Genomic DNA, 57,671 nt, shown 5'->3' with positions numbered 1-57,671 from the left:
ATCATCATCAGCAAGCTGTATTGAAATCAACTTAAACGTTTTCATGTCAACCACCTCCCGAAATACTTGTCCAAATTATAACATAGCAAAGCCCGAAAACGAAAAGAAGTCAGTTTGTCGAAAAAAAATTTCTGAATTGCTAAAAATCAATTTTGGGCCTATGGTGTATCGTGAAAATTGAGTTATGAACGACAATTCATTGCTTCCAAGGTCATTTTTAAAGATGAAATAACAATTTTCGCGATTTTACTCCCTCAGTGAATAGGACTATTATACTGATATAACAGAGAAAGGAGATGAGAAGGTGATCAATCAAGTAACGCTCGTGGGCAGATTGACAAAGGACCCCGACCTTAGGTGGACGCCGGACGGCAAGGCAGTTTCAAACATTACCCTGGCTGTGAACCGGCACTACAAGAATGCCAGCGGAGAAATCGACGCAGATTTTGTCCACTGCATCCTCTGGGGCAAAACAGCGGAAAATACCTCGAATTACTGTAAAAAGGGTTCTGTGCTCGGTGTGACGGGACGAATCCAGACACGTCATTATGACAATCAGGAAGGCAAACGAGTCTATGTGACAGAAGTCGTAGCCGAGGGAGTAAGATTCTTAAGCTCAAAACCGGCGGGCAGCAGAGAAACAAACCAGCAGCAACCTGTTCCCCAAGCGCCGCCGCCGCAAAGAGAGGAGCTTCCTTTTGCCTAACGAAACCGAAACCATCGAAAAGCTGCTGGTCAGCCTGATCAAAATGGTAGGAAAAAACAATGAGAAGGTCGATGAACTCACCAAGCGTGTCCACCAGCTCGAAATCGCCTCCAAAGAACAGCAAATCCATCGTGTCTACTCCTTTATTGCCGAACCTCCACGACCAAGCACCAGCACAAAAGAATATGTGCGGAAATAGGTCCAAACAACACTTGCGAACATTCCTCCTAATTCCCTCACAGAACCTTTAAAAGAGAAAATCAATAAACCCGATCTCCAATAACCCTCAAACTTGATGCCGGCTGACCAAGCCGGTTTTTTTTATGTGAAACACGGGGACGGTTCTCCTGTTTCTTCCATTGGAAAAATCAGGAGAACCGTCTCTCTGTTTTTCTGCACCCATAGTCCCTTCTTTTTTCACCTCTAGCAAAGTATAATATATACAGAAAACATCAAAATTTTAGTAATTTTATAATGTTATTGGAAAGGGAAGTGTATGTGAAAAAGGTCATTGCTGGCATAGTGTTTTTTGTTGTTTTAGCTATTGGGTTTCCTCAGGTGTATGCTGATACGATTGCGAATAATATCAAGGAGAATACAACATGGACGAAGGAGGGCTCACCCTATAGGGTTGGCACCATTGGAATAGACCCGGGTGTGACTTTAACTGTCGAGCCTGGTGTCGAAATCATTGGCAGTACCGGTTCCTGGATCGATGTGAGAGGAAAGCTTAAGGTCCTGGGAACAGAGCAAGATAAAGTTTCAATAAAGGATGTCATAATTAAAGGAATAAGCTTCGACGGCATGTCGATACAGATTGAGAATGCGAAGCTTAGCAGGTCGGATCCTGGTTTTCTCCTAACGGCTTCCGAACGGGAAGTGATTCTCAAAAACAATGAATTTTCCAGGGGACAGGTTTTTCTAAGAGAGCCCAAGGTTGATAATGTTATAGAACATAACCTATTTAACAGCGGTGCCTACCTTTCTTTATTTGATGGACCGGCCAAAACTCTGATAAAAGGGAACACCTTCTTTAATGAAGAGGATTATAACCCTTCCATCGAATTAATGTGCAGCGATCCAAACTGTAAGAGTGCCAATACAACCATAACAGAGAACAACTTCTTTGGGTTTCCAAGCTTTTTCATAGAAATGGATAAGGGAGCGGGGCTTACATACGATGCTGCAAATAATTACTGGAGTACGACCGATTCATCCTTGATGAACAAAAGAATACTTGATGGTGCGCGAGATGATAATAAAGCCGTCGTGAATGTTAACCCAATTGCCTACAAGCCTTTTAACAACGGCCTGCCGTTTGGGGAGCTCGAAGCACCGGTAGTGGAGGAAGTAAGTGATGCCGACAAAATGATATCGGGCTTTACAGATGCAGATGCAACCGTGATGGTCTGGAAGGAAAATACGTTGATTGGGGAGGGACAATCCGCATCAGATGGAACCTTCAAGATTAACATTCCAGGTCAGAGAGCAGGCACGACTCTTCAGGTTAAAGCAGTAGACAGCTTCGGCAGAGAAAGTTCACTAGCCATAACGACTGTAATCGATAAGACTGCGCCGGATGCTCCGGTTGTCAATAAGGTAAATGATCAGGATGAACAAGTGACAGGTAACGCGGAACCAGGTGTATCGATCATAGTCATAATCAATGGCTCTGAAAAAATGGAGACATTCACAGCCGGCGCTAGCGGCAGTTTTACAGTAAAAATTAAACCACAACCAGCTGGAACAAGGATAGAAGTCCAGGCAATCGATATTGCGGGAAACAAAAGTGATAGTACCATCATGACTGTAGTAGATGAGCATCCGCCGTCTTCGCCTGAAATCAAAACTGAAATTACAGACCAAACAACCGTAATACAAGGGACTGCGGAACCAGGTTCGAAAATCATGGTGCTTAAGCAAGGAGTTGAGACGCAGGCCAGCCAGGATGGAAACTTCACACTAAATCTCCCAGAGCCTTTCAAAGCTGGAACAGTGTTAGTGATAGTAGCAGAAGATGCCGCAGGGAACATGAGTGAGCCTGTTGTTCTTACAGTAAAAGATGTCACGGCCCCGGGCCTGAACATTGATTGGGCAAGGTACGTAACCGAGGAATCCAAATACGTATTTGGTTTTGCTGAACCGGGAGCAATAATCAAAATCATGCAAAACGGGATTGAAATAGGCAAGGGAGAATCAGGAGAAGATGGAACATTTGCAGTCCAGATTCCGATGCAGCCGCCAGGAACTGAACTGGTCATTTTAGCGTCTGATGCTGCCGGGAATGAAAACAGCCTGATTGTAAAGGTAATCGACCTGCCAGATCCTCTGCCATTGACGGTAGATCCAATTACGACCCAAACCACACTCATCACAGGAAAAACAGAACCGAATGCTTTTGTGAACATAACGATTTCCAATGTCTTCTATGTTGTTCAGGCGAATTCATCGGGATATTTCCAACTGAAGATCGAGCCTTTGCAAACGGGAGTCCCTGTCTCTATTCTAGTGAATAATGATCAAGGACAATGGAGCAAGGAAATTGTTGTCACAGTTACCTGGAAAGCCCCAAGCGGATGGCATAAAGATTCTTCAGGCAATCAGTACTATTATGACCCTGTCACAGGACAGATGAAAAAAGGCTGGTTACAGCTAGGCAGCAAGAAGTATTACTTCCTTTCGAATGGAATCATGCACAAAGGCTGGCTAACGCTGTCTGGGAAAAAGTATTACTTTGACAGCTATGGTGTCATGAGGACAGGTTGGCTGACATTGAGCGGGAAAAAATACTACTTCGACAGCACCGGTGTCATGCAGACCGGCTGGGAAACGATCAGCAAGAAGAAGTATTATTTCAATTCCAGCGGAGTAATGACAAAAGGCTGGCTGACGTTGAGCGGGAAAAAGTACTACTTCGACAGCAAAGGGGTCATGCAAACTGGCTGGGAAACAATCAGCAAGAAGAAGTATTACTTCAATTCCAGCGGAGTAATGACGAAAGGGTGGCTTACCCTTAGCGGGAAAAAGTATTACTTCGACAGCAAAGGAGTCATGCAAACCGGCAAGAAAAAAATCAGTGGAAAATGGTATTACTTCAACTCCAAAGGCGTCCTGTATAAAAAATAACACGCGGGCGGTTCTTGTGTTTTTCCTTCGTTCCGGTTAACGATTGAAAACACTAGAACCGTCCCTCTGTTTTTGGGGGGACATTCAATGAAAAGCTTAAAAAGTTGGGGTGTAATGACGTTAATAGCCATCTTGATGGGTGCAGTTTTTTGGTGGGCTATAGCGGAGTGGAAAAACCGGAATGATCCGTTAAACCAGTCCGACGCCTTTGTGTACACTGATAATGGCATGCTCTATTGGTTTGACTTAAAGACCCGAAATGGGCAGGTGCAAGGAAGTTATCATCTGCAAAAGCTCATGGAAGAAACTGGGGAAGTACCCTTTATTGAGGAAAAAAAGTACCCGCTTACTGGAGAGAGGACCGAGAAAGGATATAAGTTCAAGGTGAAAGTGGAGGGTCAAGTGATCACGTTCAATGCCTGGTTTTCAGTGCCGCACCTTACCGTCCAAAAGAATGGGGAAGCAGGAAGTGCATTATATAATCCTGTTAATCAGCAAGAACTCAGAGAATATGTTGATGCGCTGTTGAATTATCACGCAGAAGAAAAAGAAAACAACCGTTTGAAGACATTCTTCTCCGAACTCCGTCAAGTTTATGGATACCTTCACACCTCTAAGGATGGTTCCTATGAATTATTCATCAAAATTGATGAAGCCTTACTGCAAGGTGAATTAACGGGCACCCTGCTTATGAGGACTAACACAGGGGAAGAAACCGTTTACGAGCTAAATGGCATAACAGACGGTCACATGTTGAAATTACACACCATTAAAGATGGAAAAGAAGTCAAAATGACAGGCAGCTTCCATGAAGGCGCACAAAGCTTCGACCTGACATTTTGGAAAACCAACGAAAAACTTACCTTCCATGCTGTAACTGATTAAAAACACGGGTAAAAACACGGAGACGGTTCTCCTGATTCTTCCATTGGAAGAATCAGGAGAACCGTCCCTCTGTTTTATGACAAGAACACCAACTCATGCAATTCATCAGTCGACAGCTCGGTGATCCAGCTGTCGCTCTGGATGATCTGGTCGTTGAGTGATTGTTTTTTCTCGAGCATGGCGTCGATTTTTTCTTCGAGTGTGCCGGTGCTGATCAGTTTGTGCACATGCACGAAGCGGCTCTGGCCGATGCGGTAGGCGCGGTCGGTTGCCTGGTTCTCGACGGCTGGATTCCACCAGCGGTCGTAATGGACAACATGGTTCGCTGCGGTCAGGTTGAGCCCCGTACCTCCAGCCTTCAGTGAAAGCAGGAACACCGGGAATTCGCGGTCCTGGAATCTTGCAATCAGTTCGTCGCGCTTCGTCTTCGGCAGACTGCCGTTCAGGAACGGAACATCGATGCCGAATTCCTTTTTCAACGCAGTCTGAATCATTTCACCCATTCCGATATACTGGGTAAAAATAATGCAGCTTTCTTCCTGATCCAAAACGGCGCGGACCAGCTCGATCATCTTCTCCATCTTCGCGGACCGGTCAATCAACTGCTTAGGTTTTTCCTCTTTCAAATAAAGTGCCGGATGATTGCACAACTGCTTCAACCGACTCAACAGCTGCAAAATCAAGCCCTTGCGCTCGAAACTCGACAACGTTTCAATCTGCGCAAAAGTATCTTTCACCAGCTGCTCATATAAAGAAGCCTGCTCTGCAGACAGCGGGCAGTATTCCTTCTGCTCGACCTTGTCAGGCAGATTGAGCGCGACTTCTTCATCCTTCTTCGTCCGTCTCAGCAGGAACGGCTTAATCAGCGACTGCAGCTGCGAAATTTTTTCCTTCTTGTCTTCTTTTTCAATCGGTAAAATGAACTGCTTCTGGAACTGGCCGGCGCTGCCCAGGTAGCCTCTGTTTGTAAAATCAAAGATCGACCACAGCTCTGACAGTCGGTTTTCCATCGGCGTCCCGGTCAGGGCGATGTGGTGCTTTCCCTTGAGCTTCCGGACGGCACGCGACTGCTTCGTATCGGCATTTTTTATATTCTGCGCCTCATCAATCGCGATGCTGCTCCATTCAACAGCTTCAAGCTCCTCGAAATCAAGATGTGTCAAACCATACGACGTCAACACGATATCCGATGCCATCGCTTCCTCTGTAAAAAGTTCGCCTTTCAGTCGGGTCGGCCCGTAATGCAGATGAACCCGCAAATCGGGGGCAAAGCGCTCGACTTCTTTTTGCCAGTTGCCGAGAACGGAGGTAGGGCAGATTATCAGAGCAGGGTGTCCGTCGTTTTCCTGCTCTTTCACCGACAGCAAATACGAAATCAGCTGAATCGTCTTCCCGAGACCCATGTCATCAGCCAGCAAAGCGCCGAAGCCATACTTCCTCAGGAACAGCAGCCAGTTCATCCCGAGCTTCTGGTATGGGCGGAGTTCTCCATGCAGCCCAGCTGGCACCGGTGAATCCGGGATTTCCTTCGTCTCCGACAGCTGTTTCATCATCTGCTTCCAGTGGCGGTTCAGCTCGATCTGGATTTTCGCGAATGCCCGTGGGTCATCCAGTCCGTCGCCGTCTTCTTCCTCATCAGACAGCTCCTGCTGCAACAGGTCGCGGATATGCAAGCCCTCCTGGTCGGCTTTTTTCATCAAATCCTGGATCTGGCGGATGAAACCGTGGTCGAGCTTGATCCAGCGGCCCTTCAGATACACAAGCCTGCGCTTTTCATTCACCAACCGCTGGAACTCGTCCTCGCTAAGGTCAACTCCGTTCATGGAAAAACGCCAGTCATAATCAAGCATTGCGTTCAGTCCGACGAACGAGCGGCGATAGCCAGTCTGTCCCTTCAAGCGCGCCTTCACTTTCAAGTTCGCGTTCTTGACCGCTTCCCACCACGAAGGGAGGAGGATCTCGATGCCGAGCGCAATCAGCGTTTCGCTCGCCTCGGTTAAAAACATCCATGCCTCATCCTCAGTGAGTTCAGCTTTCAGGCGTCCATCCTCCTCAATCCATGGAAAAATGGCAGCGAGACGCCTTTCTTCATCCTCAATCTTGTCGCTAAAATCATCCCAGCCAGCTGGGTAGCTTTCATAATCACGGGCCTCGATCATCATCGGCTCTTCTTTTCCACGCAAAAATAACCCGAGCTTCCAGTCACCTAAATCATCGAGCGGCTCCTCCAGACGCATCCCAATTGAAAATGGCGCAGAAGTTTCTTTTAAGCCAATCCACTCCAGCCAGCGGTCCTCGTCAAAATAGGCAGCCAGCTGCGAAGCTGACAATTGCTTTTTCCGGAGGACATCAAGCTTGTCGCCAAGCAGGTATTTCATCGTTTCATTTTCATGGAAGTAGGACTCGAGCGCATGGTGGAACAGGTCGGCAACGAATGATCTGACGGTAAGCTGCTCATCATTCAGCTTCAGCGTTTCCTCCCAGAACGGCTCATGGAACTCATCCAGCACGCTTTCAGGAAGCTTCCATCTGAAGTCCTCGCCATCCAGCTGTGCAAAATCAGGGTGCCATTCCTTCGCAAGAATCGCATCATAAATCGCGTGGGCAGTCGACAGACAAACATCGCCGATAGCATCCCACTCCCACTCAACAAGCCGATTGAAGCTCTCCTCGCCAAACAGCGTCACAAGCTGCCACGCACTCAGCGTCACACCCTCAGTCGCACCCCACTTATCGCCATCCAGCATCGTCCCGTAATAACTCTCCCTATGACGAAAAAACAACAGCTTCTTCCACTCTGAAATATTCAAGTCCCGGCCATCAAAATCCTCAGCACACAAAAAATACCGCCCACCAGCAACAGGCAACACATCTATATGAATCTGCTTAATCTCAAGCATCCAAACACCTCCTCAAAACACGGGGACGGTTCTCCTGTTTTTACCATTGGAAAAAACAGGAGAACCGTCCCTCTGTTTTTTCACTCAATCAGCTTGCTTCTTGTGCATTCTTCGTGAAAGGCTCGCAGTCGCTTGGTGCGAACGAGCAATTTATCGAAGAATTCTTCCCACTCATTCATTCGCTTTAGCTTTTTATATACGGTTCTCAGTTTTTTCAATAACCTAGCGGCTTGTTTGTAGCTGCTGCGGTTTTTCATTTCGACGAGGTCGCCGATCATCTGGTGATAGAGCGGGATCAAAACTTCCGGCGCTTCTTTCTGCAGCAACTTCAGCCGCTCGTTGGAAATTGAGTTATATTCAAAGCCGAAGTACGATTGGAGTTCGCTCCATTGTTCGTACTGGGCTTTTTCAAACAATGAATCTTCATATTCGTAAAAGCTGTACGGCATTGCCTGTGCCAGCGAGCGGTCGTAAAGCTCGCCGCGGCCAATCTCTCGGGTATAGGCACCAACCAGCTTCAGCGCATATCTCGTAAATTTCTTACTAGCATAATAATCCCCGAGGTGCTTCAAATAATTCCGCAGCTGCTGAACTAAATAATCAATAAACGGTCCCATCCGGTTCCATTCGCGCTGAACGCGAAACCCATCCAGCCAGTAAAACAGGTAGGGAAGAGAACTGACAGGCAAAGCTGCAAACCGCTTCAATGCCTCGCTGTCCTGCTTGGCCAGCACCAGCTGATGCACCAATGCCACTTCCTCAACCAAATCACGCTTGCCATCGCCGAATCCCTCGAGACGCGCTCGCTCTGCTTCACGCCACCCGGCATTTTTAAACAGCTTCTCCCACAACAAACGATACAAATCAATCCGGTCATAGCCGACAGAAGAATCCGGCACCGTTAACCCAACAGTCTCATCCTTCAGCCTCTCTAAAAAACCATCAAACGAAAACGGCATCGTCCCATAGGCAAGGCGCTCAACATACTCCTCGCCGTCGTTGAACAGATCCTCGAACAGCGGCCGGTAGTAGCGGTCAATCACCGCTTCCTCGTCATGGCCGAGTTCCCGGGCCAGCTCAGACAACAGGTTAAACGAATGAACAGCCGCCGTGATCATATAGAGGTTCTTCCAAACCGCTTCAAGCGGTGCCGACACCTCGACCCGGCGCATATAAGACCGGAACAGCCCTGGCACGATATAAGGCTTCGGCTCACCCTGGCCCATGACGATTTCCTCGAACGCCTCGCGGAACGATTCAGCCCACTGATCATAATCATGACCCGACCGGCTCTCCTTCTTCACCAAATCCTTCGCCTTCTGCAGCCCCCATTTCTCGGCATTCAGCTGTTCCTTAGCAGGCTTGCGCCAAGCCTCGACCCAATCGGAAACACTCGCGACATCCCCATACCCCTGTAAAAACGCAGCCATCCGATGGCGGCAAAACGAATCCGCAGGGCAGGTGCAGCTGCTCTCGCTTGGCTCAGCGACATTTATATACACACGGGCAGGCGTCACATCCTGGACCGTCGCCCAGATCGACTTCACCATATACTTCAGGTGGTGGACCGTCCCCTGGCGATAAAGCATCAGCCCCTTCTGGACAAGGCGTGCGTCCTCCTCGACCTCCGGCTTGAGCATCTTATTCAGTTTTTCGGCGGCTTCTTTAAAAACCGGTGCCTGACTTTCAGGTATGGCAGCCAAAGCGATTCCCCCCGTTTCAAACGCAATCGACGTTCGCCAAGAATAATCCATATTAGCGCAAAAATCGACAAAGCGTGCGGACAAGCAGTGTTAGAATTTTAGATATAAATCGAAAAAAGCATATTCTCCTATTATACCCAAAAAAGAGCAATTCGAGGAGAGTCGATGTAAAATGAAACAAATTCCTAGTACAAAACGTCCAACTTTACATGGGTAATTGGAAAATATTTTAATCTTTGAATTTCTTCATATAAAATGTAGATAGAGAAGCCACAAGAATCTGGGGGACGAAAGATGGAAAACCAAATACAAGTATTTCGCGGCCTTTTTAACTATAACTACTATACATACAAGCTAAGAGATTCAGAACAGTTTCCCGGCGTGTGGAAAAAAGCAGTCCTGTTCATCCTGCTCAGCGGCCTTATTTTTGGTATCTCCGCCTATTTTGGGGTCGATTCTGAATACCTCTCGAAAAAACTGACCTCGGTCACAAGGGCCGAATATGAAATGAATAAATTCCTGTTCCTCGCTGGACAAGCCATTCAGGGTCTCGTCTTCGGAGCAATCCTGCTGTTCCTGCCGGCGCTGTTTTTCTGGACATTAACCGATCTGGAATTCAAAAGGCTGCTGACGATCCAATTTTTCATCATGCCAATCCTGCTTTTGGAAAAATTACTGTACGTCCCAATGGCTGTTTATCTCGGTCTGACGAAGGTGTCATCACCGTTTTCACTCGGCGTGATCGCCCAGTACATCACCGGGAACGATTTTATCATCCATTTCCTTTCGTACATATCGCTATTCAAGGTTTGGGCTATTTTCATAGAATACAAGTATTTAAAAGTAATGATAGATAAGAGTCCGAAAATCGTCATGCTGCTGATCCTCGCGATCCATCTAATCATCTGGCTGTTCGCAGCGCTCTTTTCATTCGTACAAATGGAGAAAATCCTTTAAGGGAGGTGCACCACATGAAAAAGAAGACAGCCATTCTGCTTTCAGCGGGCTTGATATTCGTATCAGGGAATCTGTATCTGGCGTTGAGGGACGACAGCAAAGCGGTGCGCTCCTCCTATATCAATAGCTGGGCAAAAGTCGGGAAGGAAACGATGACAGAAACGCTCCAGGCAGCGGGTGTCGTCACACCGGAAGAAGAGCACCATGTCTACTTTAATAGCAATTCCAGTGAGTTCAAGAACTTCCTTGTAAAAGAAGGCGAGGAGGTCGATACCGGAACACCGCTATTCGAATACTCATCCAATAATATCGACGCAGAACTGGCCAGGCTGGAAGCGGAAAAAGACCAGCTGGTAACAGAGGCGACGCTGCTCGAGGAACAAATCAAGCAGCTTTCGTATCTGCAGACGGTCTCAGCTTCGTCCAACAACAGCACGCCCGTTTTCGGAGATGGCTCGTCTAGCTCATCTTCTTCGAATGACCTCATGACGGTATCGATTGAAAAAGAAATCTATGACAAAGAGCTGGAAAAAAGCAGAGTCGAAGCGGAAATCGACAAGTATGATGATTTGATTGACTCTTACGATGGCAGCGACCAGCTGGAAATCAGCAGCGATGTCTCAGGGTCCGTGAAGAAAATCAATTATGAATTAAACAATCCGATTGTAACAATCATTTCCGACACACCGAAGGTAGAGGGGACATTTACCGAAAGAGACCTCAAGCAAGTTCAAGAAGGCATGGAAGTGTACGTGAAATCGGACTTGTTCGAAGGAGCGATTGGCGGGACGCTTACGAAAATCGCGAAACACCCTGAAACCGATCCTTCGGTAAAAAAAGAAAGCCACTTCCCGTTCGAAATCGAGCTTGAGCTCGAAGACGATGAGCATGAGATTGTCCATGGAACCCATGTGAATGTCTCCGTCGTCACCAACCAGGTCGTCAATACAGCTACCGTTTCCGACAGGGCAGTGGAAAAAGGCAAGAAAAACAGCTACATCTATGTCCTGAATGAAACAGGCAAGGTAGAAAAACGCAAAATCAGCAAAGGCCTCCAAATTGGCGGAAAAACCGAACTCAAAAAAGGAGCCAAACCAGGCGAACTCGTCGTCCAAAAGCCTAAAAAAGTCCAGAAAGACAAAAGCCCATTCTTCAGCAAACTTAAACCATCCTACTTAACCAAAAAAGTATTCACCCAGGAAGGCAAACGGCAGATTTTTAAGGGGGTTATGGTGGGGTTCTTTAAATAATTATAAGAGTTATATGGGGACGGTAATGAGCTTTTGAAAAAGAAGCCCATACCGTCCCTGTGTTTAATGGAGGGAAAAAAGGATGAAAGAGTATGAGATTCTGTTAACGAAATGGGAAGGTATTCTCCAAAAAGTAGAGAGAAACAATGGCAGGGTGTATCCACTTGAGATTGGAGAACGGGCAACGTTACAGGAAATAGAGGACAAGGAAAGAGAGTTAGGCTATCCATTGCCACCCTCTTATAAGTCGGTTATGCAGAATCTTGGGAAATCACTCTCATTTTATTATTCTTTTTCGGATGACACGATGATACCGAATGAATTTAGAGAGGTTTTTTCCGGGGAGATTCAGTGGGATCTTGACTTTCTTCAGAACCTGGACTCCCTGGCAGACGATTTGATGGATGATGGAGGTTATGATTATGGAAGTACACTCAGAGGGAAGGTCGAATTCGCTCATTCAGGTAATGGAGATATTTATGCTTTCGATATGACGGTCGATACGGAAGAAAAACCGGTCATATACTGGGAACATGAGGAAGACACGGTCACTTATATCGCGGATTCCTTTATGGACTACCTAAACAAAATCACGGACCTTAATTGTGTTGGAAGCGAGAAATGGCAGTTGGAGCCATTTTTAAACGAGAAGGGTCTGGACACGGAAGGTCCTAGCGCTAAAAGGTGGAAACAGTGGTTCGATTCCTTTAAAGAAACAAATGTAAGCGAAATCAAAAACAACATGGACCATCTGATTACATACATCATGTACCGCAAAAAACTAAACGAAGAAACGGTCGAAGCGCTGCGAACCTTTGATAAAGATGAATTATTTGAAGTGCTTCTAAAAAAGCTGCATCAGTATGATACATATCTTGAAAAAAGTATCGTTTGTAAAATGATTGCTAAAGGGTTAGGAAGATATGCTGAAAAATGGGTCAAGGATTTATGGGAAAAGCAGCATAACCTATTAGATACTAGATTGAGAGCCTATCTTACCTCTCAGTGCATGCCTGAAGAGGAGGGCCTAAAACTTGTTCTTCATCAACTAGAAGAACAAACTGATGGTAAGATTTCAGGGTATGATGCACTCTCGCATCTAAAGTCCTTTAATTCGAGAAAGGTCATTAACTGGATGGAGGACCAAGTGAGATTTCCAGTGACAGATGGCTGGGACAGTTTATTCATAAACTCCAACCCTGCCTGGAAAGACATTAAAGAATGGACGGAAAAAGAAGAAAAACACGAAGTGACCATCATCCATGCCATGGAAGTATATATTCGAGATGGAAGGTCAACCACCATAGAAGGAATGCCACCAAGAAACGAATTCAAAGACTTCTTACGTACCCTGCAAAGCAGACAAAAACTGCGGAGGAGAAAGGAAGCGTTGGAGTTTGTTATTCAAAACATTTAGAAACACGGGGACGGTTCTTGTGTTTTGGGGCTGGGTGAAAGAGAAAAATTAGTCTAGTAATGTCCCTGGAAGAGTGGACTTCTTAACTGAAGGATCTGGAAGTCATAAAGGAAGTAGAACAAAAGCTTTTCCCAACAAATCGCGTTTTTTGTCGAGCGCTTTACTGAAACCATTCCGGCGTTACGAGCGACTAACAAGGTGGAAAATACATTCAATTATTAACGGGGGAAGTAAGATGACAGGCGTTACTAAGCGTTTCTTTATCGGGATAGCTATATTTACGGTCGCAATGATGGTGCTCTTTGGGACCGGCCAGCTGAAGGGAACGGACAGCGGACAATGGGGGCAGGAGGTAACGGAGTCGTAAACATAAGAAATAACAGAGACAAAAAGGTGCCCGAAATCACAAAGGATTCCAGGCACTTCTTCATTTCCCGCTGCTTCCATCATCAACGCGAAAATAATTGATTTTCCATTTCCCTATATCCTCGGCAAACCCGAAAATCAATTTGATCTTCCCATGCAGCTCGGAGTTCTGCTCCTGTACTAGGGTGTACTCTTTGTCATTGCTCATGTGAAACTCAAAAGGCTCAGCTTCTTCAAAGAATGGAGGGTACTCGGTGGCCGCAAAGAACAGTCCTTCGCTCGTTTCCTCTAGCAGTGGTTCGAACAGGACGAAGGCTTGCTGCCTCGTCATGATCTTGGAATACAGGGCGTAATAATCCTCTTTCGTCTCGATGTCCTTCACTCGCTGTGTGCCTTCTTCGATTTCAACTGATCGTGTAATCATCTCATATTGGATCAGCATTTCAACCGCATCTTCCCGTGTGAGTTTGCCTGCAGGAGGATATTCAACCTGCTGTGCCAGCTCTCTTTCAATATCATCAGCCAGCAGGGTCTCGTAGCCCTTTTCCTGTAAAATCGAATCCGTGACCTTCAGCAAGTCAGCTTTGCTCATCAAGCCAGTTTGCTCAACAATCTGATAATACCCCTCGGCCTTCCACCAAAGGTAAGAGTGATTTTCGCCAAGATAGGAGTAGTGGCCGTCCAGCCCGGGTGCGAGACCAACAGGATCAAAGGAGGGATTATCTAAATCACCACCAGCCTTTTGCATCCGATAGGAAAACTGGTCAGTTGGATCAGCTGGATTCACATAAAAATGTGTGTAACTCTCGTCGCTAACCTTCGTGTGTTTGAATTCATATGGCTCAGGCACATAGCTTGGAGCCACCAGTTCGGGCTGTTTCAATAACTCCGCTGGCCCTTCGTTGTAACCAGACCGGATAAGAGTCCCGATTCCAACAAGAAAGATCGCCACGAATGCAAGCGACAAAGTCAGTGGAACCAACCTGCCGAGGTTAAATCGCCCACCATGTGTATCCATCTTTTTCATTACATCCCGCTTCATATCAGGTGTGAACTTAAATCCAGCCAGTTCACCTTTAAGCATCTCGGATTTCAACTGGTTCAACTTTTTCTCCATCATCACCACTCCTTTCCTGTAAAATTTCCTTCAATAAACTTTTTGCACGGGAAAGTCTGGATTTCACAGTATTGAGATTCAAACTGCAAATATCAGCAATCTTCTTCATTGAGCATTCCTGGAAATAGAAGAGAAACAATACTTCCCGGTATTTCACCGGCAGCTGGAATAACGCTTCTGTCAATTCCTGATTCTCCGTATCCTGTATCAGCTGGCTTTCAGGGCTTGCCTGATGGCTCGTTAAAAAAGAAGAAATATAGCTGCTCACGAACACTTTTCGGTGATGCCAGCTTCTCAGGTAATCCTTACAATGATTCGAAGCGACACGGTACAGCCATGTCTGCAGCTGGGAGTTGCCCTGGAAGGTGTCATATTTCTGGTAGCATTTCAGAAAAATCTCCTGAGTCAGGTCTTCGGCAGTCTGGCGGTTCCGGACATAAGAATAGGCGAGGTGAAGAACATCAGTACCGTATCGATCCATCAAATCGGCAATCACTTTTTCCCTCTGCATTTCTTCACCTCCATTTTTTCTTTACCTTTAGACGACTCCAAAATGAAAAAGTTCAGTGTTTTGCAATTTATTTTTTGTGGTATAACAAAACAGGCACCTAGTTACAGGTGCCTGTTCTTTAATAAAATCTCTTAAATCCTTCAAAATGCTTTGCGTAATAGGTTTCACTCAGGTTGGAGATCATCACGCCGCCGGTGGTGCTAGCGTGGATGAATTCGTTGTTTCCTAAGTAAATGCCCATATGGGAGATGCCAGGTTTATATGTATTCTCAAAAAATACGAGATCACCTGGCTGTGGATCATTCACGTAGAAGGAACGGCTGTAATAACCCTCGGATGAGTAGCGTCCCATTTGCTTGCCTGCTTTATTGAAGGCGTAGTAAATGAATCCGCTGCAATCGAAGCCTTCGGGCGTGCTTCCGGCCCACACGTATGGAACACCCATCACTTCTTTAGCGAAGGAAATGACAGCAGGTTCCTGGGTGCCAGTTGGCGGGCTTGTCGGAGTTGTAACAGCTGCAGGTGAATCGGCTGGCTTGGTTACCATGAGCTTCTGTCCGACAAAGATCAAGTCAGAAGTGAGCTTATTAACATCCTTAAGCTGCTGTACCGTCATGCCGAACTGCAAGCTGATTTTACTGAGCGTATCACCGGACTTCACGACATATTCGATCTGTGCAACAGGTGTCGCAGCTGGCTTGGCAGGCTGTGCTGGAGCTGGAGCAGGTGCTGGCTTAACCGCAGGCGTTTGTGTAGGCTTAGCAGGTGCGGACGCAGCAGGTTTTTGTGCTGGTTTGGATGCAGGCTTCTGAGCAGGATCGGTCTCCTTCTTAGAGGCCGTGGTACTGCTTGTCCCATTCGAAACCTTGAGCTTCTGTCCTGGATAAATCAAATGGTTTTTGAGTCCGTTCCATTTCATCAGGTCATTCAGCTTGATTTTATGCTTGGAGGCAATCTTGCTGAGAGTATCCCCGCTTTTCACGACATAGGTTGCAGCCTGTGCAGTCGTTTTCTGAGCAGGTGCTGATGTTTTCGCCGGAGCAGTAGTCTTTGCAGCGGTCGTCTTTTTAACAGATGCAGCCGTCACCTTACTACCCGCTGAAGGAACAGTCAGCTTCTGGTTCGCATAAATTAAATCAGAGGTTAATTTGTTTGTTTTCTTTAATTCTAAAACACTCGTTTTATATGTAAAAGCAATGTGGGATAATGTATCCCCTTTTTTTACGGTATATGTATCGGCTGAGGCGATTCCGGCGAAGGCAGAGGACAGAATGGCGGCGGTTACAAAAGAAGCGGCTTGTTTCTTCAATTTTCGTCAACACTCCAATCTGGTTATTTTTATATCAATATTCTATCATACGAAAATAGGATAAAGTACAAATATATGACAATTTGTAGCGAATTTTACCTATAATTTGTTTAAATACTGGAAATCCATTTACAAATCGTGACGAGTTTAATAGAATAATGTCATCTAGACTCAGGAGGAACAATAGTATGAATGCACAGGAAAGACCTGCTGAACTGAATCAGGAATTGTTTTTTGACGTGATGAAACGCACCTTTGAAAAAGGCACATCTAACAATGAAATCACGATCCAGAAACTAATGGAAGATTTAATTATAGATTTAAAGACTTGTTCTGAATGAATTGGCTGCCTTCAATGAAAGGCGGCCTTTTTTTTGCTCTCATATTTTATCGGCATATACAGTAAAATGTTTAATAGAGATGATATGAAGGGGGAGGTTCATTGAAAAAAGTGCGAAAGGCGATCATCCCGGCAGCTGGGCTCGGAACGCGTTTTCTCCCGGCGACAAAAGCCATGCCGAAGGAAATGCTGCCGATCGCAGACAAACCTACGATCCAATACATTGTCGAAGAAGCGGTTGCCTCCGGAATAGAGGATATCATCATCGTCACAGGAAAAGGGAAGCGGGCGATCGAGGACCATTTCGATTATTCTCCCGAGCTTGAGCGGAACCTGGAGAACAAGGGGAAGCTGGAATTGCTGGAGAAGGTCCGGCATTCGACGAACCTGGCTGATATCCATTATATTCGCCAGAAGGAGCCGAAGGGACTGGGGCATGCGGTTTGGTGTGCACGCCATTTCATCGGAGAGGAACCTTTTGCGGTGCTGCTTGGGGATGATATTGTCCAGAGTGATACCCCTTGCCTGAAGCAGCTGCTGGATCAGTTTGAAACTACACGGTCGTCAGTCATTGGTGTCCAGCCTGTACCGATGGAGGAAACATCCCGTTACGGCATCATTGCTACTTCCATCCAGCAGGGCAGACGCTATCAAGTGGAGGAACTGGTCGAAAAGCCTGAGGCCGGCAGTGCGCCATCCAATCTTGCTATCATGGGCAGATACATCCTCACTCCAGAGATTTTCATGTTCCTCGATGAAATGGAGACTGGCGCGGGCGGTGAAGTCCAGCTGACGGATGCAATCCAGAAACTGAACCAGATTCAGCGCGTCTTCGCTTATGACTTCGAAGGAAAGAGGTATGATGTCGGGGAGAAGCTTGGGTTTGTAAAAACGACGATCGAGTTTGCGCTCCAGGATGAGGAATTAAAGGCAGAAATAATTAACTACCTCAATAACATTTTTCATAGGGAACTGTGTTAAAAGATAATCTTAATATGCTGATAAGGAAGTACAGAGAGAGATCTCATACTTCCTTTTTTTGTGCTATCTCCCCTGCAAATGTTTTAGGCGAAATTTGTCGGAAGAGTTTTTTAAACACCTAGGTCTTATTGCCGATATTTCTTGTAAGGCTAAATTTTCTGTATTCTAAAGAAATTGCTTATTTTAGGGAATATTTCATTCAGCGTTCAATCCGCTCTCTGAACTTCTCGTATTTACCGTAAAAGTGGCTGGCGCTAAGGAAAGTTCCATTTGAAACAGTAGAACCCCCCCTGTGTTTTTTGCAATTTTTATCTTTTTCGACATTAATTGACAAAAGCGACCGATCATATCTAGTAAAATATATTTATGATAAAAGTCCTAAATTTATGTGATAAAGGCAAACTTATCAAAAGGTAAGGACGCAAAGCTCCGAGTCTAAAATCCCCAGGGGATTATGATAGTCGGGTTGCCAAAACATTCTATGTTTGTTTGGCTATCCTTTATTTCATGGGATAGCTTTTCTTATACTCCTGAAAGTGAAGTGAAAACGTATGGGTATTATTCGTACAATTGGCAAGGGTGCCGGGACTGTTGGTGGTGGATTGATCGGCGGAAGTGTCAAGGTGGTTGGAAAAGCCGTAGGCAGTAAGTGGAAGGGGACTGGAGTGTGGATCGAAGAGGTTGGTGATGGCATTAAAACAGCATCTGAGATCGCACTGGATAACGCTGGTCAGTTCCTGGATGGAGCTGTTAACGGGGCATATGGTGCAATCAAGCAAGATGAATATCATAAGCAAAAGGGATTGAAGGATTTAAAAGACTCTACTGGAAGGACGATAAGAGGAATAGGATCCACCCTGAAATATACGGCACAAAATGTAGGCACTACATACAAAGGATACTCAAGCGGTGATAAGGACCAGGCCATCAAGGGGCTGAAGAATCTCGGAAAAGTAGTGGTCGTTTCAGGGCTGGCGATAGGTGTATTGGACTTGGCAGATGGTGCGGACGTAGTGGAAGCAGAGGAGATTGAAACAAGGAATGACCACTTGAATGGATATGAGCATCCAGAGACAGGTGTTCTATTTGTAGAAAAAATAGTGAATCTGCCGAATGGTCAGGTGATTGAAGGAACCTTTCCGGTGTTTGATGAGACCTTTAATGTCATCATAGCAGGAGAACTATATACCGAGAGTGATGGTGTCCATTTTAAAGTAGCGAATGATACCCTGTATCAGGCAATCATGGAAAACCCGCAACTTACCAATGAAATGAACCTTTCACAATTTGATCTCCAAAATCTCGCAGCCGGACAAACACCCGAAGGATACACCTGGCACCATAACGAAGAACCAGGACTATTGCAGCTCGTAGACCAAGAAACCCATGAACAAACAGCCCACACAGGCGGCCGAGCCATCTGGGGCGGAGGCAATGACAGCCGCTAAAACAGAGGTAAAACAGAGGGACGGTTCTAGTGTTTTGATAAGTTCCGGACCAAAAACAGAGGCACGGTTCTTGTGTTTTAAGTAAATTCCGTCCCGAGGCATATTTTTATAAAGGGGAAATCAACTATGTTAAATGGCTCACTAAAAAAAGAAGCGATAGAAAAGTTAAAGAATGCAATTAGCAATTACGAGGGTTCTTCTAAGGCTTTACAGAATAATGCGATTAAGCTGCATAATACCCGCACACATGGAGTAGACGTGATTGCCAAGGTAGAGGCTTACATAAATACGTTAGCGAATACCCCGAAAGAATTTGAAAAAAGCTTTGATCAAGTTCACGTTAACCTTGCCAGTTTCAAGGCGCTTTCTGATATTTCTTATGATGAAAAAGAAATGATTAAGCTGGCAGGTGGCGGTACGGCAGCTGGTGTAGCGGCTGGAGTGGCAACCGCTGCATTTGCCCCAACAGCGGCAATGGCGATTGCTACAACATTTGGGACTGCCTCAACGGGGGCTGCAATTTCTGGTTTATCAGGTGCAGCGGCAACCAACGCGGCATTAGCGTGGTTAGGCGGTGGTGCTCTTGCAGCCGGCGGGGGCGGTATGGCAGGAGGAGGTGCCTTGCTTGCATTGGCTGGCCCGATTGGCTGGGGAATTGGTGCAGCCAGTTTGGCAGCTGGGGGGTTTTTTGCAAGTAAAAAGAATAAAGAAGCAGCAATCAAGGCTGATCGGGAGAGAGTCGAAGTTGTAAAGGCAACTAAAGTTCTTGATGCTACTTCCCTTGAAATTATGGAATTGAGACATACAACCCAAACCTTGGCTACAAAGCTGGAGCAAAGCTTAATTTCTTTTACTAGTCTTTCGACAAGTGTAAAATCCTTTACTGATTTTTCACAGGAACAGCGTGATTTCTTAAGAGCCATCATCAACAATACTGAGAGCTTGTCAGCATTATTCATGAAGGAAGTTGGCAAGTAATGTCGGCCACTGTTTGGAAGGATCAAATCACTGCGGCTGGGGTAGAAGGTTTTAATCATTGGAAAAACCAGTCGATTGCCAGGCAGTTGGATGACATCGTTAGAGAAACATTGCAAAAACAGCAGCAGCAGAGTGGTAATTTTGAAAATGCCTTGAGTAATATGATAAAGATGCGTCAGTTTCTATCGGAACCTAACAATATATTAGGTTCCGAGCGCACGAAGCATGGAGAAGTGGCCGAACATCTGGAAGTTCATATTCGAAATGCCTGGGCAGCTTTGAAGGGCCAAACTGAAGTGGCTACATTCAATGGGGTGGGCCGTACAGCACCGGAAGATTTCATCTTGGATGGTATAAAGTATCAATCAAAATTCATCAATGGCACTAATAATACACTTAAGCATGTACTTGAACATTTCGATAAATATCAGGATCGTTCCATGAACTACTCTATACCAAAGGATCAATATAAGATCATCGAAATGATTAAATCCGGGAAGGCCCCTGAAGGATTGAGTGACAAATCGGTAAGGGCTATTCTTCAAAAAATCGAAGAACTGGAACGGCAAACGGGCAGGAGCTTCCACGACCTGGTAAAACCTTCAGTAGTGGATTACAGCGAGGCTCAATTAGGGACAGCAGGAGAAACAGTTACCAAGCACCAAGACCAAATCATAGATGAAAATCAGAAAATTCAGGATCAAATTGAACAGGATGCAAAAGACCGTTCAAAGGCGGTTGATGCGCAAAAAGGACCATCAGTTGGCGAAGGAGTTAAAGTCGCCGGGATTGCAGCTGCAATCGCAGCTTCCTTGAATACGATTACGGTAATTTACAGCAAAGTAAAGTCGGGGAAAAAAATCCAGGATTTTGACCGGGATGATTGGACAGAGGTTGGTTTAAGTTCTGCCAAAGCAGGTGTCAAAGGCGGAGTAACAGCGGGGAGTATCTATGCTCTGACGAACCTGACTTCCCTTTCAACCCCTTTTGCTGGTGCTGTGACAAGTGCAGCTATGGGTATGACGTCCTTGCTTACTGACTTGAATAAAGACAAGATCTCTATGGATGAGTTTGTAAACCAGGGCCAGGTATTATGCCTGGAAGCGGGCATTGCCGCCACAGGCGGAGCAATTGGGCAAATGCTGATTCCAATTCCTGTTCTTGGTTCCATTATCGGTACAGTTACAGCCAACTTTGTCTGGGGTTTTGCAAAAGATAATTTAGGCGCCAGAGAAGAAGAGTTAAAGAAAAAGATGAATGCCTATACCGATTCTATATTGCAAAAAGTGGATCATGTTTACCAAGAAATCATCACCAAAATTAATCAAACCTATGCCCAATTCAATTCCTTGATCGAAGCAGCATTCGATGTGGATGCCAATTCAGCAGTTTTAGCTGCAGCATCCGTCGATTTAGCCAGGGAAACCGGAGTACCTGAAAGCAAGATTTTAAAGAATGATGTTGACCTGGACGCCTTTTTTCTTGGGTGAGCGGAAGAAAGGAATTAAGATGGTAGTAAATTGGTAGTAACTTGCTTCTCTTAAATAGCCAGGATGAGTGGGTCAGACTATCCCATGGATAAACAAGGCACCATCCCAACTTAAGTTGGGTGGTGCCTATTTGCTTTGTTTGAAAATATTGAAGTGACTCACCTGTAATACATGAGCTCCCAATCTCATAGATAATAAAAATTTTATTGCCAATAATTACTTAGTGTTGTATTATTATGAATAATCAGACATATAGATTAGACAGGTTGTTGTCTAAGGGTAGAGATGCGGAGAATCCCTGTGACCAATAAAATGCATGACACTTATTTGTGGTGCAGTTTATTGTTCATGGGTTTTTTTATGAAAAAAAAATATAAGGGGAGGAAATGGCATGAAAATTAGGTTCTTATCATTAATCTTTGTTCTATTAGTTGGCATTGCAGGATGCAGCAGTGGTGCTGGAACGAAGGAAAAGACTGAGATTGACTTCTGGTTCCCGGTTGCGGTTGGCGGGGATGTAGCGAACATTGTTGATAAGATTGTGGCTGACTTTGAGAAAGAGAATCCGGACATCAAAGTTAATGCAAAATATGGCGGAAGTTATGCTGAAACGATGACACAGGTGATGGCGTCGTCACAGGGAGGGAATCCGCCTGAACTGGCTGTTTTATTCTCGATTGATTTATTCACATTGCTTGAGAACGACTTGATTGAGGAAGTGACACCTCTGTTTGAGAAAGAGTACTTAGACGATTTCTATGATGGATTTATGGCGAATTCATCGATCGGTGATAAAGTGTACAGTTTGCCATTTCAGCGCAGCACCATCGTCCTTTATTACAACAAGGACGCATTCAAAGAAGCCGGGCTGGATCCGGAAGCTCCGCCTGAAAATTGGGATCAGCTGGTTGAGTACGGAAAGAAGCTGACGAAGAATGGCGGCAAGGATCAGTGGGGTCTTGAAATCCCGAGTACTGGATATCAGTACTGGATGTTCCAGGCTTTAGCCCTACAGACTGAAGACAACATAATGTCTGAAGATGGAAAGGAAGTATACTTCAATGCACCATACGCAAAAGAAGCGATGGAGTACTGGTTGTCCCTTGGAAAAGAGCATAAGATCATGCCGGAGGGTGTCATTGAGTGGGCGACAGTTCCTTCTGACTTCCTGAGTGGTAAGATAGCGATGATGTTCCATACGACAGGTAATCTGACCAATGTAAAGAACAATGCAGACTTTGATTTCGGTGTATCCTTCCTGCCGGCGAACAATCAATATGGTTCCCCGACTGGAGGAGGAAACATCTACCTGTTCAAAGATTTGCCAGAAGCAAACAAGGAAGCGTCAATCAAGTTCATGAAGTTCCTTACAGAACCTGAGCGTGTAGCTCAGTGGTCAATCGATACTGGATATGTAGCCACAAGAGAATCTGCATACGAAACGGATTTGTTGAAGAAGTATGTAGAGGAATTCCCGCCAGCACTTGTTGCTCGCGAGCAATTGGAGTATGCGGATAGTGAATTGGCAACCTACCAAAATGGTGAGGTGCAGAAAATCTTCAATGACCATATTCAATCGATCTTGACCGGCCAAAGCACTGTTGACGAAGGATTGGATAAGGCCCAGAAGAAAGCAGAAGAAGTGCTGAAGCCTTTTCAATAATACAACTGCAGCAATGGACTGAATGGAGTGGAGCTCAAGTGGAGGTCATGCTGCTTGGGCTTCCTTTATTCACAAGAAAGGTGGGATGATTTGATGGCTGCAAAGCGAAAAAAATTCGGATCCAGTTCAAGACACAATCTGTTTGCCTATGGGTTACTGTTTCCTTCTTTTATATTTTTGACATTGTTTACATTTTATCCAACACTCAAGTCGTTCCAGTTAAGCTTCTACAGCGGCCCGATGACCCGGCTGCAGTTTTCGGGAATGGATCAGTATAAAGAGGTTTTCAGTGATGAGATCTTCAGGAAGGTCATCCTGAATAACATCCTCTTCATGATTGGAACTGTACCGACTAGTTTGTTCCTGGCGATGTATCTGGCCATCTGGCTGAATAAAAAAATGGCGGGAAGTTCCCTGTTAAGGACCTCGTTTTTTTACCCGACAATTATTCCTTTGATTGCGGTTGCGAATATTTGGCTGTTCATTTACACCCCTCAGTATGGGCTGCTCGATAACTTCCTGCATCTGTTCGGAAGGGGCGATACGAGCTGGCTGGGAAATCCCAATACCGTAATGATTGCGATGATTTTCATGATCATTTGGAAAGATACCGGATTCTATATGATTTTTTATTTAGCTGGTTTGCAAAATTTGCCGAGAGATGTCTATGAAGCAGCAGAGATTGAAGGAGCGAAACCGTTCCAGATGTTCCGTCATATCACGTTTCCGTTATTGATGCCAACGACACTGTTCGTCATGATTGTGGCCATAACCAATTCCTTCAAAAATGTCGACCACTTGTACATTATGACCAAGGGTGGACCTGACAATGCCAGCAACCTGCTTCTTTATCATATATATGAAGCGGCATTCACGAACTGGGACCTTGGCAAAGCCGCTGTCCTGACCGTGGTTTTGATTGTCATCATGCTGAGTATCACTGCTTTCAACTATTTGTACCTTGATCGAAAAATCCATTATTAAGGAGGGAAGAATCGATGAAAAAATTGAACTATGGCATCATCATTATTCTTGGGATCATCTCGTTTATCCCTCTTCTTTGGGTATTCATCACTTCTTTCTCTCCAGGGAATCAAGTGATCAAAGGGGGCTTTCCGTTCTGGGTCTCGAATCCTACGTTGGAAAACTATGTGAAAGCATGGGAGACTGCACCATTTATCCAATATTACTTCAATACGTTCGTCATTGTATTTGGCGTTCTGATTGTCCAATTGATTACGATTACGCTAGCAGCTTATGCATTTGCACGGCTGAACTTCAAAGGGAAACATGTCTTGTTCATCCTGTTCTTGCTCCAGCTGATGATTCAGCCAGAAATTCTGTTGTTCCCGAACTACCAAGTTATTAGCCAGCTTGGGCTCGTCAACACAAAGCTGGCCGTCATGATGCCGTATTGGGCGTCTGCATTCGGGGTATTTCTGATGCGTCAGACTTTCAAGCAGGTCCCCTATGATTTGGATGAAGCGTCGAGAATAGACGGCTGCAAATGGTATCAAACTCTGTGGCATGTCTATATTCCATCAGCAAAACCAACCTATATTGCGTTTGCGCTCGTTTCCGTGAGTCACCATTGGAGCAACTTCATGTGGCCATTGATCATCACGGATTCTGTGGACTCCCGCCCATTGACCGTCGGACTTGCATTGTTCGCACAATCGTATGAGACGGGTGCACAGTGGGGAATGGTCGCTGCAGGTACGGTAATGGTGATCATGCCTTTAGTAATTGCCTTCTTCATTTTCCAAAAACAGTTCGTTTCAAGCTTTATGCATTCAGGAATCAAATAGGTGGTGAACTAATGGATATTTGTTTTTTGGGAACGGGAAGTGCTTATCCCGGTTCGGAACGTGACAATACGTCAATTTGCTTTTCCAATGAGGGTTATCATGTCCTGGTCGATGTCAGCGGCAATCCTTGCAGAAAGCTGAAGCAGCTGCAGGTGGATTTAGGAGAACTTGATGCCGTGGTGTTCACCCATTTTCATATCGACCACATTTATGGGCTGCCATCTTTGCTGTGGGGGATGTGGCTTGAAGACAGGAAAAAGCCTCTGCGGATTCATTGTGACTACCGCAATGAGAAGAAGCTTCAGGAATGGCTGGCGACGATGGAAGCAGACAAGTGGCCGATTGCCTTTGCCATTGAGGTGGAAACGTTTGATGGAGATCAGGAGCAGCAGCTGTTATCAGGCGGCGGGATGTCATTCTCCTGCTTCAAGGCGATTCATTCTGTGCCAACCGTTGGGCTGGAGGTCCGATGCGAAGGTCGTGTAGTCGTTTATTCAAGTGATACAGAGATCAATGCAAGAATTGGAGAGTATGATCATATAGATCTGTTGATTCATGAAGCGACTTCTGCCTGTAAGGTTGCTGGCAACCACAGCAGTCTCGTTGAAGTTGTCGAGAAGTATGATATCGAAAAAATCGATGAGATCTTAGCCGTCCACTTATCTGACAAAGAACCGTATGAAGAAACAGCAGGTAAGCTTGGATTATCGAAGGTTGTTATTGGAGAAGATCTGATGACGATCCGAGTATAGGTAAATAAGAACAAGGATAGAGATGAGGAGATTCCTTGGGCATGGCGAAATCCAATTGTTGAATTGGAGAAATTGTCATGCTCAGGGAATTTTTTATTGGATGGAGGAGACCCATGAGAAATCTGAAAGGATATATTTTTGATTTGGATGGCACCGTATACCTTGGCAAGCAATTGATTGAAGGAGCAGACAACGTGATCAATGCCCTTCTGGAACAAGGAAAAAAAGTACTATTCCTGACAAATAAGACGATCGAATCACGTCAGCGTTATGTAGAGAAGCTGCGGAGTTTCAATATCGATGCAAGCCTGGAGAATATTTTGAACCCGACAGTTACCTTGATTGAATATTTACGGGAGCACCATCCTGCTGCCACATTATATGTGATTGGCGAGCAGCCAATTAAGGATGAGCTGACACTTGCAGGTTTTCGGGAAGGATTGGCTCCTGCAGAGGTTGATGTCGTCGTGCTGTCATGGGATAGGGACTTTCACTATGATCATCTGAATTTTGCCTATCAGTCGGTAAAGCTAGGTGCAAAAATGATTGCGACCAATCCTGACAGAACTTGTCCAGTGGAGGTTGGGGATGTTCCGGATTGCGCCGGGATGATTGGTGCCGTTGAAGCAGTTGCCGGGAAAAAGATTGATGTACAAATTGGAAAGCCATCCATTCTGACAATCGAAGCAGCTTTGAAAATTTTAAATCTGAAGCCGGATGAGTGCTTGATGATTGGCGATCGCCTCGAAACGGATATCCGGATGGGAATTGAAGCTGGAATGAAGACAGCACTTGTACTTAGTGGAATCACGACCGAGGAGGACTTAAAGAGTTCCCAGTGGAAGCCGGACTATGTCCTGCCTTCGGTAAGTGAATTGCTATCCAATAAAGTGAATTGAGCGAGGGAAAGACGAATAACCTCACGTCATAACACAAAAAAAGGAAGCGGGGAATGGACACCGCTTCCTTCTTCATTTTATTGAATTCCTTTATCTTCCTTCATCAATTTCTTCATATCGATTTTGAGCATCCGGTCCATCGGATAGGTGGTTGTATAGCGGTATTTGTCTGCTCCGGACTCAAACACGACGTACAGTTCTTTTTGTACTTCAACGATTCCTTCTGGCATCGGAATGGCTTCGACACTTTGGCGCGGCTTTGCCGTGTGCCCATCAAGGAACCAGAGAGGTACTTCCTTTCCTTCGACAGTTACAAAGGAATGAGGGTCTTCTTTTAACGGGTATTCATAACGGTACAGCACGCTATCATTCGCTCTTCCGTATGAGGTACTCAGCGTAATGCCATTCCTGGATGCTTTCTGGACGATGGCGCCCTGTACTTTTTCAGTGGTTGATAAGACGTAATCTGGTACAGCATTGCTGTCAGGTGAGCCACTCCAATGATTTTTCCCAAGCATGTCGTTATTTCGTTCCAAATCAAAGCCGATCATCCATGCGTAATGCATTTTACCTTCCCTGTTCTCGATATGGTGTGAAGGGTTGGTCGGATAGGAGCTCGCCTCATAGAATTCTCCGACCCAAAGAATGCCTTCATCATAAACCGTATAAGCTGCATGGACTGGTAATGGAATTTGTTCTGTGAACTGAATCTGGCCGTTATTTTCTGCATTTACTAGATCGCTAAGGTTAAAGCTGAACAAATAATTTTCGGATGCTACCCAGCCGTGGTCTCGACTGACGGTAATGCCTCCAGCGTGACCGGTGTATGGTGTGCCATCTGTATTGTATAAGACAACGGATTTCAGCAAATCGCCTGTTGTTCGGTCTGTTACGGTAATGGTGCCCGGACGGATCTCATCATCGATGTAGCTTACTGTCAGCAACCAGTCTTTTTTCATATAATAGGTCAATCCCTGAGGAACGAGTCCTTGAGCAAGTCCTGCAATAACTGGACCATCCGAACTAATATCCCATAGACCCTGGTAGGCTGGATCTTTTTCATGTTCCCAACGTTCCAGCTGGGTGATGATCTGGTGTTGTGGTGTTACTTGTACAGGCTCCGATTTTTCGGATACATTCCCTGAAGTATCCTCGGCGCTTACTTGCAGTGTATACGTTTGGTTGCCAATCAACGTATAAAGCGTAAATGCTGTCTGTGAAGGATCTAAGGAATTTTCCAGTTTGCCATCTTTGTAAATGTGATACTGATATATATCAGATTCAGTTGAAGCGTCCCAACTCAATGTAGCCTCTCCTTTACCCGCAGTTGCCTTAAGGTTGTTCGGACGTTGAGGTGCTTCCCCATCTGAAACGGGACGAGCCGGGGCTTGGCTTTCCACGAGCCATCCCGGAGTCGGTTTTTGATGTGCTGCCAGTTTTTCCATTGTCCGTGTATTGTCTTTAGGATAGGAGTAAGCAATGGTTTGCTTCAGAGAAACATCACCTCCCGAGTAATCCGCTCTGACGACTTCAAGTCCATCTGGATCGTAAACGGTCAGCGTGTTGCCGCCGTTAACCAGGCCGCTGATATCACCGAGGATGATTGTATTCTCCTCATTTAAATACTTGCTTTTGTACGAATAGAAGTAGTTATAGTTGAATGCTTCCAATGAAATGGGGCTGACCGCTGATGTTCTGGTCCAAATCACGACTGTTTCCCAAGGTTTTAAGATGTGAGTTCCATCGATTTGCTTATCCCAAGTGTGGGAGGCGAAACGATACCCGTTGAGATCGATTGGGTCCGGGCTATTATTATAAAGCTCAAAGTATTCAAATGCATCGTAACCGGCGTAGTTATCGGTATTAGGAATCAATTCCGTAATCAGCAAGTCTGGGATTGGTACGCTTTCTGTCGGCCCTGTGACGAGTGGTGCCGAAGCTTCCGATTCGTTGCCCACCTGATCGACAGCCGTTAACTTGAATGTATACTCACGGTTCAATTCCAGCTTGGATACAGTCATACTTGTTTTTCCAGCAGGAGCTGAACCGTAAAGCGTGTCATTAATGTAGACACGGTACTCGAAGAGATCGCTTTCTGTATTGCTGTTCCACTCCAGTTTGACATGATCCTTTCCTGGTTTGGCTTTAAGTCCGGTTGGAGTGTTCGGAGCTTCGTTGTCCACTACTTCTTGTGGGACCGCTCGGACTCTTTTTGTGGCTGGGGATTCATTCCCTTCTGAATCGACAGCTGTCACACGGAACGTGTATGCTCGATTATTTTCCAATCCGTCAATCGTTAAAGTGGTCTTGTCGGTAGAGCTGGACGTACCATCAGAATGGTAGATCTTATACTTGACGGCACCTTCTGATGCATCCCAGGCAAGCGTAATGGATTGATTGGAAGGCGCAGCGGTCAGGTTGGAGGGTGTTGCCGGACCAGCGACTTGTTCGGTCAGGAGCGTGGCTGGTGTCGGCACTTCTCCATTGCGGATCTTCGTCATGGCTTTAGTGCTGCTTGCTTGATAAATGATGCTTCGGTTGGTAATGCCATCAACAGCTCCATCATTAATCAATGCGGTACTGAGAATGTTGCCTGCCGCATCAGCAATTCCTACCTGGCGAAGGCTACTGTCATGCAAGCCTTGACCAGAAGTCGTCAATTTGATTTCGTACAGTTCGTCATGACTTAGCAGCGTGTCATAGTTGGAGTTAAAGTCCCATAGTGGTACATTCGGATAATCGAATTTTTTCAGCCACAGTGTCAGTGACTCTCTTGGCTGGATGATTTTATCCCGGATGGGCCAGCGGTTGGCAGGAGTTGAGAAGTTGCTTGTGAAGTACTGGAGCTGATAATCTTGCAGATTGATTGCTTCTGATGTGGTGTTGTAGATTTCAACATACTCATAGGGCTGCCCGGAGCCGGCAGACTTAGTGACAATTTCCGTGATGATCAGAGGTGGGCTTGCTTCTTGCGCTTTAACGCTTTGGGAGGGAAGTAACATGAGCCCTATTCCCAATACGAGAATCAATGCAGCTGCCCAGCTTATTAATTTGTTCTTCAATATGAATTCCTCCTTTTGAAAAATCATTTATGTAAAATGAAAAGAACCCCATGGCAACAGAATATACGAAAGTCGTACACGCCATTTGCACGGGGTTCTCCTCATCTCTACCCACTATTTCATTGTTTAGTTTAATCATACAATGCTGGCATTGAAGTGGCAACCATGAATTCAGAATAGTTAAAATTTATTTATTGAAATAAACCTGCTGATGTATTATGATTAAGATTATAAAATATATTCGGCTTGTAGGAAGAGTAGAAGAGATTACCTATGAAGCGAAGACGATTTCCTCACTTTTAGTGGGGAGATTTGGCATTCGTTTCATGTGGTGGTCTCTTTTTATTTAAAGGGGGCTGATCAGGTGGCGGTTTATATTCAATATGTGTCCGAATTCTTTTGGCATCATGAAATGTATTTTCGGATTGTCGTCAGTGCTGTATTGGGGTTTTTAATCGGATGGGACCGGACGTCGAAGAACAAGCCGGCAGGCTTAAAAACGTATACGTATGTATCGGTAGCATGTACATTGATTACGATCGTCTCCATTGAAAGTGCAGAGTTATTCAGTCAACCTGATAGCGGAAAAGTGATGGACCCGATGCGCCTGGCAGCACAGATTGTATCTGGACTAGGATTCCTCGGTGCCGGGGTCATTTTAAAAGATGGATTGAGGGTAAAAGGACTGACGTCAGCAGCGATGATTTTTTACGTTGGAGGTATTGGGATTGGGATAGGAGCAGGGTTTTATGGCATTGTCATCTTTGCCACTTTTGTAACGTTCATCATTACGAAGATCGGAAACTTCTTTGAGGAGCGGGAGATCACAAGGGTAAGCCTTCGGCTGTTCAGGAAAAAAAGAAAGGCAGAAGAAGAACAGAAGGAGTTCGGTACGTGAATGGAAATCAAGCTCAACTCCCGTGGGTTGAGCTCTTTTCCAAGTTATAATTCCAGATTCCAAAGCTTAGGGTCACCAGAGGAAATGGCGAGGGCACCGGCACTTAAACCATTCAGAATGTCTTCCTTAGTACTGATCAGCCCGCCAGCGATGATTGGCAGCGTAGTCATGGATGTGAGTTTGTCAATGACAGAAGGCATCAGACCAGGAAGGATTTCGATCGCATCCGGCTTACAATTATGGGCGATTTCGATCCCTTTGACGAGAGCACCGCGATCGATAAGAAAAAGGCGCTGGATCGTCATCAAGCCTTCTTCCCGGGCATATTTAATCAGATTGCTCTTTGTTGTGATGATGCCAGCAGGCTTCCAGATTTCTGCTATGTATTTAATCGCACTCTTTGTGTTCGATAGGCCATCGATGAAATCAATATGGATGAAAGTGGTTTTACCGGCTGCCTTCAGTTTCTTCAGGTAACCATCCATCGTAATCAAATTTCCGGTGAGAATGAAGACAATGTTGACGTTAGACCGGGCCGCCTTCTCCAGGTCAGCTTCCTCTTTGATTGATGCGATCACTTGCGATTGAACAATATCAATAATACTATGCCTCATCAACAAAACCCCTTCAATCGTCTGAATATTCCCTCTTAATTATAGCATAGAAAACAGAGGGACGGTTCTAGTGTTTGAGTTTAAGTATAATACCAGACTTTTGGTACTATGAAAAAGCAGGTGACCATAAGATATATCTGTTAATCTATACAAAAAACCTGCAGGATCATTACGAAAAAACTGCTCATCACTAGGGAAATGCTTTTTTTTACTACGGAAATTCTGTTTTACACTACAAAAATCAGTGTTTTCACTACGATTCACTCCTTTTTCACTACGTTTTATCCTCTTTTCACTACGAATTTCACCATTTTCACTACTTTATCCAAAAAATAGAAAATCAGGGGGGCTTCGCTTACCATTTTCCAAGTTCATCTTTGAGTTGCCCTGGAATTTCATCAATATAAGTCCCAACAAAAATACTTAGTTTATCTACTAGACAAACAAATAGGAGGTTGCTAAAATGAAGGTACATTTAATTACAAAATAAAAGGGGGAAAATGGTTCATGAAAAAATGTAAGGGTTTTCTTTCAATGTTGCTTGTCTTACTTTTAGTGTTTATGGTTTCTGGCTGCGGACAGGATGCCGGCAGCAAAGGTGCTAGTAGTGGTGCAAAGGACAATGGGGATGGAAAGTTAAGAATTGGTCTCTCGGTTTCCGATTTAACTTTAGAGCGCTGGCAGCATGACAGGGATTTCTTTGTTGCGAAAGCGAAGGAACTAGGTGCAGATGTACTGGTTCAATCCGCAAACGGGGATGAGGCAAAGCAAGTTTCACAGATTCAAAACATGATTTCTCAAGATATAGATGCACTCGTCATAATCGCAATCAACTCGGATGCTCTTACAACAGTAGTGGACCAGGCTAAGTCTGAAGGCATTCCCGTCCTGGCATATGACCGCTTGGTGAATGGTACGGAAATTGACGCATATGTATCGTTTGACAATGTAAGAGTAGGAGAAATGCAGGCTGAGTACTTAGTAGAAAAAGTGCCAACAGGCAAGTATTTCTTAATGGGCGGCTCTCCAACTGATAATAATGCAAAAATGTTCAGAGAGGGCCAGATGAATATCATCCAGCCGCTGGTTGATAAAGGGGATATTGAAATCGTCGGTGATCAGTGGGCAAAGGGCTGGGATGCAAACGAAGCGCTAAAAATCATGGAAAATGCTTTAACTGCCAATAAAAATGATATTGATGCAGTGGTTGCATCAAACGATAGTACTGCTGGCGGAGCGATTCAGGCACTGACAGCTCAAAGCCTTGCAGGCAAGGTGGCCATTTCGGGCCAGGATGCTGACTTAGCAGGTGTTCAGCGCATCGCGGAAGGTATCCAAACCATGACAGTCTATAAACCTATTAAAGCAATTGCGGAGAAAAGTGCAGAGGTTGCAGTACAGCTTGCAAAGGGAGAAAAACCTGCTGCGGATTCTACCGTGAATAATGGGAAATTAGATGTGCCTTTTATCAAGCTAGACCCAATCAAGGTTGGAAAAGAAAACATTGTTGATACAGTCATTAAGGATGGTTTCCACTCTTATGATGATGTGTATAAAAATGTTCCTGAAAGTGAACGTCCAGCACGCCCTTAATAAAAAGAATTAAGTAATGAACGCTCTTGGCAAACCAAAGATGGGCAGTCAGTATTAGCTTTTATCTGTTTGCCAGGAGCTTTTCTATATGAAGAGTTCTTCCAAGAATCACATTTAAGCATTAGGTGGTGAATGACCATGGATACGTTTGCTCTTGAAATGAAAGGCATTACCAAGCAGTTTCCTGGAGTAAAAGCGTTGGACAATGTGACCTTTTCTGTTCGCAAAGGGGAAATTCATGCGCTTTGTGGAGAAAATGGTGCTGGAAAGTCAACATTGATGAAAATTTTAAGTGGAGTATATCCACATGGTACATATGATGGGCAAATTTTAATAAATGGCCAGGAAGTTCGTTTTAAATCGATCAAAGAGTCTCAGGATGCCGGCGTGGCGATCATTTATCAAGAGCTGGCACTGGTAGAGGAAATGTCTGTGGCTGAGAATTTATTTTTAAGTCATGAGTATATGAGAGCGAAAATCATCAATTGGAACAAGGTCTATTCAGAAGCGCAAAAATGGTTGGACCAGATAGGGTTGGATATCGATCCTCAGACGAAGGTTGGAGATTTGACTGTCGGGAAGCAGCAGCTGATTGAAATAGCAAAAGCTTTGACGAAGAAGACAGATATATTGATTCTGGATGAGCCGACAGCTGCGTTGACGGAAAGTGATGTTGAGATTTTAATGAAGCTCCTCAATGACCTAAGGGCTAAAGGTGTTACCTGCATCTACATTTCCCATAAGCTTGGAGAAGTAATGGCACTGGCAGATTCGGTCACGATTTTAAGAGATGGACAGACAATTAGTACGGATCCAATTCGTGAGCTATCAGAAGATAAGATTGTAACAAAAATGGTCGGTCGAGAGTTAAAAGAGCTTTTTCCATACGAAGCAAGACCGATCAGCAATGAGAATATCCTTGAAGTCAAAAATTATTCTGCGATTGACGAGAGTGGGAAAACGATTATTGATAATGTGTCTTTCTCCTTGAAGAAAGGCGAAATATTGGGGATTGCAGGCTTGATGGGAGCGGGTAGATCAGAGTTATTCATCAGTCTTTTTGGAGGGCTGAAAGGGAAGAAGAGCGGAACGGTTTTAATTGATGACAAGGCAACGGATATTAAGAGGCCGGTGGATGCAATTAAAGCAGGGCTCGCCTATGTCTCTGAGGACCGAAAGCGGTATGGCCTTGTCCTTGGCATGGATATTGCCAAGAATACGACATTGACCGCATTGAATAAGGTTATGAAACTAAAGGTGATCGATCAGGCTCTTGAGGTGAAAAGGGCCACTGAAATCAATAACAGAATGAAGCTGAAAGCACCGAATCTGGAAACAAAGGTTGGGCAGTTAAGCGGGGGAAACCAGCAGAAGGTTGTTTTGAGTAAATGGATTCTCAATGACCCTAAAGTACTGATTTTGGATGAGCCAACCAGAGGAATTGACGTTGGGGCCAAGTATGAAATTTACAAGATCATCAATGAACTTGTCCAGCAAGGAGTAGGGATTGTGATGATTTCTTCTGAACTGCCGGAAGTCCTCGGCATGTCAGACCGGGTTCTCGTCATGGGTGGAGGGACCATAACTGGGGAACTCTCCAGAAAAGAAGCAACACAGGAAAAAATCATGACATTCGCAACAGGAGGGAAGAAACGTGAATCAGTTGCCAACAGTTGAGAATTCAGCAAAGGTAAACAGGGGGCTCAGCTTCAAGGTAGACCTGCAAGCGTACACTCTTATCATTGCTTTAGTTTTAATAGCCATTATTTTTGGTTTTTTTACAGGCGGAGAGTTCTTATCTTCACGTAATATATCAAACTTATTTACACAAATGTCCGTTATTGCCGTTCTGGCAATTGGGATGACCTTGATTATTGTAGCCGGCCATATTGACTTATCTGTAGGGTCATTAGTAGGTTTGACAGGCGGAGTCGCTGCGATTTTACAGGTGTGGTACGACTGGAATACATTGATGGCAGTGCTTGCTGCAGTTGTAATCGGGGCAGTTTTCGGTTTATGGCAGGGATGGTGGGTCGCATATCGAGCGGTGCCAGCCTTTATCGTTACCCTGGGCGGAATGTTGATCTTTCGCGGGATTTTAATAGGCTTGAGCAAAGGGCAAACAGTTGCTCCAATGAATGCTAGTTTTAAAGAAATAGGAAACAGTTATTTCCCTTATATTCCAGGTTACATACTTGCGGTCATAAGTATTGTATTGCTATTTGTTTGGACTGCCCATAACCGTAAGAAAAGACAAAGCATGGGGCTGCTCCTGCCGACAGCTAAAATGGATTATGGGAAGATTTCCGCTTACTCGTTCTTCATTTTGCTCATTACTTATATGTTGAATCGTTATCTGGGTATTCCACTCCCGATACTCATTGTTGTTGTTCTGGCCGGGATCTTTATTTTCATCTCAAATAAAACGGCTTTTGGAAGATATGTTTATGCGATCGGCGGCAATCAGGAAGCTGCCGCACTTTCCGGCATTAATATTAAAAAGAACACACTTTGGGTTTTCATTACCATGGGTGCCCTGGCTGGGGTATCAGGGGTTTTATTAACAAGCAGGCTGAACGCTGCAACAGTCAGCGCGGGTAATATGTACGAACTTGACGCGATTGCAGCCTGTGTGATCGGCGGGACAAGTCTGATTGGTGGTAAAGGTAAAATCGTTGGAGCGCTAATCGGTGCACTGATCATGGCTAGCATCGATAATGGGATGAGCATGATGAACATTGAAACCTTCTGGCAATATATCGTAAAAGGGTTGATTTTGATTTTTGCCGTGTGGATTGATATTTCAAGCAAAAAATAAAGAGGCTTATAGCGTCGGGGTTGTAAAATGAAGGAGGAATATTCTATGCGAAAAATCAAATGGGGAATCCTCAGTACAGCTAACATCGCACAGACACAGGTCATTCCTGCGATTCAAAGATCTGCTATGGCAGAGGTTATGGCGATTGCCAGTACTAGCGGGAAAGCGGAAGCGGCGGCTGCGAAACTGGATATTCCAAAAGCGTATGAAACGTATGAGGAGCTCCTTCAGGATCCGCAGATTGATGCTGTCTATATTCCTCTGCCAAACAGCCTGCACCGCAAATGGGTTATGGAAGCGGCAAGGCATGGCAAGCATATTCTTTGTGAGAAGCCTGCTGCGTTAACAGCGGAAGAAATGGTGGAAATGGACAGGTACTGCAGGGAGCAAAATGTGATCTTCATGGAAGCCTTTATGTATCAGTTCCATCCTCAGTATGAGCGTGTCAGGGAGATTATCGCCTCTGGAGAAATTGGGGAGGTCAAACTGATGCGAAGCAGCTTTTCCTTTTACATGGATGATCGTGACACGAACATCCGCATGGATAAAAGCCTCGGTGGGGGCAGCCTTTATGATATTGGCTGCTATTGCATCCATGCCATGCGGACAGTTTTGGAAGATGAGCCTGTGAAAATCCATGTACACGGCAAGCTTGATCCGGATTCTGGTGTAGATGTTTCAGCAGTGGCATACCTGGAATTCGACCAGGGAATCCAGGGGGTTTTTGATTGCAGCTTTGAGGCGGCATTCAGGCAGGAGTATGAGGTGGTGGGCACGAAGGGAAGGATTTTAGTTCCCAGGGCTTTCCGTCCTGATGTGACTGGCGGTACGGGGTTAATTACGGTTGAAGCTGATGGCCAGCAAAGAACCGAGGAAGTTGCCGGAGATATCTATTTACTTGAAGTAGAGCATTTCTCAGAAGCCATCCTTGATAAAAATACCCTAATTTATCCCCCAGAAAAAACAATCGACAATATGCGGGTCATTGATGCCTGCTACGCTTCTTTGGAAAAAAAGGAAGAAGTAAGCTTGTAAGAATAGTTGGATGAAGAAATTCAGACAGATTGAAACGAATCGTGTATGGGTAGTCACAACAATTTTCGAGACAAGAGGACCGTCCCTCTGTCTCCAATAACAATTTTCGGGACAGGAGAACCGTCCCCAGGGAGGATATTATGAATAAAAATACTAAACCTAATGAACCTTTGGTTACGCATATTTTTACGGCAGATCCTTCTGCGCATGTTTTTGAAGGGAAGCTTTATATCTATCCTTCGCACGATCTTGATCATGATGAGCCTTCAAATGATAATGGGGATCAATATAAAATGGAGGACTATCATGTCCTTTCGATGGATGATACTGGTGCGCCGTGTGATGACCACGGGGAAGTGCTTCATTTGAGAGATATCCCATGGGCCAGCAAGCAGCTATGGGCTCCTGATGCGGCTTTCAAAAACAACACGTATTATCTATTCTTCCCGGCGAGAGATCAAGAGGGAATCTTTAGGATTGGCGTGGCGACAAGCGAGAATCCTGCAGGGCCTTTTAAACCTGAGCCAAATTACATCCCAGGCAGCTTCAGCATTGATCCGGCCGTGTTAGTGGATGAGGATGACAGGGCATATATGTATTTCGGAGGTCTCTGGGGAGGACAGCTTGAAAAATGGCAGACAAAAACGTTTAAGCCTGATGCAGAAGGGCCAGCCCCGACGGAACCGGCTTTAGGACCAATTGTCGCTGAATTAACGGACGACATGCTGAATTTCAAAGGTGAACCGAAGGAAATCTCGATCGTTGATGAAAACGGCAATCCGATTCTTGCTGGTGACGAGGACCGCAGGTATTTTGAAGGTCCATGGGTTCATAAGTATAACGGTCTTTACTATCTTTCCTATTCAACAGGTACGACTCATAAAATTGTTTATGCAGTGAGCGAAAATCCACAGGGCCCATTTGTGTTTAAAGGGACCATTTTGACTCCGGTCATCGGCTGGACGACGCACCATTCGATCGTCCAATTCAAGGACAAGTGGTATTTATTCTATCATGATTGCTCGATGTCAGATGGGGTGAACCATAAGCGTTCCGTGAAGTACACCGAACTTAAATACAATGAAGATGGGACCATTCAAACGATTGATCCTTATGAAGGTCAATAAAAGAAAAAACCCGATTCAAGACGAATCGGGTTTTCTTTATGCCTTTGCTTCTTCCTCTTTTATAAAATGATCCACGACAAACGCGGAAACACCTAATGCAGTTGAGTACTTTCCAAGTTTCGAGAATTCCAGTTGCATTTCCTTTTGGTGGTAGGCAAGTGTATGATTCTCAATCGTTGTCAGGATTGGCGCTTCAATCCACTCTTTTATAAAAGCTAATCGGTTTCCGATGATCACCTGGTCAGGGTTGAAGGTATTGACAATGTTATTGATGCCATATCCCAGGTACTGTCCAGTCTTTTCGAAAAGGCCGATCACGGATTGGTCCCCGTTTTGGGCCAGCTCAATCAAGGACTCCAGAGAGTCATAACTTTCTCCGGCCATTTCCAGCAGGGCATTTTCTGAGGCGTAGGCTTCCCAGCAGCCTCTGCTCCCACAATTGCAGCGTTTGCCGTTCAATTCAATGATCATATGTCCCATTTCGCCTGAAAACCCGTTTCTTCCCTGATATAGCTCTTTGTTTAAAATGATTCCTACACCAATGCCGATTCCAGCACTAACATAAAGGATATTTTCATAATCCTGGCCTGCCCCAAACTGCAGCTCGCCAATCGCACCGGCATTTGCCTCGTTTTCAATGATGGTTGGTACATCGAAAATCCTTTCTAGATCCTCTTTTAACTGGATGTTTGTCCAGCCTAAATTAGGCGCAAGCAGGACGGAACCTTCTTTATTAACAATTCCCGGGACAGCTACTCCTATTCCGACAACGCCATATCTGCTCTTAGGCATCTCATCAATCAGGGACTGAATCATCGTTTGGACGGTGCCCATTATCGCAGAATACGAAGTTCGGGTTACAACCTGGCTTTTTTCAACGACTATCTTTCCTTTTAGGTCTGTCAGGATTCCCAGGATATAGTTAACGCCAATATCAATCCCGATTGCGTATCCGGCATTTTTGTTAAAATGGAGGATCACAGGGCGACGCCCGCCGCTTGAAACTCCGGGCCCAGACTCATAAATCAGCTCCTCTTCCAATAATTCCGTTACTAAAGAAGAGACGGTTGTTTTGTTTAAGCCTGTGATACTGGCAATGTCTGCCCTGGAAATCGTTTCCTTCTCAATAATCAAATTCAATACAAGCGCTTTATTATTTTTCTTCACAACATGCTGATTCCACGTAAGGATTCCCACTTATTTTAAACCCCTTATTAGATAGTTATTTTTATTTTATCATAATCTTTGTTTGCCAAACATACAAACTTAAATGAAAACCATTCATAACTTGTTTCTCACAATATTATAATGGGATCTGTTAAAGTACAAAATTGATTTTAATACCTATTGATTGTAGTGGAAGGAGCGTAGACTCTTGCGGGATCTGTTGGCCAGGTTAGAACCCCGCAGGAGCGGATAGTGACGAGGAGGATTACCGCCAGCCCCGCGGAAAGCGAAGCGTCTGGAACGAAAATCAGCAGCCAGGTTTAACAGACTTAGAATAAGTTGATTTTATATAGAAATCCAATTTGAACATCCTAAAATTATTGCCTTTATCTTAGTTTATCAGATAGACAAACTAAGTATGTGGTGCTATAATTTGAGTGTAACCACAAGAAAGATCTTTTTAACAAACAAAATTATGTAAGCATTTACAAACTGACTTAAACGAGGAGGAAGTACGGCATGGCTTATTTTGAATCAGTAAACAAAATCAAATTTGAAGGTCCAGGCTCCAACAATCCTTTTGCATTTAAATATTATAACCCGGAAGAAAAAATCCATGGGAAGACGATGGAGGAAATTCTTCGTTTCTCTGTTGCATACTGGCACACTTTCACTGCTGACGGCACCGATCCATTTGGTGTGGGTACAGCAATCCGTTCATGGGATCGTTACCAGGGACTGGATTTAGCCAAAGCTCGTGTTGAGGCGGCATTTGAACTTTTTGAAAAATTGGATGTTCCTTTCTTTGCTTTCCACGATGTGGACATCGCTCCAGAAGGAAGTACTTTAAAAGAAACAAACGAAAATCAGGACAAGATTGTCTCCATGATCAAAGAATACATGGAAACAAGCAAAACCAAGCTGCTTTGGAATACAGCTAATATGTTCACGAATCCAAGATATACTCATGGTGCCGCGACTTCTCCAAATGCTGATGTATTCGCATACTCTGCAGCGAAGGTGAAAAAAGGCCTGGAAGTGGCAAAGGAACTTGGTGCCCAAAACTATGTATTCTGGGGCGGCCGTGAAGGCTATGAAACACTGCTTAACACCGATATGAAGCTTGAGCAGGATAACCTCGCCCGTTTCTTCCATATGGCAGTCGACTATGCAAAAGAAATCGGCTTGAATGTTCCATTCCTGATCGAGCCAAAACCAAAGGAGCCTACGAAACACCAATATGACTTTGATGTCGCTACTGGTCTGGGATTCTTGCAAAAATACGATTTGACGGACTACTTCAAGTTCAATATCGAAGCGAACCACGCTACACTTGCTGGCCATACTTTTGAACATGAACTAAGAACAGCGCGAATCAACGGAATGCTAGGTTCAGTGGATGCCAACCAAGGCGATACATTGCTTGGATGGGATACAGACGAATTCCCGACAGATTTGTATACGAACACACTGGCAATGTATGAAATTCTGAAAAATGGCGGATTGGGCAGCGGCGGCCTGAACTTCGATGCAAAGGTAAGAAGGGGTTCATTTGAGCCGGAAGATCTTTTCCATGCCCACATTGCGGGAATGGATGCATTCGCGGTCGGCCTGAAAGTAGCAAACAAATTAATAGAAGATAAAGTTCTTGATAGCTTCGTTGAAGAGCGCTACAGCAGCTACACAACAGGAATCGGCCTAAAGATCGCAGAAGGCAAAACGAACTTCCGTGAACTGGAAGAATACGCTCACCAGCTAACTGAAATTAAAAACCAGTCTGGCAGAACAGAGCGCTTAAAAGCGGTCATCAACCAGTACTTACTTGAAACACTTTCAAGTGTAAGAGTCTAATCTTTCATATAAACATTGGGGTTGTCTAAAAAGAGAAGTGGTAAGTCCTTACTAGAGGGGCCAGCCCTGTTAGACAGCCCCATTTTTCATAGAATAGGAGGATCACGATGAAATATGTCATCGGTGTGGACCTTGGTACCAGCGCGGTCAAAATCTTGCTTGTCAATCAAAATGGAGAAGTGTCCACGGAAGTCTCTAAATCTTATCCACTGATCATTGAGAAGTCCGGTTATAGTGAACAAAACCCTGAAGAATGGGTTGAAAAAACGACTGCTGGCCTTGTGGAGCTGTTAGAGGAATTTGAGGGTGACGTAAATGAGATTGAAGGCATCAGTTTTTCCGGGCAAATGCACGGCCTCGTTTTATTAGATGAAAATCATCAGGTAGTAAGGAATGCAATTTTATGGAATGATACGAGAACAACGAAACAATGTGAGGAAATTGTTCAGGTTGTTGGCAAACAGCGCCTCTTGGAAGTAACAAAGAACCCTGCTCTGGAGGGCTTCACTTTACCAAAAATTCTTTGGGTGAAGGAAAATGAGCCGCAACTCTTTGAACGTGCCAGCACTTTCCTGCTCCCTAAAGATTACTTGCGATATCGGATCACGGGTGAAATTCACATGGACTACTCGGATGCGGCCGGAACTTTACTGTTAAATGTTGCTGAGCGGGAATGGAGCCAGGAGATTTTGAATGCATTTGATCTTCCTTCTGAGTTCTGCCCGCCATTAGTGGAATCCCATGAATTCGTTGGCGCCATTTCCTCTGGATTTGCTGAGGCAACCGGATTAGCAGAAGGAACAAAAGTGTTTGCCGGAGGTGCAGATAATGCGTGCGGCGCAATTGGCTCCGGGATCTTATCGGAAGGAAAGAGCTTATGCAGCATCGGTACTTCTGGTGTTGTCCTATCTTATGAAGAAAGAAATGACCTCGATTTTGCAGGAAAAGTTCATTATTTTAACCATGGGGAAGAAAACGCCTATTACACGATGGGTGTTACGCTGGCGGCTGGCTACAGCTTGAGCTGGTTCAAGGATACCTTTGCAAAACAGGAAGCTTTTGACCAGTTTTTAGAGGGAGTGGCTGAGGTCCCGGCTGGCAGCGACGGGCTGTTATTTACTCCATATGTCGTAGGGGAAAGAACGCCGCATGCCGATTCAGCGATTCGCGGGAGCTTCATTGGCATTGATGCCTCGCATGAGCGCAAGCATTTTGCACGCGCAGTGCTCGAGGGAATTACCTTCTCTTTGAATGAATCCATCGAGATTTTTAGAAGCAGCGGAAAGACGATCGAATCGATCATCTCAATCGGCGGCGGAGCTAAAAATGAAACATGGCTGCAAATGCAGGCAGATATCTTCAATGCGAAGATTGAAAAGCTGACAAGTGAACAGGGGCCAGGTATGGGAGCGGCGATGCTCGCTGCATATGGATGCGGCTGGTATCCATCATTGAAGGATTGCGCCGCAGCATTTATCCAGGTTGCCAAAACTTATGAACCGATTCCCGAAAATGTAGAAAAATATCAGAAACTCTTTTCGGTTTATCAAAATGTATACACGCAGACCAGGACGCTTAATGACCAGTTAAAAGAATTCAGAAGATAATCTAAATAGACATTCCCCACTATGTGGGGCTTTCTTTTTCTTAAAAGAGAGGAGGATTTGCATGGAAGTTTTGAAAGAAAGATTTGGCCAGATTGGCAGCCAGTCGGTCTATTCATTTACTTTAAAAAATGACGAAGAGATGGAAGTGACGGTCATTAATTATGGCTGTATTATCACCCGAATTAATGTTCCAGACGCAGACGGAATGATTGAAAATATTGTCCTCGGCCATGATACGCTTGATGAGTATGTGAACGATCCTTATTTTCTCGGCGCTGTTGTCGGGCGGGTGGCAGGCCGCATAAAAGGCGGCAGTTTTGAACTTGAAGGGCAAAGTTTCACTCTGGCCCAAAATGATAACACCAATCATCTTCATGGCGGATTGAAGGGCTTTGGCAAGGTGGTATGGGATGCAAAGGTGATGGAAGACGGTGTTCTGTTTTCCTATTTAAGCAGAGATGGAGAAGAAGGCTATCCGGGAAATCTGTACATAGAAGTAACTTACAGGCTGACTAACGACAATGAGTTATCGATCCACTATCGGGCTCAAAGTGATCAAAAAACTCTGTTGACTGCCACCAATCACTCCTATTTTAATCTAAGCGGCAATTTGAAAAGGGATGTTTTGAATCATTCTCTACATCTAAAAAGTTCACGTGTTTTAGAGTTGGACAAGGAATTCCTGCCGACCGGACGTATTATGGAAGTCAATGATACGCCATTTGATTTTACAAAAGGTGGTACGGTAAAAAGAGGAGCTGAATCGGATTATCCGCAAAATGTGCTTGTAGGACAGGGATATGACCATCCATATATATTAGATAAAAATCATGATCATGAGATTGTCCTGAAGGACCCCGAAAGCGGACGTACCCTGACGGTTGAAAGTGATGAACCGGCCGTTGTGGTTTACTCCGGCAACTCATTGAAAGCAGAAGGAGACTTCAGAGGTGTCCCTTCCAGAAAGTATCTGGGCATTTGTCTCGAAACGCAGGCTTATCCTGATAGCATCCACCATCCTAATTTTCCATCGATGGTTCTTGAAAAAGGTGAGATGTATTCTTCAGTCACAAGATATAAGTTTGGTATTGAAGATTAAGTAATGATGGATTCATCAGCCACAAGATAAAAGTTTGGTATTGAAGATTAAGTGTAAGGAGATGACGGAATGAAATATCGTGAATTAGGCAATACCGGGATCAAAATCAGTGAAGTGAGCTTTGGAACATGGGCAATCGGCGGGTCATGGGGAAAGACCAGTGATGCAGAAGCATTGCAATCTCTTGAATATGCGATGGACCAGGGTGTTAACTTTTTCGATACAGCAGATGTGTATGGAGATGGACATAGCGAAGAGTTACTCGCCAAGGCCACGAAAGGGAAGGAAAATCAGATTTATATCGCGACAAAGTTTTGCCGCAAGGGTGATATATTTGATCCGAAAAACTACAGCTATGAAACAGTCCGGTCTTATTGTGAAGATAGTCTGCGCCGATTGAACAGAGAAGCGATTGACTTGTATCAAATCCATTGCCCGGCTACAGAGATTTTGAGGGATGGCAGTGTCTTTGAGGTGCTCGACCGTCTTCAGGAAGAAGGGAAAATCCGCAATTATGGTGTCAGTGTCGAAACGGTGGAAGAAGGGCTGATCAGCCTGGAAAACCCAAATGTCAAAAGCCTGCAGATCATCTTTAATCTATTCCGCCAGAAACCCCTGGAAACATTGATTCCTCAGGCTCATCAAAAAGGAGTTGGATTGCTCGTCCGGCTGCCGCTTGCTAGCGGGCTTCTGACTGGCAAATTCACGGCAGGGCATGAATTTGAAGAGGATGATCACCGCCGTTTTAACGAAAATGGAGAGGCCTTTAATGTTGGCGAAACATTTGCCGGTCTTGGGTTCCGAAAAGGCGTGGAATTAGCTGACCAGCTGAAGTGGATTGCAGAAGAACGACCATCCATGGCAAGTGCAGCATTACGCTGGATTCTCGATCATAAAGAAATTACCTGCATCATTCCTGGCTTTAAAAACGTTGGGCAAGTCCAGGATAACCTGTTGGCGCTGGAAACGAAGCCTTTCACAGAAGAAGAAAAGCAAACGGTGCAGTGTTTTTATCGGGAGAACGTGAAGGATTTTATCAGAGGACCTTACTAACCTAGCAAGAATTCTTGTGTTTCTTTTAGCCGTAGGAATTATAATGGAAGCATGGGTGAAAATGTTTTCTGGCGTTTTACCGTAGCATATGCGAGAACTAGAATAGGAATGGCTGGAATCACCTGTTCATGTTTTTGGTGGGAGGGATTGGATGAATACACTGGCAAATCGGGCTTACGCAGCAACGGAATGGATCACGAAATTTGCCTATTTAAATTTACTATGGATGGCGTTCTCACTTGCAGGTCTCATTGTCTTGGGCTTTTTCCCGGCGACAATTGCGATGTTTACCATCATTCGCAAATGGCTGAAAGGGGAATCCGAGATCCCGATTTTCAGGACTTTTTGGACAACCTGGAAAACGGAATTTTTCCGCAGCAACGGGTTGGGATTGCTCGTCCTAGCAGTGGGAGGACTTATTGCTTTTAACCTCGTTTTCGTAAAGAGCTCAGGAGTCGGTTTTACAAGTGTCATTCAGATTCCCATCTACTTGTTCATGTTTGCAGCGATCTTAACCATTTTCTATCTATTCCCGGTCTATGTTCACTATGAGCTGAAGTTGTTCCAAATGGTTCGAAATTCATTCCTGATGATGCTTATTAACCCAATTGAAAATCTAGTGATGATCACAGGAATCCTGGCAGTACTATTTGTAGTAAAATTTATTCCTGCTCTAGGCTTCTTCTTCGGCGGAAGTCTCATTGCCGCCATCATCATGTCCGCCGGTTATCTCGTTTTTAGCAAGATGAACAGGAAGAGAAGCATGGTTGAATAATGAATATATTAATAGTTGAAAATTAAAAGGATCCGGAGGACTGTTTACAGAGTAGTTGTGAACAATCCAATGGATCCTTTCTATGTGTCAAACCTATTAATCTGGAACTGTTTAATATAAAAGGTCCGTTGATTTCCATTTCAGGCGCTTCGCTTTCCGCGGGGCTGGCGGTGAGCCTCCTCGTCGCTATTCGCTCCTGTGGGGTCTCACCTGTCCAGCTGATCCCGCAGGAGTCTTCGCGCCTTCCACTCCAATCAACTCTGATTAAAAAATTCAATAGTAATGTATAAAATAAAAACAAGAAAATCCCTCTCTGGTAATAATTATGTCGACACAACCAAACAGAAGGAGGGATTTTCTTGTACAAAATTATAATATGAACCTGTTAATCTTACCAACGGACATTCATTTGATTCCATCCATACCTGGTCCGATTGACTTTTACCATAGACTAGTAGATCCCAATACTCCTAACAGAATCAACCCTTCACCGAACCAGCAGCCATCCCCTCAACAATCTTGTCACTTAAGAACAAGAAAGCCAGCAGGATTGGTACGATACTAATGACCAGGGTCGCTCCAATCGCTCCCCAATCTGTCAAATATTGTCCTACGAAGTTATTAATCCCGACCGTCAGCGTCTTCCAGTTGTCTGAACTGATAAACGTGTTCACAAACACAAATTCATTCCAGTTGTAAATCATATTGATGATCGCCGTTGTCGATAGGACAGGGACAGTCATCGGCAGGGTGATCTGGAAGAAGATCCGGTGAACCGAACAGCCATCCATGACAGCAGCTTCCTCAATTTCACGCGGGAAGGTTCTGTAAAACCCAAGTAAAATCATAATCGTTAATGGCAGGTTAAAAGCTGTATACGATAAGACAAGCGATACAGGGCTATTGATTAAACCCGCACGGTTGTACATATTGAACAAGGGAATCAAGGTCGAATGCAATGGAATCATATAGGCGACAAGGAATAATCCTAGTACAAGGCCGCTAAGCTTCCAGTTCATCCGTGTAACGGCAAATGTCACGAAACTGGCCAGGATGATGGTCAGGGCTACGGATAAAACAGTGACCCAGACACTGTTGAAGAAATAGACGCCAATATTACCTGAAGTCCAGGCCTTTGTATAGTTGCCCCACTGTGGGTCTTGGGGCAGAGAGAAAGGTGACATTCCGAATACTTCTTGATTGGTTTTCAATGAGAAGAACAGCAGCCAAATCAGCGGGTAAATTTGAATGACAGCAAATAACCCTAATATGAGATAAAGAAATCCGAATCCGATTTTGTTCAAGTACGATTTCTTTGTTTTATGGGGTGCGGAAAAGGTTGTTGCTGCTGGTTGTGTACTAAGCTCACTCATTCTGTTTCACTCCCTTAAAATTGAACATCATCTTTAGATTTCGTCAGTTTCGATATTAACCAGGTCATGAAGAGTGCAATCACCAGCAAGCCAAAGCCGATGGCACTGCCATAACCGAAATTATTCAATTTAAACGCTTCTTTGTACATGTACGAAGCCATTACTTCACTTGCTCCGTTCGGACCTCCGCCGGTCATGACATAAATCAAATCAAAGTATTTCAGTGATCCGACTACTGCCAGCATGATCGTCACTTTGAAAACTCCAGAAATCAGAGGCAGTTTTATTTTATAAGCGATCTGCAAAGAGCTGGCGCCGTCAATTTTCGCTGCTTCAATGATCTCGTCAGGTACGTTCTTCAATGCTGCATAATAAATGAGAATATAAAAGCCTGCATACTGCCAGATTACCGGGATGAAGATGGCATAAAGGGCAATGTCGGGGTCTGCCAGCCAAATAGGTGTATTCTCCACACCAAACATTTCAAGTAACTTGTTGGCCATACCGTTCGTTGGATCGAAGATTTTCATCCACAGCTGGGCGATGGCAACGGAGGATAATAACATAGGAATTAAGTAAATTTTCCTCAATAAATCCGAACCTTTGATTTTACTGGCTAAAACCAGGGAAATGGCCAGGTACAGCAGCAAGCTTGCCGTGGAGAAAATGGCCAGGAGAAAAGAATGCCAGGTACTTGTCCAGAACATTTTATCCTGAACCAGGGTAATATAGTTATCCATTCCAATGAAGGTCATCTGACCGATTCCGTCCCAATCCATGAAACCGTAATAGCCTGATAATACAATTGGAATATAGATAAGGGTGAGGATAAGAAGTAATGCTGGAAGCGTGTAAAGGGCGATCACGTATTTATTCGACATAACATTTTTCATGGTGGTTAGCCGCCTTCCTTTCTATAAAGAAGAGGGCATATTCATCAGCAATATGCCCTCTTTCCAAGCAAGTATTATTTCTCAGCAGCAAGTGCGTCTTCTTGCGTTTTTGCAAACTTTTCAGGTGTTGTTTGTCCGCCGAATAATGCTTGAATCTGGTTCAAGTGAACATCGGCTACACCGGCAGACATCTGAACATCTGCATATAGAGTAAGGTTCGTCGCGTCTCCCAAGTCATTCAGGATGTCAATGTACATTGGGTGAAGCTCGCCATCGGATGTATCCACTACTGTAGCCGGGATGACTCCAGCATCAACAACGGAACGCTTGCCCCATTCTTCCACCAGGTAAGAGACGAATTCTTTCGCTTCAGCTTTCACTTTGGATTGTTCAGATACAAACAATCCGACACCAGGTCCGCCTACATAGCTGTCGATATCGCCTTTTCCGCCTTCATAGGTAGGGAACTTGAAGTAACCGACTTTGTCCTTGAATTCCTGAGAGACATCAGGAGTCGTTGTATAGTTAGGCAATTCCCATGTAGCCATTAAGTACATAGCAGCCTGCTCATTCATGAAGTAGCCTTTTGCTTCATCGTTTGAAAGGCCGTTGTAGCCTTTAACGAATGCGCCCATCTTCACGAGTTTATCAATTTCTTCAGCAGCCTTTACCAGGGCTGGATCTTCAAAGCTTCCAGAACGGTTGATGGCACTGTTCAATGCCTCAGGTCCGCCAATACGGTCAGCAAGGTACATATACCACATGGAACCTGTCCAGCGGTCTTTGTTTCCTAAAGTGATCGGTGTCACTTTGTTTTTAGCAAGTGTTTCTACGACGTTAAGGAATTCGTCATATGTCTTTGGTGCTTCAAGGTTGTACTTTTTGAAAATCTCTTTGTTGTAATATACCGGGGTGATGTTTAATTCAAGTGGAACAGCGTATGGCTTTTCGTCAACTGAGAAAGCATCAAGCGTGCCAGCAACGAAATTGTCTTCTTTGGCAATGTCATCTAATGGAGCGAACATTTTACCATCAACGAAAGGCTTCATATATCCAGCTGCCCAGGTGATTCCCACATCAGGCAGTTCATTTGAAGCAGATAGTACTTTGATCTTTTCTTTGTACTGCTCATTGCCCAAAATCTCAGTCTGGATGTCGACATCAGGATTTTCTTTTTCATAAGCCTTGATAATGTCATCCACAATGGTAAATTGTGCATTAGAGCTTCCTTCCGGCCATAAATGCATCATTTTAACGACTGTTTTATCTCCACTAGATTTCGTATCGCTTGAAGAACCAGTGGATGAAGAACAGCCCGCTAAAATCAGTCCGCCTGCCAGAGCCAAAGAGATCACAGAGGAAAACGCTTTCTTTTTCATCAATCCAAAACCCCCTTAATTGTCTGTTTACTATTGCTTACTCTTAAAGTCTAACACCGGGGGTAATCTCAAAAAAGGCAACCACGATTAGGAAAAATACTACTTTTTTTAGAAAGCCCTTTCATTTCCCGTTTTCCGGTAAGCACTCGGTGTCATTCCCTCTATTTCCTTGAAGATTTTAATAAAGTATTTCGCCGTTTTATAGCCGACTTCTTCTGCGATTTCATTGATTGGAAGGGAAGTGGAGACGACTAATTCTTTTGCGCGCTGAATTCTGCGTCTGGTCACATATTCACTGAAATTAAGATTGACTTGCTCCTTGAACAACACGCTAAAATAGCTCGGATTCAAATGGACATGACCAGCTACATCCTTCAGTGTGAAATCTTCCTGTAAATGCTCATCAATATAGCTAATGGCCTTGCGGATCGTATCCCTAGTCGAATCCATTTTGTTGCTGGCATCGACTATCTTTTGATCGACCACTCTTTCAATCATTCCGGCCCGCACTTGTTTTTCCATGATTTTCACCGCTTCTTCAACGGCCTCGAGCAGCTTCTTTTTCCCGATCGGTTTTAAAAGATAATTAACGACTCCAAGCCTTAACGCTTCCTGTGCGTATTCGAACTCCGAGTAAGCTGAGATCATGATTACTACTGGAGACACCTGTTTTTCTTTCAATGTCTTTAATAACTGCAATCCGGTCATTTCAGGCATCCTGATATCAGATAGTAAAATATGAATCTTTCTTTCTTCGGAAATCCGCAGGACATCCTCACCGCTTTCCGCAGTAAGGATGGTGTATTCGCCATTGTTCCAGCTCTCCAGCGTCCGTTGCAAGCCCTGTCTCGTTCTTGGCTCATCATCGACAATTAAAATCGTTTTCGTCACCATACTGCTCGCCCCCATTAATCGGTAGTTCGAATGCAATCAGAGTTCCCTCGTTTAACTGACTTTCAATCACAAGGTCTGTATGTGAGATGCCTTTGTAGTACAATTTCAAACGCTTATAGACATTGGCAATGGCCATTCCCTTGCCGCTAGTAGAGGAGGTACCGCCGCCCTCCATCGAATGGATGATTTGTGAAAGCCTGGCTGGATCCATTCCGGAGCCATCATCTTTGACAGAAATACGGATGCGGTCCACATACTCGGAGGTGACTGGCTCAACTGTTACGGAGATCCGGCAGTTTCCGGCTTTATTTCCGGCGCCATGCAGGATCGCATTTTCCACAAGTGGCTGAATAATCAGCTTCGGAATCCTGACTTGCTCATAGTTGGCAGGGATCGAGACGTGCCAGTGCAATCTGTCACCAAACCGCATCTTCATAATTTCCATATAGTCGCTGATGTGCTTAATCTCATCCTTAAGGAACACCCACTCATCATCGTTTTCTTTCGCGATGGTATAGCGGAATAAATCCGACATGGCAACCACTAGTTCAGCCAGTTCTTCTTCATCTTTTTCATCAAGTGACCAATGCAAGGCATCCAATGTGTTAAAGAGGAAGTGCGGGTTGATTTGCGCTTGAAGCGCTTTCAATTCACTCTGGCTTCGCAAAATTTCCTTCTGATAAACCATCTGCATTAAATGGTTGGTTTCTTTTACGAGATGGTTGTAGGTACTATTTAATTGATTGATTTCATTTACGGAATAAACTTCCGGGTTGAGAGTCAATGAACCATCACCAGCCCGCTGCATGGTTTTAGTCAATTTTAAAATGGGCCGTGTAATGATGGTGGAAAGAAAATAGGAACTGATGGAAAAAATGATGAAGCCGACAACTCCTGATAAAATGATGCCGTCCCTGATCCATGACATGCCTTCGGTCAGTTTATTAACAGGGGTTAAAATAAGGACAGTCCAGCCTGTAAGCTTTGATGATTGCTTTGTCACCATATAATCCTGATCGTTCAGCTGTAAGATGTTCTTCTTACTCTCAATGATGCTCTGGATATCGCCCGTGTAATTTTGGATGATCGGATTCTGATCTTGATCCAATAGAATGGAATATTGGTCGTTCTCATATTTTTCATTCGCAAAGTGAAAATGATTGCGGTTAATGCTGATCAAAAGGTAACCGCCATTTCTATATTGCCTTTCCATCAAATTTACTCTGCGGATGGCCAGGAAGTAGTTTTTATCATTAGGATCTTCACCAATCCAGACAATTCTTCCTTTTGCTTCATTTGCTTGTTCAATCCATCTTTGGCCGATCCTGTTTATTAACTCATCTTCATCAAGAGGGAGGACACGCTGCATTTTGGCAGAAAAAAGCTGAAAGGAAAAAATTCCATCGGTATTTCCTATAATTCTATTGATATGGCTCATTAATTGCTGGCGATCGTTGAAGGACACTTGGTTTCCGTCATGGACATTCGTTAAAATCCTTTGGACTGACTCATCGGTAATGACCAGTTTTGAATTCATATTGATCTGCTCGTAAAGAGATTCAATCCGGCCATTTGCCTCGATTGCTACCTGCTGGATTTGCTTTTCGGCGTTATTCTGCAGCAATGCCGAGACCTGTCCTAACGTCAGAAGGCTGACGATCAGTAAAACAATGACCATGACCAGCAAGAAGATAAATAGGATCTGGTTCCGCAATGTGTTCCATTTTCTTAGTGATTTCAGCACGGAGGGTTCGTCCTTCTTTTTTATAGATTTTAGGTATCTATTATTATATTTCTTTCCGATCAACTTGTGTGATGTCTATTTTAGGCAGGTTTATCTGGTTAAAAATCAGTCTAGTCCTATTTTATCATTTTTCGAGAAAACTTTAAATTATTAGTTTATTAAGTGGATAAACTAAGTTCGATGTTGTTATAATCATTTTACGTCAGGTCACAGCTGCTGTTATTTACACCTTTATGAAAGCCCTTACTTTTCTACCTGGCAAGCAAATTGTATAAGGGGGGAGAATTCGTTAGGTCTGTAAAAAATCAAAAACAAATCGAGAAAGAGGGGAAATCGTAACATGTTAAAAGTATTGCGTAAACCATTTCTTACTGGACTGGCTTTAGCCTTGTTTTTACCTGCCGGATTATCCAATGTCGCAGCAGCTGAACCGATCAGTGCATTAGATGTCGAAGTTGAACTTGATGAAAGGTATGCGGATTCATTCGATATCGGTGCAGCAGTTGAGCCCTACATGCTTGATGGAAAAAACGCTGAAGTGTTGAAGCGTCATTATAACAGCATTGTCGCTGAGAATGTAATGAAGCCGATTAATATTCAGCCTGAAGAAGGGAAGTTCACCTTCGAGGAAGCGGATAAAATCGTCCAATTTGCTAAAGAGAATGACATGGAGCTGCGCTTCCATACGCTCATTTGGCACAGCCAGGTTCCAGAGTGGTTCTTCCTGGATCAAGAAGGGAACAAGATGGTCGATGTAACAGACCCGAAGAAACGTGAAAAGAATAAAAAGCTCTTGCTTAAGCGATTGGAGACCCATGTTAAAACGGTCGTCAAGCGCTATAAAAATGATATCAGTTCATGGGATGTTGTCAATGAAGTGATTGATGAATACGCACCTAATGATAAAGGCTTGCGTGAATCGCCATGGTATCAAATCACCGGGACAGATTACATCAAGGTCGCATTTGAAACAGCGAACCGTTTTGCTGCCAAAGATGCTAAGCTTTACATTAATGATTACAACACGGAAGTAGAACCAAAAAGAACCCATTTGTACAATCTGGTGAAGGAACTGGTTGACGCTGGTGTACCTATCGATGGAGTCGGTCATCAGGCTCATATCCAAATCGGCTGGCCATCTCTTCAGGAAATTGAAGATTCGATTAACCTGTTTGCTGGCCTGGGACTTGATAACCAAATAACAGAATTGGATGTCAGCCTATATGGATGGCCGCCAAGGCCTGCTTTTCCTGCATATGACGAAATTCCTGCAAGTGAATTCGAACGCCAGGCCGTGCGCTATGATCAGTTGTTCCAGCTATACGAGAAACTGGGAGATAAAATTAGCAGCGTAACTTTCTGGGGTGTTGCTGACAACCATACTTGGCTGAATGACCGTGCAGAAGAATACAATAATGGGGTAGGAGTAGACGCGCCATTTGTTTTTGATAAGGACTACAATGTAAAGCCGGCTTATTGGGCTATTATTGACTAAGAGGTAAGAAGCGAGCAGGTTGCTAAACTTATAGTTTTTGATTTCTTTAGGTTCTTTTACGTCTACTTTGTTGTTTTGAACAACAAAGTAGACGTGTTATGTTGGTTTTGAGGTGCAAAGATGTAATTTAGATTCTGTCGTTTCAACTGAAATAGCTCTTAGCAGGAGGGAACAATGCGAATGAAAAAAATTAAAGGACTGTTCTTGGCTTTGACACTAATCCTAATTGCGAATACTCAATACCAGTTGCCAGCTAGCGCTAAACAGACTGAAAAGGTTGAAATTCCGGTCTTGCTCTATCATGTCGTTAAACCTGATCCTGACCCGAATAATCCCTATCAATTCAGTCTTGAAGAATTTGAAAAACATATGGCTTACCTTCATGAGAACGGCTATCGGACTTTAACGATGAAGCAATATTTCAACATTCTCGACAAGAAAGCAGCGATGCCCAAGAAGCCGATCCTGCTGACATTTGATGACAATTCAAACGACTTTTATCCATATGTCTATCCAGTCTTGCAGAAGTATGGAATGAAGGCCACTCAATTTACAGTGTCAAGCTGGGTGGATGGCAACTGGAATATGACGTCATCCGAGCTTCTGACAGTAATGGAAAACGGAGTGGATATCCAAAACCACACCGTTACCCATCCATTCCTCGCTGAATTAAGCAGGGACCAGCAGTACGCAGAAATCAACGAAACAACAAACGCACTAAAAGAGCTGACAGGCAGAACCACCAACGCCTTTGCCTATCCATACGGAAACTATAACGCAGACACAATCTCCATCCTAGAAGAACTAGGCTTCAAAGGAGCCTTCAAAGTAGGAGGAGGAATCAGCACAGACCAAAGCGAACGATACGAACTCCCCCGCATCATGATCCTCCAAGAACACACATTAACCGACTTCATCAGAATGATCGAAACAGGGTATTGAAACAGAGGGACGGTTCTCCTGTTTTTGGAAAAAGTGAGGGTTTAATAATAAATGAAGTGATTTGTTAAGGTTCATTCTGGGATGGCTGTACATCCTTCCTAATCAAAGACGAAAGGCACCTCCAGATTGGGGGTGCCTTTCGTCTTTGGTGTTATCTTTTTATAATCCAGGTTGGTAGGCAGTCTTCGGAATTTTATCATAATCCGCAGCATTTAAGTCTTCAACAGAGCCATCCACGACTCCGTTGATAATCCCATACAGTCCGGTTTCGACAGCTTTAACAAGCTGGCCCTTTTTCTTGTTGCCTAATGTATGAGATTGGCCGCGTACTTCGAAAAGGACGGTTCCGCTTCCATTCAACGCGAAGCTGCCGAGCGCAGTGCCTGGAAGATCAAGGTTCTGGCTGTAAAGGCTGATGTTGTTGAATGGTGAGTTTTCACCCAACGATTGCAGCGCGTTGTATGCTGCCAGATTCAGTTGCTTAGAGAACTCGAAATTGTAGTTGTCCGCATACTGGGCGTACTTGGCTCCGGCCGGTGTGTTTGGATCCGGAACGAAGTCAGCTGAAAGGGACATTGTGACAAGATCATCTGTACCTTCCACGTAATACTGTCCCTGGTGGTGAAGGTCGATGAACACATCTACCTTTCCAAACTCAGCCTGTAGCGACTTATAAACATCGCGTACCGTTTGTGATTCAGGGGTGATGTACCAGCCCGCTTTGCTTGAGTTGCCTGGGAAGTCGGAAGCCTGTGGGACATAGTTAAGATCTGGATTAAAGTCACGGTTTACATCAAAGCCAGGTCGGGCGGTGTAATCCCTGTCCTGCAAGATGCGATTATTATAGTAATTCCAGGCAGGGCCTGCAGCCTCTGCCAGCTGCGGGAAGGCTTGGACGACTTCTTCCCATGACATATCATTGCCTCGGCGATCCAGTTCGGATGCATCCGGGTTCATTTTAGGAAGAGTCACAAGTGTGATTTCATCACGGATTTTTTGGGCATCAGGTGAATTGCTTGATCCCAGATATTGAAGGATGCTTAACAGCGCTTCGGTTCCAGTGCTTTCATTTCCGTGGATCTCACTCTCAATCAAAACCACTTTTTCCCCAGTCCCGACTCTTGCCTGATAAATGTCTCTGCCCTGATTGGACTGGCCAACCACTTCTAAAGAAACTCTGCCCTGGCTGTTCGCCTCAATTTGCTGAAGACGCTTCACCATTTGAGCGTAGTCAGTATAACCTTTTACGGAGTACACCTGATTTTCGTTGTAAAGATTCCCGTTTGGTGAATTGGACGCGAACGTCGGAGCAGTCAATGACGCGCATAAAGCCAGTACACTTAATCCTGCAATTACCTTTTTTCTTTTCATAGATTTCAGTCACTCCTCAAGAAATAGTAGATTTAACTCCAATGACTATATTAATCAAGCCGATAGAGAAAAGGTGTCAGAATTCGTCGAATATTTAGATTCCCTAAATAAATGAGAAAAAGGCACTAGAATGATATAGAGCAGTTAGGAAAAACAGAGGGACGGTTCTCCTGTTTTTGGAAAAAGGGCGGGACGGTTTAAGTTTATTAAAACACTAGAACCGTCCCTGTGTTTCACTTGGTACAGTTCTCAATTTCGTAGTTGGTCATGCTGACGAATGTTTCATACTCTGGTCCCTATGCCATCGGGTAGTAGAGTCCTCTTTCCTGGATCAAGTTTTCCCAGTCGCTGTTAATGATTTTGTTTGGATTGTTGAACAGCCTTGATTCTGGTTTAAACAATTAAATAATTATAAAAAGGTAGGGGCAAAGGTTAGAATAGTTTTAAGATACTAGTAGATTTTATGGAGGGAAATGCAAATGGGTAATGAGGTGCTATTGGAAGTTCTTTCAAATGTGACAACCGATACGGTTGATGATGTTGCGAGGGAATTAGCAAAAAGAGAAGAGGATATAACAGTACTTGTTGATCATTTCCCATCCATGAGCAATGTGGAAAAGATGACGATTCTATCTATGAGTCTCTATTCTAAAAGTAAGAAATTGAGAGAGCTGGTAGAGGATGTGGCCACTAGTGATGAGATATTTTATTTAAAGGACTATGCCCAAGGAGTAATGGACAAGTTGGACAAAGAAAAAAAAGAAGTCCTTTTGAATAACATTATTAAGAGATTTAATCGGCAGGAGGATTCAGCCCAAATAGTCGACCTGGCTGTGGCAGGCTCTCTGGAATCCGAAGAAGCCATCTCATTTCTAGAATCTGTTAAATCTAATAATAAGGATGTTGTAGAACAAGCTCAGATAGGAATTCTACAGATAAGAGATGGAATTAGGGGGATACTTGAGGATTATAATGCTCCCAACAGGAAATTTTCGATTAGGGGATTAAGAGAGGCACTCTACAATTCTCTACCTAATCATGACGCAGAAGAACAAATCCTCCGTGACCTTTTTTCATCAGATGAAGAGACACTGGTTGATACTACGAGAATAATACTTTATGAACCAGCGTTTCCTAGAGTAAAAATAAACGAGACACTCCTACAAAGATTGGTGGAAATACTTGAAGGTAACTTTAATCATGAAATTAAGGAGAATGCTGCCTCAATTCTCGGCAGGGAAACTAAAAGAAAAGGGAATAAGCATTTAAAACAAGAGCTCATAAGGGTCTATGAAAGCGGGAGTTACAAGAAAAAAGGCCTAATGAACGTTCTGAAGAACAAAGAACTCACTGAGACTCTTAGGGATATACTAAAGGTATAATTGAAACAGAGGGAAACAGAGGGACGGTTCTCCTGTTTTTGGAAAAAGGTAGGGACGGTTCTAGTGTTTCGCGAAACACTAGAACCGTCCCCGTGTTTTTACCTGTGTTTTTCTAGTTCTCTGATCCGTAGCTGATCAAGTTGGTGAAGATTCGGTATCCGCCTGGTACTTGGCCTTGGATTTGGCGGTAGAATACTAGGTTTGTATATAGGTAGGTTCCTTTGCCGTAGTTGGCCATCAGGATGCCGCCGTCGAATGCGTCTTCACCTGGGTCGGCCATGCTGACGAATGTTTCATATTGTGGTCCCCATGCCATAGGGTAGTAGAGTCCTCTTTCCTGAATCCAGTTGTCCCAGTCGCTGTCATTGATTTTGTTTGGATAGTTGAACAGCGGTGATTCTGGCTTTAGGATGTTCACTTTTGCGTTTTCATCGGTTACCCGCCAGGCGATGGATGGATTTCCAATCGTCAATGGATAAGGTGCAGTTGTATCTTTGTTCCATTTATCATCCGGCTTGTGGTATTGGACGACTAAGTGTCCGCCATCTTCTACGTATTTAAGCAGGCGGGCATTGTTTACAAGCAGGTCAGCCCTTGATAAGTAAGCGCGGATCCCGACTACGATTGTGTCGTACTGGCTTAAATCGCTCGTCGCGATATCGGATTCGGTCAATTTCGTGATATCCAAGCCTGCATTCGATAAATAATCAGCCACGAGATCGAAGCCGCTGTCGATATAACCGACCTTCAAATCATCGTTTGTCAGCAGTTCAAATGCTACGCCATTCACCTGGGCAGGATACTGATAATAGAACGTTCCGATATGGTCATACTTGATCTCCTGGACTGTTGATTTGAATGTTTCGCCATTCACAGAAACTTCTGCATCAACC

General features: G+C 44.4%; 48 protein-coding genes and 1 riboswitch (2 of these 49 running past the window's edge). Of the genes, 32 read left to right on the top strand and 16 right to left on the bottom strand.

All coding sequences use genetic code 11. The annotated features are described in order from the left end of the window. Positions 1–45, bottom strand: the 5' end (the start) of a protein-coding gene (locus EJA10_RS11065; RefSeq protein ID WP_125480067.1) for a YwpF family protein. It extends 399 nt beyond the left edge of the window; only the first 45 of its 444 coding nucleotides appear in the window; the start codon lies at positions 43–45; its stop codon lies beyond the left edge, outside the window. 259 nt (positions 46–304) lie between these two features. On the opposite strand from EJA10_RS11065, the gene ssb reads away from it, so the two are divergent. From ssb to EJA10_RS11045, 4 genes are all read left to right on the top strand, one after another. Beyond that, positions 305–706: a single-stranded DNA-binding protein gene (gene ssb / locus EJA10_RS11060; protein WP_125480066.1), complete on the top strand. Its 402-nt coding sequence runs from the start codon at positions 305–307 to the stop codon at positions 704–706. Next, positions 699–905: a hypothetical protein gene (locus EJA10_RS11055; protein ID WP_125480065.1), complete on the top strand. Its 207-nt coding sequence runs from the start codon at positions 699–701 to the stop codon at positions 903–905. The genes ssb and EJA10_RS11055 overlap by 8 nt, the downstream gene beginning before the upstream one ends. A 299-nt stretch (positions 906–1,204) precedes the next feature. Beyond that, a complete protein-coding gene (locus tag EJA10_RS11050) occupies positions 1,205–3,832 on the top strand; it encodes an Ig-like domain-containing protein (RefSeq protein WP_170169116.1) in 2,628 nt (875 codons plus the stop codon). Between the two features lie 87 nt (positions 3,833–3,919). Continuing rightward, complete coding sequence (locus EJA10_RS11045; protein ID WP_125480063.1) at positions 3,920–4,717, top strand: hypothetical protein; 798 nt, start codon at positions 3,920–3,922, stop codon at positions 4,715–4,717. 74 nt (positions 4,718–4,791) lie between these two features. Here EJA10_RS11045 and EJA10_RS11040 read toward each other — a convergent pair whose 3' ends face one another. Further along, positions 4,792–7,617 (bottom strand): DEAD/DEAH box helicase, encoded by a 2,826-nt coding sequence (locus EJA10_RS11040; protein ID WP_125480062.1) that lies wholly within the window; start codon positions 7,615–7,617, stop codon positions 4,792–4,794. Positions 7,618–7,697: 80 nt separating this feature from the next. Further along, on the bottom strand, positions 7,698–9,320 hold the full coding sequence (locus EJA10_RS11035; RefSeq protein ID WP_125480061.1) for an SWIM zinc finger family protein: 1,623 nt from the start codon (positions 9,318–9,320) through the stop codon (positions 7,698–7,700). A gap of 294 nt (positions 9,321–9,614) precedes the next feature. Between EJA10_RS11035 and EJA10_RS11030 the strand changes: the two genes are divergently transcribed. The 4 genes from EJA10_RS11030 (at position 9,615) to EJA10_RS23910 (ending at position 13,311) form a co-directional block, all read left to right on the top strand. Beyond that, positions 9,615–10,277 carry a hypothetical protein gene (locus EJA10_RS11030; protein ID WP_125480060.1) on the top strand — a complete coding sequence of 221 codons (663 nt, stop codon included), beginning with the start codon at positions 9,615–9,617 and terminating at the stop codon, positions 10,275–10,277. 14 nt (positions 10,278–10,291) lie between these two features. Further along, positions 10,292–11,527 (top strand): efflux RND transporter periplasmic adaptor subunit, encoded by a 1,236-nt coding sequence (locus EJA10_RS11025; RefSeq protein ID WP_125480059.1) that lies wholly within the window; start codon positions 10,292–10,294, stop codon positions 11,525–11,527. Positions 11,528–11,609: 82 nt separating this feature from the next. After that, positions 11,610–12,944 carry an SMI1/KNR4 family protein gene (locus tag EJA10_RS11020; RefSeq protein WP_125480058.1) on the top strand — a complete coding sequence of 445 codons (1,335 nt, stop codon included), beginning with the start codon at positions 11,610–11,612 and terminating at the stop codon, positions 12,942–12,944. Positions 12,945–13,179: 235 nt separating this feature from the next. After that, on the top strand, positions 13,180–13,311 hold the full coding sequence (locus EJA10_RS23910) for a hypothetical protein (protein WP_281274491.1): 132 nt from the start codon (positions 13,180–13,182) through the stop codon (positions 13,309–13,311). 60 nt (positions 13,312–13,371) lie between these two features. On the opposite strand, the gene EJA10_RS11015 is transcribed toward EJA10_RS23910, so the two are convergent. The 3 genes from EJA10_RS11015 to EJA10_RS11005 all read right to left on the bottom strand — a co-directional run bounded on the left by EJA10_RS11015 (position 13,372) and on the right by EJA10_RS11005 (position 16,247). Then, positions 13,372–14,430, bottom strand: a complete 1,059-nt coding sequence (locus tag EJA10_RS11015; RefSeq protein WP_125480057.1) for a hypothetical protein — start codon at positions 14,428–14,430, stop codon at positions 13,372–13,374. Beyond that, positions 14,387–14,938, bottom strand: coding sequence for a sigma-70 family RNA polymerase sigma factor (locus tag EJA10_RS11010; protein ID WP_125480056.1), 552 nt, complete (start codon positions 14,936–14,938; stop codon positions 14,387–14,389). Before EJA10_RS11010 ends, EJA10_RS11015 begins: the two co-directional genes overlap by 44 nt. A gap of 118 nt (positions 14,939–15,056) precedes the next feature. Continuing rightward, the gene (locus tag EJA10_RS11005; RefSeq protein WP_125480055.1) at positions 15,057–16,247 is read right to left on the bottom strand and encodes a C40 family peptidase; all 1,191 of its coding nucleotides are present in this window, start codon (positions 16,245–16,247) and stop codon (positions 15,057–15,059) included. A gap of 188 nt (positions 16,248–16,435) precedes the next feature. On the opposite strand from EJA10_RS11005, the gene EJA10_RS23345 reads away from it, so the two are divergent. From EJA10_RS23345 to EJA10_RS10960, 10 genes are all read left to right on the top strand, one after another. Further along, positions 16,436–16,588: a YwzD family small protein gene (locus EJA10_RS23345; RefSeq protein WP_170169115.1), complete on the top strand. Its 153-nt coding sequence runs from the start codon at positions 16,436–16,438 to the stop codon at positions 16,586–16,588. 101 nt (positions 16,589–16,689) lie between these two features. After that, positions 16,690–17,568: a UTP--glucose-1-phosphate uridylyltransferase GalU gene (galU, locus tag EJA10_RS11000; RefSeq protein WP_125480054.1), complete on the top strand. Its 879-nt coding sequence runs from the start codon at positions 16,690–16,692 to the stop codon at positions 17,566–17,568. A gap of 386 nt (positions 17,569–17,954) precedes the next feature. After that, positions 17,955–18,042: riboswitch (cyclic di-GMP riboswitch) on the top strand. A 77-nt stretch (positions 18,043–18,119) separates the two neighbouring features. Further along, a complete protein-coding gene (locus tag EJA10_RS10995; RefSeq protein WP_125480053.1) occupies positions 18,120–19,016 on the top strand; it encodes an HNH endonuclease in 897 nt (298 codons plus the stop codon). Between the two features lie 126 nt (positions 19,017–19,142). Beyond that, on the top strand, positions 19,143–19,994 hold the full coding sequence (locus EJA10_RS10990) for a hypothetical protein (protein ID WP_125480052.1): 852 nt from the start codon (positions 19,143–19,145) through the stop codon (positions 19,992–19,994). Continuing rightward, a complete protein-coding gene (locus tag EJA10_RS10985; protein ID WP_125480051.1) occupies positions 19,994–21,484 on the top strand; it encodes a hypothetical protein in 1,491 nt (496 codons plus the stop codon). Before EJA10_RS10990 ends, EJA10_RS10985 begins: the two co-directional genes overlap by 1 nt. A 391-nt stretch (positions 21,485–21,875) precedes the next feature. Further along, positions 21,876–23,147, top strand: a complete 1,272-nt coding sequence (locus EJA10_RS10980) for an ABC transporter substrate-binding protein (protein WP_125480050.1) — start codon at positions 21,876–21,878, stop codon at positions 23,145–23,147. A gap of 93 nt (positions 23,148–23,240) precedes the next feature. Then, positions 23,241–24,131 (top strand): carbohydrate ABC transporter permease, encoded by an 891-nt coding sequence (locus tag EJA10_RS10975; protein WP_125480049.1) that lies wholly within the window; start codon positions 23,241–23,243, stop codon positions 24,129–24,131. Positions 24,132–24,145: 14 nt separating this feature from the next. Beyond that, positions 24,146–24,955, top strand: a complete 810-nt coding sequence (locus EJA10_RS10970) for a carbohydrate ABC transporter permease (RefSeq protein WP_125480048.1) — start codon at positions 24,146–24,148, stop codon at positions 24,953–24,955. Positions 24,956–24,966: 11 nt separating this feature from the next. Further along, positions 24,967–25,707, top strand: coding sequence for an MBL fold metallo-hydrolase (locus tag EJA10_RS10965; protein ID WP_125480047.1), 741 nt, complete (start codon positions 24,967–24,969; stop codon positions 25,705–25,707). 113 nt (positions 25,708–25,820) lie between these two features. Continuing rightward, a complete protein-coding gene (locus EJA10_RS10960; RefSeq protein ID WP_125480046.1) occupies positions 25,821–26,606 on the top strand; it encodes an HAD-IIA family hydrolase in 786 nt (261 codons plus the stop codon). A 77-nt stretch (positions 26,607–26,683) separates the two neighbouring features. Here the strand turns inward: EJA10_RS10960 and EJA10_RS10955 are convergent, their stop codons facing one another. Next, positions 26,684–29,668: a lamin tail domain-containing protein gene (locus EJA10_RS10955; RefSeq protein ID WP_170169114.1), complete on the bottom strand. Its 2,985-nt coding sequence runs from the start codon at positions 29,666–29,668 to the stop codon at positions 26,684–26,686. Between the two features lie 412 nt (positions 29,669–30,080). On the opposite strand from EJA10_RS10955, the gene EJA10_RS10950 reads away from it, so the two are divergent. Next, positions 30,081–30,566: an MgtC/SapB family protein gene (locus EJA10_RS10950; RefSeq protein WP_125480252.1), complete on the top strand. Its 486-nt coding sequence runs from the start codon at positions 30,081–30,083 to the stop codon at positions 30,564–30,566. 44 nt (positions 30,567–30,610) lie between these two features. Here the strand turns inward: EJA10_RS10950 and EJA10_RS10945 are convergent, their stop codons facing one another. Then, positions 30,611–31,180 carry a glycerol-3-phosphate responsive antiterminator gene (locus EJA10_RS10945; protein WP_125480044.1) on the bottom strand — a complete coding sequence of 190 codons (570 nt, stop codon included), beginning with the start codon at positions 31,178–31,180 and terminating at the stop codon, positions 30,611–30,613. Between the two features lie 507 nt (positions 31,181–31,687). On the opposite strand from EJA10_RS10945, the gene xylF reads away from it, so the two are divergent. From xylF to EJA10_RS10920, 5 genes are all read left to right on the top strand, one after another. Then, on the top strand, positions 31,688–32,773 hold the full coding sequence (gene xylF, locus EJA10_RS10940) for a D-xylose ABC transporter substrate-binding protein (protein WP_125480043.1): 1,086 nt from the start codon (positions 31,688–31,690) through the stop codon (positions 32,771–32,773). Positions 32,774–32,911: 138 nt separating this feature from the next. Next, positions 32,912–34,450, top strand: coding sequence for a xylose ABC transporter ATP-binding protein (locus EJA10_RS10935; protein WP_125480042.1), 1,539 nt, complete (start codon positions 32,912–32,914; stop codon positions 34,448–34,450). After that, positions 34,437–35,591, top strand: a complete 1,155-nt coding sequence (locus tag EJA10_RS10930; RefSeq protein WP_170169119.1) for a sugar ABC transporter permease — start codon at positions 34,437–34,439, stop codon at positions 35,589–35,591. Before EJA10_RS10935 ends, EJA10_RS10930 begins: the two co-directional genes overlap by 14 nt. A gap of 45 nt (positions 35,592–35,636) precedes the next feature. Further along, a complete protein-coding gene (locus tag EJA10_RS10925) occupies positions 35,637–36,626 on the top strand; it encodes a Gfo/Idh/MocA family protein (protein WP_125480040.1) in 990 nt (329 codons plus the stop codon). Between the two features lie 140 nt (positions 36,627–36,766). After that, the gene (locus EJA10_RS10920; protein ID WP_125480039.1) at positions 36,767–37,753 is read left to right on the top strand and encodes a glycoside hydrolase family 43 protein; all 987 of its coding nucleotides are present in this window, start codon (positions 36,767–36,769) and stop codon (positions 37,751–37,753) included. Between the two features lie 36 nt (positions 37,754–37,789). Here EJA10_RS10920 and EJA10_RS10915 read toward each other — a convergent pair whose 3' ends face one another. Next, positions 37,790–38,950 carry an ROK family protein gene (locus EJA10_RS10915; protein WP_125480038.1) on the bottom strand — a complete coding sequence of 387 codons (1,161 nt, stop codon included), beginning with the start codon at positions 38,948–38,950 and terminating at the stop codon, positions 37,790–37,792. Between the two features lie 489 nt (positions 38,951–39,439). On the opposite strand from EJA10_RS10915, the gene xylA reads away from it, so the two are divergent. The 5 genes from xylA (at position 39,440) to EJA10_RS10890 (ending at position 45,305) form a co-directional block, all read left to right on the top strand. Continuing rightward, on the top strand, positions 39,440–40,771 hold the full coding sequence (xylA, locus tag EJA10_RS10910; RefSeq protein WP_125480037.1) for a xylose isomerase: 1,332 nt from the start codon (positions 39,440–39,442) through the stop codon (positions 40,769–40,771). Between the two features lie 107 nt (positions 40,772–40,878). Beyond that, complete coding sequence (gene xylB, locus EJA10_RS10905) at positions 40,879–42,378, top strand: xylulokinase (RefSeq protein ID WP_125480036.1); 1,500 nt, start codon at positions 40,879–40,881, stop codon at positions 42,376–42,378. Positions 42,379–42,439: 61 nt separating this feature from the next. Continuing rightward, entirely contained in the window at positions 42,440–43,477 is a 1,038-nt protein-coding gene (locus EJA10_RS10900) for an aldose epimerase family protein (protein WP_125480035.1), read from the top strand. 69 nt (positions 43,478–43,546) lie between these two features. Then, on the top strand, positions 43,547–44,530 hold the full coding sequence (locus EJA10_RS10895; protein WP_125480034.1) for an aldo/keto reductase: 984 nt from the start codon (positions 43,547–43,549) through the stop codon (positions 44,528–44,530). 151 nt (positions 44,531–44,681) lie between these two features. Next, positions 44,682–45,305, top strand: a complete 624-nt coding sequence (locus EJA10_RS10890; RefSeq protein WP_125480033.1) for a YesL family protein — start codon at positions 44,682–44,684, stop codon at positions 45,303–45,305. Positions 45,306–45,784: 479 nt separating this feature from the next. Here the strand turns inward: EJA10_RS10890 and EJA10_RS10885 are convergent, their stop codons facing one another. The 5 genes from EJA10_RS10885 to EJA10_RS10865 all read right to left on the bottom strand — a co-directional run bounded on the left by EJA10_RS10885 (position 45,785) and on the right by EJA10_RS10865 (position 51,588). Further along, positions 45,785–46,678 carry a carbohydrate ABC transporter permease gene (locus EJA10_RS10885; protein WP_125480032.1) on the bottom strand — a complete coding sequence of 298 codons (894 nt, stop codon included), beginning with the start codon at positions 46,676–46,678 and terminating at the stop codon, positions 45,785–45,787. Between the two features lie 14 nt (positions 46,679–46,692). Further along, the gene (locus EJA10_RS10880; RefSeq protein ID WP_125480031.1) at positions 46,693–47,571 is read right to left on the bottom strand and encodes a carbohydrate ABC transporter permease; all 879 of its coding nucleotides are present in this window, start codon (positions 47,569–47,571) and stop codon (positions 46,693–46,695) included. A 74-nt stretch (positions 47,572–47,645) separates the two neighbouring features. After that, entirely contained in the window at positions 47,646–48,950 is a 1,305-nt protein-coding gene (locus EJA10_RS10875; protein ID WP_125480251.1) for an extracellular solute-binding protein, read from the bottom strand. A gap of 108 nt (positions 48,951–49,058) precedes the next feature. Then, a complete protein-coding gene (locus EJA10_RS10870; RefSeq protein WP_125480030.1) occupies positions 49,059–49,844 on the bottom strand; it encodes a response regulator transcription factor in 786 nt (261 codons plus the stop codon). Next, positions 49,813–51,588 carry a sensor histidine kinase gene (locus EJA10_RS10865; RefSeq protein WP_125480029.1) on the bottom strand — a complete coding sequence of 592 codons (1,776 nt, stop codon included), beginning with the start codon at positions 51,586–51,588 and terminating at the stop codon, positions 49,813–49,815. Before EJA10_RS10865 ends, EJA10_RS10870 begins: the two co-directional genes overlap by 32 nt. Positions 51,589–51,928: 340 nt before the next feature. Between EJA10_RS10865 and EJA10_RS10860 the strand changes: the two genes are divergently transcribed. Next, positions 51,929–53,083: an endo-1,4-beta-xylanase gene (locus EJA10_RS10860; protein WP_125480028.1), complete on the top strand. Its 1,155-nt coding sequence runs from the start codon at positions 51,929–51,931 to the stop codon at positions 53,081–53,083. A 180-nt stretch (positions 53,084–53,263) separates the two neighbouring features. Further along, positions 53,264–54,025 (top strand): polysaccharide deacetylase family protein, encoded by a 762-nt coding sequence (locus EJA10_RS10855; protein ID WP_125480027.1) that lies wholly within the window; start codon positions 53,264–53,266, stop codon positions 54,023–54,025. A 159-nt stretch (positions 54,026–54,184) separates the two neighbouring features. Here EJA10_RS10855 and EJA10_RS10850 read toward each other — a convergent pair whose 3' ends face one another. Beyond that, positions 54,185–55,396: a M14 family zinc carboxypeptidase gene (locus EJA10_RS10850; protein ID WP_125480026.1), complete on the bottom strand. Its 1,212-nt coding sequence runs from the start codon at positions 55,394–55,396 to the stop codon at positions 54,185–54,187. 479 nt (positions 55,397–55,875) lie between these two features. On the opposite strand from EJA10_RS10850, the gene EJA10_RS10845 reads away from it, so the two are divergent. Next, positions 55,876–56,778, top strand: a complete 903-nt coding sequence (locus EJA10_RS10845) for a hypothetical protein (RefSeq protein ID WP_125480025.1) — start codon at positions 55,876–55,878, stop codon at positions 56,776–56,778. Positions 56,779–56,890: 112 nt separating this feature from the next. Here EJA10_RS10845 and EJA10_RS10840 read toward each other — a convergent pair whose 3' ends face one another. After that, positions 56,891–57,671: the 3' portion of an NEW3 domain-containing protein gene (locus tag EJA10_RS10840; RefSeq protein WP_125480024.1), read on the bottom strand. It continues 1,730 nt past the right edge of the window; only the last 781 of its 2,511 coding nucleotides appear in the window; its start codon lies beyond the right edge, outside the window; its stop codon occupies positions 56,891–56,893.

This window comes from Mesobacillus subterraneus (genome assembly GCF_003937825.1).
GTDB lineage: Bacteria > Bacillota > Bacilli > Bacillales > Cytobacillaceae > Mesobacillus > Mesobacillus subterraneus.
Note: the sequence above shows the minus strand (reverse complement) of the source record. Positions and strands in the feature narration are given on the sequence as shown.

Bases quoted from the DNA above. Each gene is read 5' to 3' on its own strand.
- EJA10_RS10900 (WP_125480035.1), top strand. From the start codon at position 42,440: ATGGAAGTTTTGAAAGAAAGATTTGGCCAGATTGGCAGCCAGTCGGTC.
- EJA10_RS10975 (WP_125480049.1), top strand. From the start codon at position 23,241: ATGGCTGCAAAGCGAAAAAAATTCGGATCCAGTTCAAGACACAATCTG.
- EJA10_RS10970 (WP_125480048.1), top strand. From the start codon at position 24,146: ATGAAAAAATTGAACTATGGCATCATCATTATTCTTGGGATCATCTCG.
- EJA10_RS10925 (WP_125480040.1), top strand. From the start codon at position 35,637: ATGCGAAAAATCAAATGGGGAATCCTCAGTACAGCTAACATCGCACAG.
- EJA10_RS11040 (WP_125480062.1), bottom strand. From the start codon at position 7,617: ATGCTTGAGATTAAGCAGATTCATATAGATGTGTTGCCTGTTGCTGGT.
- xylB (WP_125480036.1), top strand. From the start codon at position 40,879: ATGAAATATGTCATCGGTGTGGACCTTGGTACCAGCGCGGTCAAAATC.
- EJA10_RS10945 (WP_125480044.1), bottom strand. From the start codon at position 31,180: ATGAGGCATAGTATTATTGATATTGTTCAATCGCAAGTGATCGCATCA.
- EJA10_RS10980 (WP_125480050.1), top strand. From the start codon at position 21,876: ATGAAAATTAGGTTCTTATCATTAATCTTTGTTCTATTAGTTGGCATT.
- EJA10_RS10875 (WP_125480251.1), bottom strand. From the start codon at position 48,950: ATGAAAAAGAAAGCGTTTTCCTCTGTGATCTCTTTGGCTCTGGCAGGC.
- EJA10_RS10960 (WP_125480046.1), top strand. From the start codon at position 25,821: ATGAGAAATCTGAAAGGATATATTTTTGATTTGGATGGCACCGTATAC.
- EJA10_RS10985 (WP_125480051.1), top strand. From the start codon at position 19,994: ATGTCGGCCACTGTTTGGAAGGATCAAATCACTGCGGCTGGGGTAGAA.
- EJA10_RS10850 (WP_125480026.1), bottom strand. From the start codon at position 55,396: ATGAAAAGAAAAAAGGTAATTGCAGGATTAAGTGTACTGGCTTTATGC.
- EJA10_RS11025 (WP_125480059.1), top strand. From the start codon at position 10,292: ATGAAAAAGAAGACAGCCATTCTGCTTTCAGCGGGCTTGATATTCGTA.
- EJA10_RS23910 (WP_281274491.1), top strand. From the start codon at position 13,180: ATGACAGGCGTTACTAAGCGTTTCTTTATCGGGATAGCTATATTTACG.
- EJA10_RS10995 (WP_125480053.1), top strand. From the start codon at position 18,120: ATGGGTATTATTCGTACAATTGGCAAGGGTGCCGGGACTGTTGGTGGT.
- EJA10_RS10935 (WP_125480042.1), top strand. From the start codon at position 32,912: ATGGATACGTTTGCTCTTGAAATGAAAGGCATTACCAAGCAGTTTCCT.
- EJA10_RS10990 (WP_125480052.1), top strand. From the start codon at position 19,143: ATGTTAAATGGCTCACTAAAAAAAGAAGCGATAGAAAAGTTAAAGAAT.
- EJA10_RS11045 (WP_125480063.1), top strand. From the start codon at position 3,920: ATGAAAAGCTTAAAAAGTTGGGGTGTAATGACGTTAATAGCCATCTTG.
- xylA (WP_125480037.1), top strand. From the start codon at position 39,440: ATGGCTTATTTTGAATCAGTAAACAAAATCAAATTTGAAGGTCCAGGC.
- xylF (WP_125480043.1), top strand. From the start codon at position 31,688: ATGAAAAAATGTAAGGGTTTTCTTTCAATGTTGCTTGTCTTACTTTTA.
- EJA10_RS10885 (WP_125480032.1), bottom strand. From the start codon at position 46,678: ATGAGTGAGCTTAGTACACAACCAGCAGCAACAACCTTTTCCGCACCC.
- EJA10_RS10870 (WP_125480030.1), bottom strand. From the start codon at position 49,844: ATGGTGACGAAAACGATTTTAATTGTCGATGATGAGCCAAGAACGAGA.
- EJA10_RS10880 (WP_125480031.1), bottom strand. From the start codon at position 47,571: ATGAAAAATGTTATGTCGAATAAATACGTGATCGCCCTTTACACGCTT.
- EJA10_RS10890 (WP_125480033.1), top strand. From the start codon at position 44,682: ATGAATACACTGGCAAATCGGGCTTACGCAGCAACGGAATGGATCACG.
- EJA10_RS10920 (WP_125480039.1), top strand. From the start codon at position 36,767: ATGAATAAAAATACTAAACCTAATGAACCTTTGGTTACGCATATTTTT.
- EJA10_RS11030 (WP_125480060.1), top strand. From the start codon at position 9,615: ATGGAAAACCAAATACAAGTATTTCGCGGCCTTTTTAACTATAACTAC.
- EJA10_RS23345 (WP_170169115.1), top strand. From the start codon at position 16,436: ATGAATGCACAGGAAAGACCTGCTGAACTGAATCAGGAATTGTTTTTT.
- EJA10_RS10895 (WP_125480034.1), top strand. From the start codon at position 43,547: ATGAAATATCGTGAATTAGGCAATACCGGGATCAAAATCAGTGAAGTG.
- EJA10_RS11020 (WP_125480058.1), top strand. From the start codon at position 11,610: ATGAAAGAGTATGAGATTCTGTTAACGAAATGGGAAGGTATTCTCCAA.
- EJA10_RS10950 (WP_125480252.1), top strand. From the start codon at position 30,081: ATGTATTTTCGGATTGTCGTCAGTGCTGTATTGGGGTTTTTAATCGGA.
- EJA10_RS10860 (WP_125480028.1), top strand. From the start codon at position 51,929: ATGTTAAAAGTATTGCGTAAACCATTTCTTACTGGACTGGCTTTAGCC.
- EJA10_RS10965 (WP_125480047.1), top strand. From the start codon at position 24,967: ATGGATATTTGTTTTTTGGGAACGGGAAGTGCTTATCCCGGTTCGGAA.
- EJA10_RS11010 (WP_125480056.1), bottom strand. From the start codon at position 14,938: ATGCAGAGGGAAAAAGTGATTGCCGATTTGATGGATCGATACGGTACT.
- EJA10_RS10855 (WP_125480027.1), top strand. From the start codon at position 53,264: ATGAAAAAAATTAAAGGACTGTTCTTGGCTTTGACACTAATCCTAATT.
- EJA10_RS11015 (WP_125480057.1), bottom strand. From the start codon at position 14,430: ATGATGGAGAAAAAGTTGAACCAGTTGAAATCCGAGATGCTTAAAGGT.
- EJA10_RS10845 (WP_125480025.1), top strand. From the start codon at position 55,876: ATGGGTAATGAGGTGCTATTGGAAGTTCTTTCAAATGTGACAACCGAT.